This is a genomic window from Candidatus Zixiibacteriota bacterium (genome assembly GCA_016933955.1).
In the GTDB taxonomy this organism is placed as follows: domain Bacteria; phylum Zixibacteria; class MSB-5A5; order GN15; family PGXB01; genus JAFGTT01.
In genome coordinates this window covers 57,672-115,342 of record JAFGTT010000026.1, presented here as the reverse complement: position 1 = coordinate 115,342, position 57,671 = coordinate 57,672, and the positions used below count along the sequence as shown (strand labels likewise).

The window sequence follows — 57,671 nt, the reverse complement described above, 5'->3', positions numbered from 1 at the left end:
GGCGATGACTTTGGCCTGATTCTTGAGGGCGACAGACCGGTTCGAATCCTGCGTCCTCAGGATTTCCGCCTGAGAAAGGCAATAGTGAATCCCGGCCTGCCCGAATGCCTTGACATGGTACAGGTTTTTGTCTTTCCAGTAGAAATCGTTGAGAAGATTGGAATAGTGCTCTCCCACCTGTTCCGGGTCACCCGGGGAATTAACATAATCAAAAGCCTTGTATAAATCCTGGCTTTCGAGCATATTCTTGACTGCCGCGAAGGTTTCGGCCCGTTTGGCTTCCGATATTTCTTCGCCCGATGTTGATTTTGCATTCGACATAACAATACCAATTACAAATAGAGTCAAAAGAATAATATTATAATAATGTCTCATTTTATCTCTCCCGTGTCAGGCCGCTGATTTTATTTAACATACGAAAGTTGCATTAAGATTTTGAAATATAATATCTGACGGATAAAAATGAACCTTAATATTCTGGATGATGCATATTGGGAAACACACCGAATTGTAACGTATGATTTTACCCGATCACTCGTTTCAGAAAACCGTCGGCGTCGCGGAGTCGCTGTTCGGCGGAGGATTTATCCAGATCGAGTTTCTTCATGACAATCGCCGTCTTAACCGATCCATCGGATTGTTTCAGCAGGCGGTCGGCCTCATCATAACCAATACCCAGAAACTCCATCAGCATTTTACGCGAGCGGGCGGCCAGTTTATCCGAAGTCGCCTTAAGATCGACCATCAGATTGCCATAAGTTTTGCCCAGAAGAATCATGGCTGTGGTGGTAATCAAATTAAGAGTCATCTTCTGGGCGGTGCCCGATTTCATGCGGGTGGACCCGGTTATAACCTCCGGGCCGACCGGCAGTTCAATCAGGATATCAGGTTTGATATCTGACTTTTCCACGTGATTACAAACGATAAAGGCGGTGGGACATCCAATCGAGGCGGCGTATTTCAATCCCGCGATAGTGTAGGGGGTCCGAACCGAGGCCGCCAGACCGATGACAAAATCATTTTTCGTGAGGTTCTTTTCCTTCAGATCGGCCACTGCCCATTCTTCATGATCCTCGGCCCCTTCTTTTGAAAGAACCAGGGTCTGATGACCGCCGGAAATCAATCCGACGACCCGGGAAGGATCAATCCCGAAAGTTGGCGGGCATTCGGCGGCATCGAGCACCCCCAGACGGCCGGAGGTTCCAGCCCCGAGATATATAATCCGTCCACCCTGTTTGAGTGTCATGGCCGCGGTATCGGCCGCTCGGGCGATTTCGGGCAGAGCTTTTTCCACCACCCCGGCGACTTTTTTATCCTCGTTGTTGATAAGACGGGTGATTTCCAGAGGAGAGAGAGTATCAATGGCGGCTGTACCGGGATTGGTTTTTTCAGTGCCCAATCGTGACAAATGGGCGATTAATTCCTTTTCATGCTTATCTTTCATGCCGGGAAATTAAGACAATTTATGAAAGTGGCGCAAAGGAAATTCCGGGCTTATTCAACAGCCACGCGAATGGAATCGCGGGGAGTGACAACGATCGAGCCGAAGCGGCCGACGAAATTCTCCCGGGTATAATTATCCTGAAAACCGCTTGGCAGGGAAGTCGGCAGGTTATATAGACTTCCCGGCGAACCACTGTAACTGTAAACATAGACATGATATAAACCGGTATCAATTTCATTGATACTGCCCGGCAACTGGAAGGCGTCGCGGGGGATGGTAACCGAGGTGACGCCGGTCGTAACGAATTCGTAATAGCCGGCGGCAATATACGCCGAATCTTCTATGATCACCCCGTAAGCATAGCCGGTGCTGTTAAGCGATATATTCCAAGACATCGGCACCGGGTTACCGCCATTGTTGATCCGGGTGTCGGGCAACTGCAAGTCTGTTATCTGAAAATCATTGGGAAGGGTGAATTGTATGGAATCCACAAATCGGGTTGAATCTTTGATTTTGAGATAGTAGCCGCCCGGCGATAGTGATGAGGCCGGGGATAATAATATTGAATAAACCGCGGTGGATGAGTCATACTCAAGGGTATCATCGCCCAGGGAAATTATGGCGGTTCCCAGAGGTTCACTGTCGAACTCCAAGTAGGCCGCCACAGAGATAGTATCATTGTCCAAATTTTTAACCAGGCCGCCCATTAGATAATAAGTATTTTCTCCGCCGTTATTTATATTACCGGCTGACCCGCCACAACCCCAGAGAACAAACGACACCGCCAGAAATTCGAATAATAATATGGTAATATTCTTCATCATAACTATTATACATAATCGGTTGATCGGCATATGGAATTAAGTATAAAATAGTATCTGCCGCTATGCCAGTAAAATATTTATTGGTCGGAATGGCATAAACCTGGGCCGAATCAATTCTCTTTTCCCTTGAAAAAAGTATGTTATTTTTGTAGATTTTCAGTAAATGGTTTGCTGATGTGCCCCAAAATCGCCAGATAAAAACAATTGTGGGTTTGGGCCGTAATGTTTACAAACAGCAATACTTCAACGGCCTGGGGGATAAGGATGGCAGGGAACAAAAGAAAGACAGAAAATGTTATATCTGACAAGAACAATGATTGTCCGGCCCTACGGAAGCAATAAGGAAAAATAATGAGCAGCCGGCAATCAGAGGTAGAAAGAAAACGGGCGCGGTTCGAAAATGAGGCTCTTATCCATGTGGATTCACTCAAACGAACGGCGCTGAGGATGACCAAAAATGAAGGTGACGCCGATGACCTGGTCCAGGAGACTTTTTTTAAGGCCTTTCGTTTTTGGGACAAGTTTCAGGAAGGATCGAATTGTCGCGCATGGCTGTTTAAGATAATGACCAACATTTTCATCAACAATTACCGGGCCAAAGCCTGGACCCCCCAGACAGTGGAACTGGAAGATGTTGATGATGATTTCCTGTTTGGCCAGCTTTCGGCACTGGGTCCGTCCGACAATCCTGAAAAGCATTTTTTCAATAAAGTTTTTGATGATGATGTCAAGCGAGCCATTGATGAATTACCCGAGGATTTCCGGCTGGTTGTGGTTCTCTCGTTTCTTGAGGGTTTCAGCTACCAGGAGATTGCCGAAATTGTCGGTCTTAATATCGGGACAGTCAAATCGCGGCTTCACCGGGGGCGGAAACTGCTTCAAAAATCACTATGGGAATATGCGGTAAAGAACGGTTTTGTTAAGGAATCGGCCAGATGAATTGCGAAGAAGCCCTGAAGAAATTATATGACATAATCGACAAGGAAGCCAGTCAGGTCGATATCGAACAGGTCCAGGAACATCTTAAAAACTGCCAGCATTGTATGTCACGATACCAGTTTGAAGAAATGTTCAAGGCCTTTGTTATCGAAAAGGCTCCATCTTCATCGAAAAACGAAAAGCTGAAAAGCAGTATCATGGAGCGGATCGAACGGACGGAAAAATCGCCCCGGTGGCGTTTTGGTAATCCTTTCCGATTCGGTGCCGTTCTGGCGGCCTCGGCGGCCGCCCTGGTGATATGTATCGTGGCCGCCTTTTCCCTGGCTGAAATTTATCGTCACAAAGTCTATACCTATCCTTTTGAAAAGGAGCATATGTCACGCCAGGAAGTCAGCAACATCAGCCAGGCTTCTTTCGGTGAACTGCTGTCGGCCCGAGAATACGTGACCAATGATGCTCATTATATGTCGGGAAGTGACGTCCCCGGTTTTGAACTGGTCCACGCCGGATTCGATGAAATCCTGGGTAATCGTTATGTTCATCTGCGATATACCGGGGGGGGGGGCGATATATCCCTTTTTATCGGCAAGGATGCCGATGTCAATCTTCCTGATTTCGAAAGAAAGGTAAAGGAAGGCACCGAGTATTTCCATCATGTTTGCCGGGAATGCCAGGTTATTTACTGGATCAGCGGTCAGGCCATCGCCATTGTCGTTACCGAGAATAAAGATCTTGACCTGACACAGTTTATACCGCCCGATGAATCGGTCTGACCGGACCCGTTCAATTAACCGACCTTTTTTATAGACTGAAGCCGATCGCAGGTGTATAATTACATCATGATCGGGAAATATATTTTCATTGTTTTTTTTATTCTCATAGCTGTGCCGAGCCGAATCCTCGCCGAGACTACCATTCATGACCCGGCGATAGCAAAAATTTCCGACGATATTTATATCAATAATTTCCGGGCGGCTATTGAAAGCAGCCAAAATATAATAGACCGGGAGCCGGGGAATCCGCTTGGCTATTTTCTTCTGGGCGCTATTTATCAGACGGTATCTGAAGAATATCGCAATGATTCATTCAAAGATGATATTGACAGCAATCTGGAAATGGCCATTGATCTGTGCGATAAACGTCTGGATAAGGATCCGGATAATGCCGGGTATTATTTTATTTCAGGAGCGGCGTACGGATATCTGGGGTTACATCGAGCCTTCCATGGCAACTGGTGGACGGCTTTTCGAGATGGATTAAAATGCAATTCCAATCTGAAAATAGCCCTTGAACTCGACAGCACCTTTTATGATGCCTACTGGGGGTTGGGCGCTTATTATTATTATCGAACCCTGAAAGCGAAGGATTTTATCTGGTTACCCTTTATCACCGATGACCGCGAAAAGGGAATGAGCATGATCCGGCGAGCCATCGATTCCGGTTTTCTGGCCAATGAACTGGCACGGCCATCGTTTTTGCGTATCTACACCTTCGAGAATCGTTATGACGAGGTAATTACCCTGGCCGATTCGCTCCTTGAAAGCGATCCGGATGATCCATATTATTTGCTGTATTATATCGAGGCTCTGCTGGCTCTGGGGAAAACTGATGAAGCTGAGGAAGCCATACTGGATTTGAAAGTAGCCTGGAAGGAATCATCATATTTCGACCCTGATGGGGCCCTGGAATCGGAACTGCTTTATGCCAGGCTGGCTTTGGCCAGAGGGGATGGGGATACTTTTAAAAAGATCATCGACTATCTTATTTCTCAGAAAAGCCGGGCTGACGAGAATGCCTACTTCGCCGAAACCTATAAGAAAGTCAAAGAAATCAAAGACAGGAATCGATGAATTGCGTTATCCTCATTTCTTTTCTGCTTCAATTATATGGCTTTTCCGGGGCAAATTCTCTGCCTGAATCACGAATCGAAATCATCAAAGCCGGCCAGAAAGCCTTGATGAATGGCAGCTGGAATGAGGCCCGGAAGTTATTCCGGGAACTGTATTATCGCGATACGACAGATCCGGTCGGGTATTTGATGAGGGCGGCGGCACTTCATGCGGAGATGATGGATCGCGAGGAAAACCTGTACGAGGATGAGTTTAAAAATCTGTGCGACAGTATCGGATTGAGCGCCGAGAAAAAAATGACCGCCTGCTCCTCCTCGGATTCGGCCCTGTATTTTCTTTGCCTCGGACACCGGTCCGCCTACCGTTCGCTTTGGGAAACACGATTCGGTTCAACAATATCTTCCATAAGTTATGGCATGAAAGCGCGCCGGAAATATCAGGCTGGTTTGAAATGCGATTCGACCCTTTATGATCTTTATCTCGGCCTCGGGTCATATCATTACTGGAAATCCGTCAAATCGGGAATCCTGAAGTTTACGGGACTTCTCAAAGATGAAAAAGAAAAAGGCATTCGGGAAGTCCGACTGGCCGCCGATTCGGCTCTTTTTTCGCGCGCAACCGCCCGTTCCTCGTTGATCTGGATTTTGATTAATGAAAGGCAGTATGATTCCGCGATTGACCTGTGCCGGGAGATGCTGGCGGAATATCCCGATGGCAATTCTTTCCTCTGGCCGTTGGCCGAGGGCTATTATAAGAGCGGAAATTACGATTCCTCGGCGGCCGTTTACGGGCGGTTGCTGGAACGCCTCCGAAGCCATCCGGGAAATTACTATAATGTAATCGAAGCGGCGTATTATCTCGGGCAGTCATATGATAAAAAGGGACAGGAGGACAACAATCCTCAATTGAGGCAGTACCTGAATTCGATTTATGATGATATCCCTTCCGCTATCAGGAGGAAACAAAAAAGCAAAATCAGGGTTCTTACAGGTCGGCATTGAAAAATAGAAAAGGCGATAATAACTGATAATAAATGGATACCATGAATATAATATGAACAATAACCGGGATGAGATTGAAATTAAACTGACCGGGGAAGTCTCCTGTGCGGGTTGAGCCTCGAAACTGGGGCCAAAGTTTTTGGCTGAAGTATTAAAAAGTCTTCCACCGGAAAGTAACCCGAATCTACTGGTCGGATATAATAAGGCCGATGATGCCGGGGTCTTTCGGATCTCGGAGAGTCAGGCGCTGGTTCAAACGGTGGATTTTTTCCCGCCGATCGTCGATGATCCGTATGTCTTCGGCCAGATTGCCGCCGCTAATGCCTTGTCGGATATTTATGCTATGGGGGGGACTCCCTTAACAGCTTTGAATATCGTCGGATTTCCGCCCAAAATGCCGGCATTCATTCTGACAGAAATCCTTCGCGGCGGCGCGGATAAGATTCATGAGGCCGGAGCCATTATTGTTGGCGGTCATTCAATTAAAGACAACGAACTCAAGTACGGGCTGGCCTGCACCGGAATCATAGATATCGATAAGATTATAAGCAATGCCGGGGCCAAACCGGGTGACTGCCTGCTTCTGACCAAACCGCTCGGAACCGGTATCATTACCACTGCTATCAAGAAAAAACTGGCCTCCGAAGCCGATACCGAGGCGGTTTCCTGCCAGATGGCGCAATTGAATAAGACCGCCTCAGAACTGATGAAGGAGTATGGCACCCGGGCCGCCACCGATGTAACCGGGTTCGGAATTCTGGGCCATGCTTTTGAGATGGCGGAAGCCTCAGAGGTTTCGATCGAAATCGATTATGCGTCATTACCGATCATTCCCGGTGCTGTCAAATACGCTGAGGCCGGGGCTCTGACCGGAGGGGCCAATGCCAACCGTGAATATCTTCAGGATAAGATAAATATTTCCCATCACCTGTCGCAGTCACAAAGAGATGTTCTGTTTGATGCCCAGACTTCGGGTGGGCTGTTGATCGCCCTTGATGACAATTCCTGTCAGCGACTTCTTCGGGACCCGCGGGCCGAAACGTTAAGTATTGCCCGGATTGGCCGAATTACAGAAAAAAACAGGATTACCATAACCGTGACATAGCGGCCAGAACGAACCATCCGGCCCGAAGCCGGCCATTTAACCGGAACAGGTCGAGTTCGCTCGACCGCCGGGATAAGTAATGGTCGGACTGAGTGACAATCGTCTCCGGAATATCACCTGGATTATAATCGGAATCATTATTATTGTGGGGTTGTACACCCGATTCTCGGCCCTGGATGCCGATCCGCCGCTGTATTTCGGCGGGCAGGGACAATCATTAATGACCGATGCGCATCATTATTCTTATTTTCCGCGCAACAAAGTCCTATTCGATCAGTGGGAGATGTTTGATACTTCCCGGTGGCGGGTGTTTGAGGTGACCCTGGTTTCCGGGTTAAGTTATATTGTTTTTTCCCTGTTTGGAATATCTCGTTTCACCGCCAATTTGCCGGGTTTGCTGTTATCTTTGCTCTCAATCCTGTTTTTTGTTCTGGCCCTGCGACGGATGGTTGATTTTCGGGGTATTTTTCTGGCCTTGTTTCTACTGGTTTTTAACCAGGTGCTGTACGTTTACGGGCGATTGCCATATACCGAAAACGGGCTGATTTTTCTGGCCTCGCTGATTTTCTTCGTTTTCGTTTATTATCGCGATAAATTATTCGGACAGATTATCCTGGGGATACTGGTGGCACTGGCGGCGCTGACCGGGAAAATTTTCGGCTATCTTCTTATTATTCCGGTGATAGCGGGCTTCCTGGTGGAATCCCGTGGTAACAAAACAACCGCTATTCTAACCGCGGTAGCTTCATGTCTGGCTTTATCGGCGGTCTGGGCCATTATTGTGTATGGAGGCAGTCTCAATCTCCTGCTTGGTTTTTATAAATCGCATACGGTCGGATTGCATGGATTCCCAGCCGCCTTCAAATCCCCCCTTACTTTTTTTGAAAAGCTGATCAGTTTCGGCAATGACTCGCGCTTTTATTACCGGGCTCCGGCTCTTGGTATCGCCGGATTCATTGCCTTTTTACTGATATTATGCGCCATATCACGGGATATTTTAAAAAACAATATTCCCCTGGTTTTCCTGATTGTCTGGTTTGTCGTCGGGCAGTTATTTTTCATGCCGCAGAATTATCGTCCGGTCAGATACATTTATATGTTATATTTTCCTTTGACCGGTCTGGTGGCCTATGTCTTCACCAGCAGCGCCATTTTGGCCGGTCGCCGCAATGGTGATCGAAGTTATCGTTATTATATTCTGATTTTTTTCCTTTTCTGGATATTTCTTGAGCAACTGGCCTTCAATATCCTGATTGAAAGAGTCTATACCAGCGTTTATCAGGATCTGGTCTGCTTGTCGGCGGCATTGGCGGCAATCCTGACCTATGTCGAGTATCGGACCGGGTTTATCGGATTTATTACGAGTCGTTATTTCAAAACGGCCGCGGTTGTTTTTATAATCATATTTACTCTCTGGAATTTTGGCTCCAATTATTATCAGCGGCAACACCAGATGTCGTTGAATATTAAAGAAGCCAGCCGGGATTTGGGGCAGATTCTGGATGAAAACGCAGTTGTCAGCGGTCCGATGGCGCCGACTCTGCTATTGGAAAATAATCTCAAGGGATTTATTTACGCGGTGGGAATCTCGGATTATGATCCCGATCTTTTCCGTAAAAACCCGGTGACACATTTCGCTTTCGATTTCAAAACCTCCGAGATGGTTATGGAAAAATATCCTGAACTTAAGGCCGCGGAACCGGTAACGGAATACTGGATCAATGACATGCTGATCATTGTCGTTCGTATAAGTGATTTAACCGGTAATGGAATTTCGGCGAACTATTATCCCACCGAATATGAACGGGGTCGAGAATATATATATAATCATCATTATGACAGCGCCCTTTACTACCTGGAGAAATTCGCAGTTTCGCATCCTGAAAATAAATCGGTTTTGCGGACGCTTGGGTCTCTTTATCCCCTGCTTGGGCAGACGGATAAGGGACTTGAAATCTTAAAGCGGGCCGCCCTGTTGTACCCGACCGATTTTTCCCTGGAAATGGACCTTGGAATCTACTACCAGACGCTGTATGTAGCCACCGGAGAAGCCTGGATGATGACCATGGCCAGGCAACATTATAAAAGAGTCCTGGAGATCAATCCTTACCATTGGGATGAAATCGATGCGGCCGCCAGGAAAATAACCAGTCGGGCGGGTCAAAACGGCAATTAATGCCCCATCTTATTTCTTGCCAACAGAATATTCTGCCATATCTTCATCTTACAAATGACTCCTTCCGCGAATTATAGCAATCCCGCCGGAATAATGCGATGGGTGCTAATTGTGGCCGTGGCCATGATTGGAATATATCTTCATGTGCATGATCTGGACAGTGATCCGCCGCTGTATTTCACCGGCCATGGCCAGTCATTATCAACCGACCCATATCATTATTCATATTTCGCCCGGAATAAAATACTCTTTGATCAGTGGGAAATTTTCGACAGTGCCCGGTGGCGGATGTTCGAAGTGACCCTGGTGTCGACCCTAAGTTATCTGGCTTTTTCGATCCTGGGGATATCACGATGGTCCGCCAATCTCCTCGGTTTGATTCTGTCGCTTTCGGCCATATTGGTTTTTCTCCTGGCTTTGCGCCGATGGCTTGATGCCAGAGGATTATTGCTGGTGATCGTTCTTCTACTATTCGACAAGGTTATTTATGTTTTCGGGCGGTTACCATATACCGAGAATGGGATGATTTTTATTCTTTGTCTGGCTTTCTATATTTTTCAGTACTACCGAGAATCTCTATCGGGGCGGATAATTCTTGGGATTCTTATCGCTCTGGCGGCCCTGGCCGGAAAAATACTGGCTCTGGTAGTAATATTTCCTGTGATTGTGTCTCTCTGGGTGCAACCGGGAGGACATAAAATCAAAGAAATCGGTCAGGTGATTCTGTCATGCGGACTGGTAATTATCCTCTGGGTGGTTTTTGTATATGGCGGAAATCCCAGCCGTTTGTTTGGATTCTATCAATCTCATATGGTTGGCCTTTATGGTTTTCCGGATGCTTTTCAATCCCCGAAGGCCCTGATCGAACGACTGATAAGTTTTGGGAATGATGCCCGATTTTATTTCCATGCTCCTGTTTTAGGTGGGGCGGTATTTTTATCAATTATGATCATTATTTATTCGGATTTTCGCAGAATACTTCGGGAACATGTCCCGCTTCTTTTCCTGATAATCTGGTTTGTCGCCGGCTGGTTGGTTTTTATGCCTGAAAATTACCGGCCGCTGAGATATATCTATATGCTCTATTTCCCGCTGGCCGGAATAGTCGGTTATGTCTATTCGCAAATCCAGCCGACTCCGTCCCAAACCCGATCCAGACCGGATTGGTTGAAAAGGCTGATTTTTATGATAATAATCTGGGTGGTTATTCAGCAAACCTGGTTTAATCTCTATCGCTATATAGAATTTGAATCAATATACCGTCGCCTGGTGTGGATCTCCGCTCCAATTGCGGTGGCGGTATCCCTGCTCGAATGGAAATTCCGGATTTTTCGATTTCTGGCTTTCAAGCGGCTGAAGGAATTTATCTTCTATGCCGCTATTATTCTGGTTCCGATAAACTTCTTTTTGCCCTTTATTAACTGGCAGAAACAGGAATCTTTCAATATCAAAGAAGCCGGCAATGATCTTGCCCAGATTGTGGGTGATAGGGCTGTAATTGCAGGGCCTATCGCCCCGACCCTGCTTCTGGAAAACCAATTAAAGGGGATTATCTACGCGGTCGGAATCAGCGATACCGATCCTGATTTCTGCCGTAATCTTCCGATTACGCATTTTGTTATTGATGCCGAGGCTTCTGGTGCGGTTATTCAAAAGTATCCCGAACTTGTTGCGGCACAGGAGATTGGCGCCTACTGGATCAGGGATACGAAAGTTGTGGTAGTCAGAGTGGCCGGTTTGACCGGGAATCCAGAGGCAGAGCAGTATCAACCAGGTGATTATGAGATCGGGCGAGATTTTATGGCCGTCGGTGTTTATGATAGTGCCCTGACTTTTATGGAACGATTTATCGCCCGGTATCCGAATAATAAATCAGCCCTGAAGATACTGACTGAATTATATCCGTTGTTTAATCAAGTTGACAAAGCCCTGGCCGCCGCCGAGAAGGCGGTTGGATTGTATCCGGATGATTTTTCGGTGTGGTTGATGCGGGCCGCGTTGTATCAAAAGCTCTATATTGCCACCGGGCAAACCGACTACCGGGATGTAGCCCGGAAGACATATCTTGAGGTGATCGCCAAGAATCCATACCAGGCTGATGAAGTCACATCCCTTGTCAATAAAATCGACAGCTATCGCGGGAAATAACCAGATTGGGGAAAAAACTTTATTCTTTCTCCGAAATCAACGCAACTTTGTTTACGACTTGCTTGTTATAATAATAAATTGATTGATAGTCCTCTCCGCGCGGAATCATCAGGATATCAACCAGGACTTATAGAAGTTTATAAAAGTTTTTAGTTGACATTGACTTATAAAAATCAATATCCTCTTTTAGAGAGGGCGGGTAGCATGGAAATAGGATTAATCTATTCAAAACAAAACGCTGATCACCAGAAGGCGGTGACATTTGTAAGGCGGGCAGTTGAGAATCTCGGTATTTCGGCTACCATTACAGAGCACGATCATCAAACCGCTTTTCCCCATCTGGTTGTAAACGGATTTGATCTGACCGGAATGCTCCAGAATCCGGCCAATTGTCGCGGAAAAGGAATTTCTTACGACCGGGTCGAAAAAATTATCGAACAGATCGCCTGGTAATTTTCCGTTCTATTGTTATAATGGCCGCCGTTTGCCGATATGGCAAGTCTTATGGTTTGGCGTGTGTCCCTGATGGGACGATCCGGGCCCGGATGTACCAACCGGTACGGTTAAATATTGCCCCGGCGATTAATGGTTGTGCGTTTAATTTGATGTCTGATAATGTCTTGGCATGGCAGGATAATTCCGGCATGGATTTTGAATAATATTTCCGTGAAAGAATGAATGTTCAATCATACTGAAAAGGAGTTATCCGATGATTCGTAACCTGTTAATCACTCTTATCGCAATCAGTTTGCTGACCATGATGGTCGGTTGCGGGGAGGAAAGGAATCTTTCATCCGGTGATGATACTCAGGATATAGCCGATGAATTCGGCGGATTTACCGCTACTGATGAGGCGGCGGCTTTTGGTGATCCGGCGCTGGCGGCAGAAATGACCGATGATGAGGATTTTGCCGATGAAATCCTGCTCTCTCCGGCGGTCGATTCAATTGTCAGCGATGAAGAAGTCGGTGCTTACGTTCTACGCCTGACCTGGGGTTCGTTAAATTATGATAGCACCGTTAATCAATTAACCGATTGGACCGGCTCCTTGACCATTTCCAGGGGAGCGGTCATCATCCGTAAAATTATCAGATTCGAACCCGGTCAGGATTATATCCTACCCCGGACTGAACCGACTCTGATCGAGTGGGTTTCACAGACTTCTACTCATTATGACGGCATTCTGGTCAACATTTATATTCCCCCGGTTGATACGTCCGACACCATTAATGCCGATACGCCGATAACCGTGTCGTTCGAAACCGAACCATTTTCCGTAACCTATAATATTACTGACCTGGCCTCACTTGATACGGTCTATTATCTGGATGATAATATCAACGCCGTCGCTGTTCGGGGTCATAAACTGGAGCCGATGGGATGCCCGAGAGGTTTTCTGGAGGGGCGCTGGGGTCACGATTCCACCGGGACGGCCATCTTTTACGGACGCTGGCTGGCCGCCAACGGTTATCTGGCCGGTCATGTTAAAGGTTACTGGGGTGTCGATGCCGACAGCGAATGGGTCAATGTTTTCTATGGCAAGTATATCGATGTTTTCGGTCATTTCGAAGGTTTGATCAAGGGCGTGTATATTCCCAATCCGGGACAGGGTAATGGTCCATCGAAAGACCGGTTTGGCGGCAAATTCTACGGGCATATTTACGATGCCAACGGCAGTGCTATCGGGGATTTGCGGGGACATTACGGGCTTCCACGAGAGAACAGTGATACCGGGATGGGCTTTTTCGCCGGTCGCTGGAAAACATACTGCAACAGCGCTGTGGCAGTCGATGACGGCTTTGATGAATAGAACAAGGCACATCTCTCTTTAATGTGGTTATTGCATAGATGAAAAGCCGGGTTATCTTACCCGGCTTTTCCTATGTGCAGTAAAAAAGGGGCCGGTTTCCCGGCCCCTTCGCCTGTGAAAGGAGATGAGATATGCCTCAGAGAGAAACTGATTGAGCCCTTTGTTTTATCTTATCACTGACAAAATTAAAATCGAGGCAGTTATACCCCGGTCTCTTCCGAGTAAATTCAGTCAGCTTCTGCTCCACGAAATCCATGAAATTACGGCGGAAATTATCCACCGAAAAACGGGCGGCATTGTCCCGCATTCGATATGGATCAAAATGATTCACTGATTCAAACTCGGTTACCGCTTCAATAATGGCATCGGGGGTTTGCTCGTGGAAAAACAGACCGGTTTCCCTATCGATAACAGTTTCAAGACAACCGCCTTTACCAAAGGCGATAACCGGGGTACCGCAGGCCTGAGCCTCGACCGGGACAATTCCGAAATCTTCCTCGGCGGCAAAGATAAAAGCCCTGGCCTTCTGCATATATTTTTTCAGGGCCGCGGTCGGCAGGTAACCAGTCATGGTTATATTTCTACCTGCCAGGGATTTGATCTTACGATATTCGGGGCCATCGCCGGCCACAATCAGCTTTTTATCCGGCATCCGATTGAAGGCTTCGACAATGGCTGTTGTCTTTTTATAGGAGACCAGACGCGAGGCGGTCAGGTAAAAATCGTCTTTATCAGTGGTCAATTCGAAAGCGTCAATGTCAACCGGGGGATAGATATGGACCGCCTCACGTCGATAGAATTTTTTAATTCGGCGGACGATAAACCGGGAATTCCCGATGAAATGATCGACCGTGTTGGAACTGCGGACATCCCAATTACGAATATAGTGCAGTATTAATCTTGTCAGCCAGCTTTTGGGGCCTTCGGTTAATTCGGCTTCATCCAGGTACTGATACATCAAATCCCAGGCGTAGCGTATCGGTGAATTGACATAAGCGATATGCAGTTGATCCGGGCCGGTGATGACACCTTTGGCGACGGCATGGGAGACCGAGATGACCAGTTCATAACCGGTCAGGTCAAACTGTTCAATAGCCAGGGGCATGAGCGGCAGATAGCTTCGATATTTTTTGCGGGCCAGAGGAAATTTTTGTAAAAATGAGGTGGTGGTTGGTTTATCCAGCAAAAATCCGCGCTGTCCCTGGGGAATAAAATCATAAAGAGTGAAGATATCGGCTTCGGGATACAACCGAATGATCTGTTCCAGCACCCGTTCCGCACCGGCATAAGTCACCAGCCAGTCATAGACAATCGCTGTTTTCATCGGTCGATATCCTCTATTAAAAGGCTTGTGCGCCGATCCCGGAAAGGAGCGGTCAGGTTGATTTGTTTCCGGGGACGACTGCTGTAATAAATGTCGGTCAGGATAATTATCAGGGCTGTTATAAATATGGCGGTCAAACCGCTGATTAATATCAGCCGGAGGCGAAATGGTCCCGATTTGGTCGCCGGAAGGTTCGGCGAATCGAGGATCTGTACGATGGGGATATCTTTCTGGGCTTCAAGTTTGGCCAGTTCATACTGCTCCTGGAGAAGAGCGTAGGTCCGGGATTTTATTTCGATATCCCGTTTCAGACGGCCAATCGTTTTGAGAATAACCGGATTGGAAGTCATATCCCAGTTCCGGTTGGTTAACTGGAAAGTTTCAAGACTGTCTTCAACAATATTTAACTCGGTCCGACGCGTGTCAATTTCATGTTCGAGATAGCGCACATTCTGCCCCGCGGTCGAACGTCTCTGGAACCTGTTAAACCTGTCCAGTTCCGCCAGGTAGTTTGAAGCAATGGATTGAGAAAGTTCCGGATATTCGGTTTCCACTTTCAATTTGATGATGCCGCTTTTTTTATCGGTGGTAATATCAGTAAGGCCGGATAGTCGAATCCGGAGAATATCGGGATTATTGGAACCGAAAAATTCATTCAAGGTCATCGTCTTATCTTTACTACCATCATGGAAAGTGTATTCCTTGCCAAGGACGGCATCGCGGATCACATTTGAATAGAGAATATCCGGAAACAGCCTTGAAGAATTGGCCTCAGGACTATTGTCATAACCGGCCAGACCGGTCAACTCCCGAAGCGTACTCAGACGATCTGTCCCCCCGGCGGGGAGAATTGAAGCTGTCGAGGTATAGCGATCGGGCAGAAACATAAGTATCATGGCGGTAATAATCATAACTACGGCGCAAATCAGGGCTATCGGGCGGATATTTTCTCGTAACAAACCAATCAGATCGGAAATATTGATTTGGAATTCGTTTTTATTCGGTTTGGAAACATAACTTTTGGCGTTTTGTTGTGCCCTAACCGGTATTCCCCGAAAGAATTTTTTTAGCGTGATTTTGCGTATCATTCACAGGCTCCCATTTCTCTCCGCAAAATATCTTATTCAACTCCGGTGCCGGTTTTTTCGGGAAATGCGATTGGAATCCAAGGTGTTGATAATTAGGGGCTTAAGAGGAAGGGCGGGAAAATTAAAAAAGTTGCAAACTAATAAATCAATCCTTCCTTTCCCGGGTTATCCCGAAAAATTTTCCGTAAAGGGTATTTTCGCGGAAGGATTAGTTTGCCGTTGAAAATTCGTGTGTGAAAACCACCAGAATAATAAAAATAGGCGGGATATTGTGCCAGTAGGTCAGCACATCGGCCGAAAACATATTTGAGATTATACCGATCCAGATGGCCAGGACCAAAATTCCGGATGGGCGGTTATGCCTGAATCTGTCTATCCCGGCTCGGAATCCACCATAAATCAGGAAGATCAAGGCCATAACTCCAACCAGACCCATTTCAAAAAGAGCCTGGAAGAAATTATTATCCGGCAGGGAATCATAAAAATTATCCAGCGATTTATAGCCAAGACCAAATGGCCAGGCCATGATATTACCTGACCACAGTAACCAGGATTTTTCCCAAAAAATTGTGCGTCGGCTTGAGACGGTTTCGAAATCGGTTGTCAGATCGGAAAATGAATTCAATCTCTCACCAAGCATATTAACAGCTTTCAGAATCAGGTCATTTTCAACAAAGGTACCAAAAAGACCAACCGCCAATAAAATTATCATCGCGGAAATAAAAATCACTTTCAGCAGTCGTCGGGGATTACGGGTCAGCGGGGCCAGGATTACTACCAGTCCGATGGCCAGCAGGACAATTCCGCCGCGGGATAAACTCAGGGTCAGGGCGCCCGTTGATAAAATCATTGCCGACCACGCCAGAAAGATTTGCGCTCGACGGCTGAAGGTTCCACTGATTTCTTTCCCATAAATAAGCGTCCAGATTCCCACCAGAGAGACCAATCCCATCAGGTTGCCGAAGGACCCGGAATCGCCGTGGGTTCCGGCGGCGCGGAAAATAAACTCTCCCAGCGAGGCGAAAGTCTGTGAAGGTTTATAAGAGTATCCGGCCAGATACATTATAATGCCTGCCAGAGCGGCCAACCCGCCGCCGACCAGAAAAAAAAGAATAATCCGGTCGATTCGCATTCTTGCGGCGATCAGGACGGCCAGCAAGACCGGCAAAAGCATCTCGATCAAGCGGAACAACTTCATGAAGAGAATAGCGGAAAAAGTCATCTGTTGGATCGAGAAACTGATGAAGGAAATTGCGGCTACCGTTACAAAGAGCAGAAACCCCGAGGTAAAATACCCGCTGATTTTAAAACCGTTTTGCCCCAGATGATAAATCAGGTAAATCATGGCAGGGATGGTCAGGAGGTCAAGGACGCTGATCTCGATCGGACCGATGGGCAGGGGAGGGAATAGCGGCAGGGCAAACAGGTAAGCCAGAAGGAGTCGTTCCGGTTTGCGTATCAGGTAATAGTACAACCCGGCGAGGATTAACACGCCAGGAATAACCATCAGATATAGCATGGGGTAATATTTTAAACTTTTATAATTCAGGCAAGCAGCTTTTGATATTCATCGAGAAGCCGCTCGGTTATTTTCTGCAGGGAGAATTTTTCTTCGGTGATTTCACGGGCTCTTTTGCCCAACGCCGCCCGGAATAGAGGCTCACCGGCCAGACACTCCAGGCAATCGGCCAGAATTTTCGGTGATCCGGGATCAAACAGCAAACCGGATTTTTCATGTTCGACCAGGGCACGATTGCCGGGAATATCGGATGCAATCGCCGGCAGGCCGCAGGCCATCGCCTCCAGAAGGGCATTGGACATCCCTTCCCATAATGATGGTAATATAAACACATCGGCGGCCCGAAGGTAATCTATGACATTATCAACGGCCCCGGCAAAAATAACATCGTTCAAAATATAATCTGAAGCCATTTGCCGCAGTTCTTTTTCAGTCGAATAATATTGTCCGCGACCGGTTCCCAGGAGAATAAGTTTCGATTCTACGTAACCGGATCGACGGCGGTAATGATTCCAGGCGGTCAGCAGGGTGGTCAGGTTTTTTTCCACGGCCAGACGTCCGGAATAGACGAAAACCACTGTCTCGGTCGAAAGCCCCAGCCTGTTTCGCAGGGCCGCCTTTTCATCGGGTGTGGCCGGTGCGAAGAAATCAGTATCTATCCCATTGGGAAGGTCGGAAATATTTTTCAATCCGTTTTTATTAAGAGTGTCTTTGATTTCGGGGCTGATAGCCAGGACCCGTCCGGCCCGGCGTATCAGATTTTTTCTGACGAATTTCAAAATCGGCAGGATGAAAAGCAAACGGGTAATCCGCGAAAAAAAAGATACTTTTCCCGATGCCGGCATAATAAAGCCATCCTTAGCTCCGGCGTAATTGAGAAAATTAGAAAGGGGAATTTTAAGGACATAGGGTTTCTTTGTGATCAATCCGGCCAGCATAGCGCTCCATTCCAACGGGTTGACTCCATGACAATGAACCAGATCGTAATCATGGCGGTGCCGGATAAGCCAGCGGGCGGCGGGGAGAGTGCTTTTAAGTTTGCTGGCCCCGGAGACGCCGGTGGCTGACAGGCGATGGATGGTCAGGCCGTCAAGATTCTCGGTATCGCGGAGATCTTCACGGGAACGCCTGGTCAAGACTATCACCCGATGTCCCTTACGGATAAGTTTGAGACTGAGCCTTAGTGCCTGCTGTTCGGCGCCACCGACCACGGGATAAAACTGGTCGATCAGCATCAGGATGTTTTTCTTTTTTTCATCAGGCATCGGGAGCGTACCTTCTCAGCCAGAGTTCCAGATAGAAAAGAGCAAACAGGGCCGGGCTGTGATCATGAGAACCGGCGGCATGTTCCCGGATCATTTTCCGGACTGCCTCCGGTCGAACATACCTGGTTGTAAGGACCCCGTGTCCCAGTAATTTATTATCGATCTCATGTTGCAGAGAATCCCGGAACCAATGTGACGCGGGAATCATGAAACCCATTTTATCCCGGTAGATGACTTCGTGGGGAACATATTTCTTGGCCAGTTTCTTAAGCAGGTATTTGCCGATATTACCCCGGGTCTTCAGCCGTTCCGGAATCGTGGCCATAAATTCAATCACCTTCTGGTCAAGAAGCGGGGCGCGGGTCTCAAGGGAACTGGCCATGCTGGCCCGGTCCACCTTGACCAGAATATCATCGGGTAGAAAGGCATGCATGTCGCTGTAGAGCCATTTGTTCAATCGATCCGGGGAAGAGAGATACAATCTGGCCGGGCGGCTGGAAACGGCATTCTCAAGACTGGCGTTGAACTGATCGGTGTAAAGGTGCTTTCTTTCTTTTTGAGGGATGACCGATGACAGTTCCAGTTGTCGTTGATGACCGGGTGTGGCCAGAATGCTGAGTTTTCTTTTTATCGGAGGAGGAGCCAGGGGGAATCTGGCGGCATAACCGGCCAGCCGCCTCATGCCGGGGATATGATCGAGTCGGCGGGCGGTTTTGAACCGGGTGTAACGGTTATAACCGGCGAAGACCTCGTCACCGCCATCACCGGACAGTGCCACGGTTACATGATGGCGGGCCATCTGCGATACCAGGTAAGTGGGAATCATCGAGGAATCGGCAAAAGGCTCATCGTATTGCTCCAGCAATACCTGAAGAACCTGGAAAATATCCGGTTCCAGAATATCCTCGTAATGCTCCGTTCCCAGATGAGCGGCCACCTTCCGGGCATATTTGATTTCGGAGTAATCATCCTCGTTAAAACCGATCGAAAAGGTTTTCACGGGCCGGTCCGACAGATGGGCCATCAAACCCACCACCAGGGAAGAATCCACTCCGCCGCTCAGGAAAGCCCCCAGTGGTACATCGGCAACCATCCGCAAGGAAGTGGATTCCAGTAACAGCCGTTCGATTTCCTGCAGAGCCTCCTTTTCATCGGCCGGGCCATCATCGGTATATTTGATATCCCAATATCGCCTGGTTTCCACCCGGTCGTTTTCATAGACAAGAAAATGACCGGGGAGCAGTTTTTGAATATGCCGGTAGATCGAGTCGGGGGCCGGGATATAGCCGAAGGTCAAATAGTTATTGATAGCATCCGATGATATTTCTCTCTCCACGGATTGATCGCACAGCAGGGCCTTTATTTCGGAACCGAAGACGAATTTGCCGGGCCGATGGTAATAGGCGACCGGTTTTTTCCCGACCCGGTCGCGGCCAATCAGCAGTCTTTTTTTGCGCTCATCCCACAGCGCAAAGGCAAACATTCCTCGTAAATGCGTGATACAGTCATCACCGTAATCTTCATACAGATGGACGATGGTTTCGGTATCGGCCCGGGTAGTAAAGGTATGTCCGGATGATTTGAGTTGTTTTATCAGATCACGGTAATTATAGATTTCGCCGTTGAAGACAACCCGGATGGTGCCATCTTCGTTGCTGATCGGCTGGGAGCCGGTGGCCAGATCGATAATACTCAAGCGCCGATGTCCCAGGCCGACTCCCCCGTTGATATAAAAACCCTCCGCATCGGGCCCCCGATGCACCAGGGCATCGGTCATCCGTTTCACCAGTTCTCTCGAAACCGGATTTTTTAAATCGATTATACCGGCAATACCACACATTATCTTAGGGTTTCACTTTCATCGTATTCCGAAATAGTAAAGCGATATTTACCCGAGGCAGTGGCTTCAATTTGATCGACAAAATCAAAATCGACCTGACAATCATCGCCCATGGCAAGACGGATTTTTCCGGTAATTTCATCGAGGGTCAACCGGGAAATGGCACCTGAGCTCTTTATTTTTACCGTGATACGGTTCCTGTCATTCTGGATAAATTGAAATTTCCTAATGCCACCATTATGGTTTAACAGGCGGATTAAACGAATGAAATATTCCGGGAAGATGGTATGCCCTTTGGAGTTTTTGAAAACATCGGTGACCCGGCCGATAACCTTCTGGAGCCGGGGATAATTACATCCGCACGGACAGGGTTCGTACTCTTTCATAATCCCCAGGTCACCGATCCGGTAACGAATAAGCGGCGTGGAATAATTGTTCAGATTGGTGACGACGATTTCTCCCTCGTCTCCGGACCGGCATGGTTGCCCATCGGGACCGACAACTTCCAGCAAATTATGCTCCATCATGATATGCAATCCATCATGGGCCGGACATTCGGAAGCGATGGCGCCCACCTCGCGCCCGCCGTAATGATTGAAAACCGGACATTGGAAAACTTGTTCAATATCCCGCCGCATGAAATCATGGAGATTACTCGCCGCCGTATGTATCAGATGCTGAGGGGCTATCCTGAGATTGTGTTCACGGATAAAACGAGCCAATTCATATATTGAATCGGCATAGGTGCGAATCATGGCCGGACGATGGTGGTTGAGTAATTCGATGAACTCCCGTTTATCGCTATCGGTCATCCTGAAACTACTCAAAATTATTCGATTACGCAGGAAATCCGCAATCCGCATCGACAACGGCTTTTTCCCTCCAAAGGTATCACGCTCGGCGCCCCAGATAAAAATCTCACTGTCAAACGGATCGACTCCGCGCCAGTCTTTAAGGAGAAGCAAATTGGCGGTGTCGGCGATGGTATAGGCTTCATCCTGGCGCATAACCACCGGCTGACCGGTAGAGCCACCGGAGGAGTTAATAAACGACTTACGGGTTACATGATCATCGGCCCGGAGATTTTCGCCGGTATCCCGGATAATGTCCTTGGTTAAAAACGGTATCTGAGCTAATTCCGCAAGCGATTGCAATTGTATTCGTCCATTGATCACCAGGCCATTTTTACTGAACAACTCCCGATAATACGGAACATGGTGATAAGTATGGTCGAGTAGATTGTTCAATCTGACGAGTTGTCGATGATTCAGTTCTGAAAGAGAAAGCGATTGATTGGCTTTAAGTATGCGGTAATCATTTATGATTCGGGTTTTATTACGGAAATATATTTTTCTAATGTACTTTTGCAGCTTCAGCATTGTTTGCAACCTCCATTCTGGTCGAAGAAAAACGGCGGGTGGCCCGGAAAGTGAGCCCGGCAAGGAGGCCTCTGGCCAGAACAATATTTATCGCGGCCCCGATATGACCCAGCCAAGGGATAAGGAACCAGGCCGAAGCGAATCCGGCCAGTGAAGCGGTCATGGTAATTTTAAGATAAAGCCGATCCTCCTTGATAATCAGCAGATAATTGGTGCCATAACAGACAATAATGGCAATCAGGATTGGACTGAAGGAAAGGATGCGGAGCAATATTATAGAGGATTCATAACCGGCTCCAAAAATGACGCCAACCAGAAACCTCGCCTGCCAGAAAACAAATACTGAAATTATCAATCCGGTTCCGATAATGATATTACGAAAGCTCCTGTGATCGGATAACTGCCGATTCAAATAGGGGAAAAAGGTCTGCGAAATGATATATATAATCGAATTTAGAGCTTCCATAACTTTGGAGGCCGCGGCATAGTAGCCGACCAGAATATTATTGGTCAATAATCCCAGGATGAAGGTTGCCGAGTTATTATAAAGCTGCGGCATCAAACCGGTAATGAAAATGTGGAATCCGTCTTTCAGACGCCCTTTTATATTTTCCATCCCCGGCCAGAAAAGCCTGACCTTGAATTGACGAAAAGCAACCGTCAAACCGATTAACCCGGCAACCAGAAAACCAAGAGAATTGAGGATCGGCACCAGATTGTAGTCGGCCGCCCTTCGGACAAAAATGAAAATGGAAATGGTGAACAGCGATTTTGCGGTCAGATTGATGATAGTGATGTATTTCATCCGCTCCATCCCCTGGAAGAACCATTCCGGGAAGATAGTATAGCCGAAGACCATGCCATAAGTTGTCAGGTACAATATCCAGTCGGGACGGAATTTTGCAAAGGCAAAAACAATGACGCCCAGAGAAAGGAACCCGGCTGTAGCCAGGGCCAGTTTGATAAATATAACACTGCTGAAAATTATATCCACCGCGTTGCGATCATCGCGATTAACGGCAATTTCCCGGGTAGCCGAAAGATAAAAGCCATAATCGGAAATATTCATGAAATACCAGACGAAGGCCTGGGCGAACATAACCAGCCCGAATTTTTCGACTCCCAGGATGCGTGTCAGATAAGGAAGGGTGATTAGAGGCAAAATGTAATTGATGCCGCGCAGAAATGACAGTGAAATGAAATTTTCAATAAGTCTTGTTTTCCCGCCACTATTAAATCGCCCCGTAAGATTCTTCATGAAACCGGGCTCCTTTGATGCCCCGTCCCGGTTATTATATGAATGGCGTTCATCCATGAATTATATATTTCCCCTATGCGACGCAACGTCGCCTCGGGCATCGGCGACAGACCGGAAAATCAATCCCAGCGGCCTTTTTTATCCGATGCACTCCCTATATCGGCCCCATTAAACTATAAGCGTTAAGCCATGCGTGTTTGCTAATCCCGGTGATATTTTACTCATAGCCTTACCGCTTTACTTCGGCATTAAGGCCGATATGCTAAACATTACCGCTCATACGACAACATCCCGCTGTCATTTAATCTATATTATTACGTTAGGGAATGACCCCAAGTCAATAAAAAACTATTGAAAGGCATTGGCTTATAATAATGTCAAATAATCCGACCAGTTGATTATGCAGTCACTTAACCGGCAAATAAAATCACTGACTGATTTCCTGTTCGAGGGCGGGAATAAGCGAATCAAGATTATAGAATTTCGGGGTTTGCTGGCGATATTTTTTGTAAATTTCCAGGGCCTCACGTTTTTTCGCCATATCTTTCTGTTCCGAAAGCACATTGGCCAGATTGATCCAGACCGGGATTTTTTCGGGATTCAAGGCCAGCGATTTACGGAAACACTGCTCGGCTTGTTGGATATTTTTCAAAGTGATAAAATTGACGGCCATATTGGTGTAGGCTTCCGCCGAGGGGCCGAACCGGTCGATATGGGCCTGGAGGAAATCATTGGACTCCTCAGTTTTACCCATCTGGGCCAGAGTAGTTGAGAGAGACAGGTAAGCGTTCCAATCATCGGGATTATCGGCCAGGATCAGCTTGTAGTATTTTACCGCCATGCCATATTCATTTTTCCGGTAGTACAATTCCGCCAGGCGGCTCCAGTAGAGTTGTTCGTTGTCACCCATACTTACCAGCATGGCGATGGCATTGATGGCGCAGTCATAGTCGCCGTAGATGGGGCAAAGGTGGATCAGTTCCCGGTTAACCTCGGGATCCCGCGGATATAAAATCCGCGTGTGGCGGAAATAAACCAGGGCCGAGTCGAGAATATCGAGCCGCTTAAAACAGATTCCGATATTAAAGAGAAAATCGCGGTCGGACGATCTTATTTCCAGACCTTCTTTAAACAGCTTCAGGGCCCGATCGGTATCACCCGATTGCAGAGCCAGATTACCTTCCTGTTTGAGGCGCCGCGCCTCATCTTCACTCCTGCCGCAACCTCCGCCTATTAAAAGGATGGTTGTGACCGCCAAGAATATCGATATTAGTACCATCCGATTTTTCATACCTTCGTATAATACCCAAAAGCGACTTGATTTTCAAGCCTGATTGCGTCATTTTAATTAAGATGATAAGATTTTTATTTTCGATATTTCTTGCACTGATGGCGGTCACTCCCGTCCCGGCCGACGATGGTATTTCTGATTTTCCCCCCGGCAAAATCGCTCTTAATCTGAATCTGGGTGATATTTCCGGAATCGGCGAATTTAACTGGGAGAATCTCAATTACTGCCTGGCTAATCATTTTGATTATCTTCTCTGGCTTAAGGGGTGGGAATTTGAAATAATTTCCGGTGACTCCACGAGAGAATTACCCGTCAATATGAATCGTCTGTCGAACAGTGAGTTTCGTTATCTGATGAATGTTGATATCAAGGCATCTTTCCGTAGCGGTAAAATCCATACAATTAACGGCAATGGTCAGGGGAAAGAAAATTATCATGGTTATCTGGATTTGACCATGACCGTTCGGCTGTATGATCTGACCGATGGCGAAAAATTAATTCGGGAAAAGAAGTCAGGAGCAAAGGCGAGAGGAGAATGGGTGAAAAAAACCGAGGCTGGATATTTTCCGGAAGAAATGACTTATCCTGAATCGCCCGATTTTGTTATCAGGCGTGTAATAGCAGAAGCCCTTGAATTTCTTCCCACATATGGACGACGGATCGAAAATGGCCGGGACGATCTGCCGGTCTGTCTGGTGGTTGATTCGGCTCTATTCGATAGCCGTGGCGGGATAGACAGTACTGTCTATGCGGCCTGCGAGTATGCCTCTCGGTCACTCCGTCGCCAGTTCGGTTTCGGACTTAATATCTGCCGCGAGGAAAAATCGTCGGCTGAGCCGATACCAATAAATCAGCTTGGAACCATTTTTGATTCTTTTGCGGGTTGCCGGCCCCGTCACGGCGATACCATAACCGTTGCCATCATCCGACCGCTGGATCCGGAGCGTTTTTATCTCGCCGATCAGGTTACCCGGATAGGTCTTTCGGATCTGGGACGGAGAACCATGATGATGGCTGATCTGATTCCCCCCGATAGTGCCGAGTGGGAATGGAAGGGTTTACTTAATGGTCAATTGTTATTACATGAGATCGGGCATCTTCTGGGGGCCATCCATGTTTCCGATATCAGCTCGATCATGACTCCCCGAACCACCTGGGTCGCATCGGATCATTTTGATTCATTGAATCAGGATATAATTACTCATCTGAATCAATCCTCAATCGGTTTGAACGGGGTTTCCGATTATCTCAAATTGGTGGTTTCCAGCCTGGATAATACCGGCTATCGATTGGCAGATTATCCTGCGACTTTTTTCAGTTATGTAAATCTTAACCGTCATCGACTGGGCGAGACCGATTTCGGTAACAGCGCGATCGGGAAATCGATCGGTTATGCTCTTGACGGATACCGGCAATACCTTATGAAAAATAATTGGGGAGCCCGCGACCTGTTCTATATGTCCCTGGTCTGCGATTCAACCCAGGGTTCTATTCATTATTACCTGTCCCGTGTAACCGACGGCAAACTCTCGGAATATCATCTCAAACAAGCCTGCCGAATCGGTTATTATAAAGCCGTCGGCGACTATTACTCGAAATCCAGATGATAATCTGAAATTCGGTTTAAAAAAGATCACCAAATTTCTTGACAATGCGTATTACATTGTAATAATTAGAATCGAAATTTTCGTATGAAAAAAGCAGGGAACCAGGATGTGAATAAAAATAAAACGGAAATAGTGACATTCAAAGCCGATAAATCTCTTCTGGAGGCCATGAAAGGAATTCCCAATCGTTCGGAATTTATCCGGACGGCGGTTCTTAACGCGCTGGAATCGGCCTGCCCGCTTTGCCGGGGAACCGGAATCATGACTCCGGCGCAAAAAGAGCATTGGGAGTTATTTGCCAAAGATCATGCCGTCGAGGAATGCCGGGACTGCCATGAACTCCATCTTGTCTGCAGCCGAACTCGAAAGGGAAAGCGATAATGAATATGAGTGAGTTGTATATGATATTTCGCAGGATTTCATTGATTTCGGTGTTAATCCTGTCGTTGATTAATAGTATCACTTCTGCCGCGGAGAAAATCAGGGTATCGGTCAGTATTCAGCCTCAGGCGTCCTTTGTGAAAGAGGTGGGCGGGGATAGGGTCGAGGTCGAGGTGATGGTGGCTCCGGGGCAGGCGCCGGAGACCTTTGAGCCGACCCCGAAACAACTGGCCCGTCTTTCGGAAACCGATTTGTTTTTCAGAATCGGTCTGTCATTTGAGGATCAGTTAGTGGAAAAATCGTCTCAAATTTTAGCCCATACCATGATGGTTGATCTTCGGACCGGAATCAAACCCCGGATTATGGAGGAATACGAAAACGATCACCTCCATGGCCACGGTAATTATGATCCGCATATCTGGATGGATCCGAATCTTGTTAAAACCATGGCGACAACCATCAATCGTGAATTGAAGCAACTTGACCCCGCCTCAGCGGTTTATTACGATAAAAATCTGAATACCTTTATCAGTGAACTTGACCGGGCCGATCAACATATTCGTGAAATTCTGGCACCATTTCAGGCCAGGACGTTCTTTATTTTTCATCCGGTTCTGGGCTATTTCGCCGATCGCTATGGCCTAAAACAAACAGCTATTGAATTCGAGGGTAAGGAACCGGGGGCAAAACAGTTGACGGAATTGATCGATCGGGCCCAGAAGAAAAATATCAGGGTTATTTTTGTTCAGCCGCAGTTTTCGGACAAAACCGCTCAGGCCGTCGCCGATGCCATCGGGGGGAAAGTCGTCCGAATCGATCCAATGGCGGCCGATTATATCGCCAATCTCGAATATATTGCCGAGGCACTCGCCGAGGGGTGGCAATGACGGATAACCAGCAACCGGTCATCTCGATCAAGGATATGAGTTTCTCATATAATGGTCGTCCGGCGCTCGAAAATGTCAATCTGGTAATTGATCGGAATGATTTTATCTGGGTGGTGGGGCCCAACGGGGGCGGTAAGACAACCATGATAAAATTAATTCTGGGACTTCTGCAACCGCAGAAGGGGACGGTCAGAGTTTTCGGCCAGAATCCCAATGATGCTCGCGACCGGATCGGATATATGCCCCAATTTTCTCATCTTGACCCGCAATTTCCGGTGACGGTGCTTGATGTCGTTTTGATCGGCCGTTTGGGCGGAAGCCACAAATTCGGCCCGCTTCGCCAACATGATCGATTTGCGGCGGAAAAGGCTCTGGGAGAGGTTTCTCTACTGGAATCCAAAAACCGTCCGTTTTCGGAGCTATCAGGCGGTCAACAGCGCCGGGTATTAATTGCCCGTGCTCTGGCCTGCGAGCCGGCTTTACTGGTGCTCGATGAGCCGATGGCCAATCTTGATTTGGTGGTTGAAAAAGAACTCAACGACCTGCTTTTAAAGCTCAACCAAAAATTGACGGTTCTGATGGTCTCGCATGACCCGGCCCTGGTTTCCGAGCATATCCGCCGGGTGGTCTGTGTCAACCGGACCGTTTCCGAACACCCCACCTGCGAGCTCGACAGCGATTTTATAGGGGAGTTGTACGGCGGTGAGCGAAGACTGGTTCGCCATGACCAGCATATTCACGGGAGAAAAAACGGTGCTTGAATTTTTCGAAGCTCTCTGGCATTATACCTTTCTGCAGTATGCCCTGCTGATCGGTATCATGGCCAGTGTGGCCTGCGGTATTGTCGGAACTTATGTGGTTACCCGCCGGATCACCTATATCGGGGGAGGCATTGCTCACAGCGTTTTGGGCGGTATGGGGGTGGCCTATTATCTTTCGGTGGTTTATGGCTGGGAAGCCTGGCATCCATCCTACGGGGCCGTTATCGCGGCCCTTCTGGCGGCTGTGATTATCGGCCTGGTCAGCTTAAAAGCCCGGCAACGGGAAGATACCGTCATCAGCGCCCTGTGGGCTATCGGCATGGCGGTCGGGATAATTTTTATCTACCGGACCCCCGGCTATAACCAGAACCTGATGAGTTACCTGTTCGGGAATATTTTGATGGTGACCCCGGCCGATATCTGGCTGATTGCTTTTCTGGATGCGCTGGTGGTGTTGATCAGTTCTCTGTTTTATCACCAATTAATGGCCGTTTGTTTTGATGAAGAATTCGCCCGGGTGAGGGGACTCAATGTCGAATTTTATTATCTGCTTTTATTATGTCTGACCGCCCTGACGGTGGTGATTCTGGTGACGGTGGTCGGGGTGGTGATGGTAATCGCGCTGTTGACTATTCCGGTGGCGGTGGCCGGGTATTTTTCGAGGAGTCTGTGGCGGATAATGGTTCTGGCGGCGTTATTCAGTATGGTTTTCACGACGGCCGGGCTGGCATTGAGTTACGGCCCGGACTTACCCTCGGGGGCGACAATCATTCTGCTGGCGGGTGGGAGTTATATTCTGGTGGCGGCGGGAGCGAAATTGAAAGATTATCTTCGAGTCTAAATTATTCTGTATCAACATCTCTCGGATACAAAAAAGTTCTCTCGAAAAAATTGCTCAAATCGGCGGGATTGTGCGTCTTTTGCCTGAATGAGATGGTTTTACCCCCAAAGGCAGGTTAAAAAGTGTTTCGGGGGACTTGACAAAAGGCCCACATTGTGGTAGTTTTCAGAACTTTTTATCCGCCTGTTGGAAGGCGGAATAATTGGTTGTTACAAAAGGTGTTTGACCGGGCGGAAAATGATAAAACAGGACCCGGTGGTAAGATCGAAGATAATTTTGTTGGATTCTTAATTACATGGAGATGAGAATGGGAATCTTGAGATTACTGACTTTTTGTCTGTTGCTCCTTATCCTGATTCTGCCCGATGCCTTTGGCAGCGGATTTACCTTTGACGGTCTGGGAGTCAAGGCAAAAGGAATGGGTGGGGCTTTTCGAGCCTTGGCTGATGACTGGTCAGCCGCATATTACAATCCAGCAGGATATAACCATATCGCGGACAATATCCTGGCGTTCAACACCGACTTTTTGCATAACCGCTACTCGATGACTCCGAGCGTAAGCTGGGGTGAGGAAGGTTATGAAAGCGGCTTTTACAATGAACAGGAAATTTATAACAAACATGAAATATTGAGCATTCCTCAGGCCGGCGTTGTTTTCCGTCTGCCGGTAACGAGTAAAATCGCCGCCCTCAATGAGGTGGTCTGCGGTCTTGCGGCCATACAATTGTTTGACCAGAACCAAACCTGGGAACTCTACGAGAATATCCCCGCTTATGCCAGTGACTCTGGCGCCTATCCATCCAAGCAGTATTACAACAATCTGGATGTGGTGGCTTTTCAGTTGACCATGGCGACCGGGTTTCTTGAAGACGAGCGTCTTTCAGTGGGTATCGGATTGCAGTTGCTTCGGGCCGATCTCAATTTCAACAGTGTGGTGTTGCGCGATAACCCGATGGAATCGCCGATCAGCGACCGCCCCTATGACAAAATTCCGGAGTGGTATCGTAATGACGGCAAGGGCTGGGGATTCGGATACCGGATCGGTTTGCTTTATAGAGTCAATGAGAAGCTGGATGTTGGTTTGGTTTACAATGGTCCGGCCTCGATCGATATTACCGGTGACACTGATTTAAAATTTTTCTTTGGCGACAATTACACTCTTCAGGGCAATTATTTCGACTCCACCGAGCAAAGATATTTTATCGATGGAAATGTCGAAGATGTCACGGCCGAGTTCGAAACGACTCTTGATCTGCCGGCCTCGATCGGTGGTGGTATCGCTTTTAAATATAATGACCGCCTGACATTGACACTCGATGGCGAATATACTTTCTGGTCGGCCTTTGAGGGACTCGATTTCGCTTTTACCAATTATGACGGTTTGCCCCACAGCTATTTAACGCACGCAATAAGTTTGATCCGGACGGATATGACCAATCCGGTGGAATGGGATGATGTTGCCCGAGTGATGGTCGGCGCCAATTATCTTCTTAAGGATTATGTCGAATTGCGGGGCGGGTTTGCATATGATCAGTCACCGACCAGTAGTACCACGGCAACCCCGCTCTTTATCGATCTGGGGGATAAGTACAGCTACAGTGTCGGAATCGGATTCCAGGTCGACTTCTGGCATCTCGATTTTACCACGGTTTACACTCATCAGCCGGATTTGGATGTCGGAAACATCTCCGATGTTGACGGCAATGGGTTAATGGATAACCTATCCGGTCTTTACAAGGCTGATAACTGGCAGACCATTCTGGGAATTTCATATCGGTTTTAGGAGGACCAAATATGTTGAGGAAATATAGTGTGATTCTCTCGGTCCTTTTACTGACAGCTTTGTTTGTCGGCTGCAGCGATCGGGGTACGGATGTTACAAAGACAGATTACAGCCGGTTTGATGTGCCGCTTGGCAATGATGGCGGACATGTGGTGACCGATGAATTGGCCTTTACGATGTTCAAATCGCATGCAATATATTACCGGATTTACCTTCCCCCCAATTATGCCAATTACGGCGAGGGTGCACCATACCCGGTTCTGTACCTGCTTTCACCCTTTCGCGGTGACGCCTTTTATTATTTCAACCACGGGCTTTCGGCAGTTGCCAACCGGATGATTGCCGAGGGCGAAATCAAGAATATGATTATCGTCTGTATCGATGGTTCGGCGGGATTCGGCGGAGTTTTCTACGGAAATAATTATGCCGGTGGCAAGTATGCCAAGGCTCTTGGTGATATTGAGGGTGATCCCGTTTCGGGAACGTTTCTGGATTATATCAAAATCATTCTCAATACCCTGGATAATCGTGAAAACAGGGCCATCTCTGGATTCGGAATGGGCGGTTACGGTGCCATGCGAATCGCCACCGAGTACAGTGAGAATTTCGGTTCGGTCTCGGCCTGCGCGGCCCCGCTTGACTTCGATGGGGCCAATGGATCAGGCGGCTTTATACCTCTTTTCCAGCAGATCATCGATGAACTCGATACCGAAGGGCAGGGGTATATTTCGGATTCTCTTTATAAAGCCATGGATACAGCCTATGATTACCCGGTTCGTTCTATGATGATGGCGGCGGCCTGTGCCTTCTCGCCGCACTATTTCTACATAGATCCTATCAGCTATAATCCGGCGGTTTCGGCTGATACGATTATTCTCGATGATACCCTGACAGCCTTTGAGCGGGGGGCGGGATTATATTTTCACCTACCGTTTGACAGTGCGGGAACTCCGAGAGATACCGTCTGGAATAGATGGCTGGAAAACAATTTGGAGAACATTCTGGCGGCTCATCCCGATGCCCTGGATAATACTCAGGTTCAGTTGTTCACCCTGTCCGATGGTCTTTATGGATTCAATGAACAAACGGAGTCATTTGCCGCTTATCTGAGTACCGTTCTGGGGACGACTATCACGCCCTATGAATACAGCGGTTATCCCGGTTATCCGGCCAATGAAGGACGTTTCGTTTATGATATTCTTCCGGCTATTCTGAAATTCCATTCGGATAATTTCGTACTACCGGAAGAATAATATCGATCAACAGGAAATGAATACAGCCGGAGGAAGGAACGAACTTCCTCCGGTTTTTTCTGTTAAGGGGTGTTAAAAGGAAAGAAATATGGAATATGATCTGATTTCGATCGGGGCTCACCCGGATGATGTTGAGGTCGGGACCGGCGGGGTTCTAATTGCTCTGAATAAGAAGGGTTACAAGACCGGGGTAGTTTATCTCACTCATGGAGAAATGGGGACGGGGGGGACTCCTGAAATCCGGGCGAAGGAGGCGATAGACGCGGCCGGGATTCTTGGATCCGATCTGGTCGAGACATTCGACTGGGGCGATTGCCGGTTATTCGACACCTATGAACGACGGCTTGAGCTGGCGGTTTTGATCAGGAAATACCGCCCGAAAATCATCCTGGCTCCCCACCCTCATGTCGGCCATGGTAAACGTCAATCGCATCCTGACCATGTGGCCGCCGGGCAGATAGTCATCAATGCCGCCAATTATGCCACCTTGAAGAAAATGCCTATTGAGGGGGAACCGCACCGGGTTGCCCAGATTTTTCACTATTTCCTGCCGCCCGGAATGGCGCCCAATTTCGTAGTCGATATTACCGAGCATTTTGACCGCTGGATTGAGGCTTTAAAATGCCACCGGTCGCAGTTTCTCAACCCGGAAAAATCCCGGGATTATATCTGGTCGCTGGAGACCATGGCTCGATCATTCGGGCAATCGGCGGGATGCAAGTACGGACAGGGGTTTTATAACATTGAACCGATTCGAATTGTCGACCTGTTTGATCTGGTGAAATAGCCCTGAGATTTCCTGAACGATATCGGATCGACCGTCAGAATTGAGTTGTGCACTGCGGTTTGCGGTCGGATTTGAAAATTCGGTTAACCGTCGTAAGAGAATTCGGATCGGAAATTTCCGTCCGCCGATAGCGGTACAGGCTTTCGAAATCAATCACACCCATAAGCATCGAAGAAAAATCCGAAATATCCATTTTTATTTCGACATCGTATTTACCGCCCGATATGACTTCCGAATGGCCATTCACAAAATCCACAAACGTACTGCCGTTGTTTGATTTCAAAAAACTGTCGTTGATGGTAATTTTCAAACGACCATTCCCGTTGTTAAAATTGTGTTTTTTCAACTGCCGGAAGATACCGGGGGTGTCAATCACGCGGTACATGATGCCGATTCCCTGGGCGTTGACGCGGTGATTAATCATACCGACCAGTTGATCGGAATGATCGCGGGGATCATAGGGAATAAAATGCAGATGGTCATCGGAAGTCGGGAAACGGATCAGATTGATCTGGTCATCCTGAGTGTGCAGGAAGGTGATCAGTTCCGAGAAAGCCTCCCGGCTTTCATAAATAAATTCAAAGATCTTTATATCATTGCGAATGAAATTGTCTTTTTCGAGTTGTTTGAACTCAAAAGCCAGGTAACCCAGAATCCGTCGTCCCTGTTTAAAACCGACCAGGCGCATCTCCGGTCTCCCGAAATAACCGAACTCGTATTTGCATTTGCGAAACATACCATGGGTAACGGCCGCATAACGGTTGTAGCAATCCTTTACCGCCGAATAGTCTTTCGAATTCAAATAAACGATATGTTCTTTGGATCCGAAATCGGGGAAATCACCCGGTTTGACAACATACTCGTTGTATTTGGCGCCATATCCCCAACCCATGCGGCGATAAAAATCAGGGCGAAACGGGTACAGGGTGGTCAGACAAGTCCCCATCTTCAGGTAATGATTTATAAAATATTCCATCAACCCGCGGGCCACCTTTTCCCTTTTATATAGCAGATCAACCGCCAGCAGACCACCGCCGCCGACCGGAATTTCCGTTTCAAACATGGTCATGACAAAATCAAAAAGACGTATTCCGCCAAGGAGTTTTCGATCCCGGAAGTATCCCCAGGTCGAGATTTCGGGATTCTCCCGTTGGACTTTCAGCAATCTGACGGTGGCTTTAAGGCGGCTCTCATCGGTATTCAGCCCGAAACCGGGGTAGGAATTAGCTACAATATCAATGAAGCGACGATAATTGCGATTTGATATTTTTTTTATTTGATCCATAATCTCTCCATCAATATCTATTACGTCTTCCCATGAATTACGATTTATATCCGGATTGGTTACAGAATGCCTTTGTTTTTCATTCCATTATATTTCCAGCAATCTGACGAGATCATTAATGACATCCGAAGCTTGCCCGGCCAGGAAGATATCACTTATCCGGCCGGTATAATTCGAGGGGCTGATATTGATTTCGATAATCCCGGCCCCATTCTGTTTGGCTATAGCGGGGATCATTGAGGCCGGCATCACCTCGCCCGAAGTGCCTATTACCAGGAATATATCCGAATGGATAGTTTCGTACAGCGACCGGGAATGAACCCGTTCGGGAATCATCTCTCCGAAAAAGATGAAATCCGGTTTAAGCATGCCATGGCACACGGGACAGACCGGCGGGAGATGATCCAGATCCATTTCAGCGATGCCATACCGTGCCTCGCATTCAAGACACACCAGATACCGGGCATTACCATGAAATTCATAAACCTCCTTCGAACCGGCGGCCTGATGGAGGTTGTCGATATTCTGAGTGATAACGGTACGTAGCCGACCGGCCGTTTCCATCCTGGCCAGTCCGAGATGAGCATCGTTTGGATGGGCTTCGCGGAAAGTGTCGAAAAACATTTTTTTGATTAATGGCCAGGCTGTCTCGGGATGAGTGCGAAAAAAATTGATCTCGAAACAGGCTGGATCGTAGCGACTCCAGAGCCCATCCGGTCCCCGAAAAGGAGGGACGCCGCTTTCCACTGAAATCCCGGCCCCGGTAAAGGCAGTCACCCGCCGGGCCCGTTTTATCATCTTCGCGGCTTTATCCAGTGAGGCCTGATCCAATTTTCCCATGACCGTATATTCTTCAATTCACCATTATTCGGATATGGCTTGATTCATGTACTCGCCCGATTATGGTAGCAGATTCAACTCCGTTTTTGTGAAGCATATTAAGCAAGCGGTCGGCCCGCTCATCGGGAATGGCTATCAGAAGGCCGCCGGAGGTTTGGGCATCGTTTAAGATCAGCCGTTTGGTATCGGATATTCCGGGAGCGTATTCGGTCGCTGTTAAAGTATAGGCCAGATTGTCCCTGGTTCCTCCGGGAATAATCCCCGCCACGGCGTTTTCCGTGACACCGGGCAAAAGGGGAATGCGGCTTATCTCAATTTCGGCCGAAGTTTTGGAGCCATTCATCATTTCCAGCAGATGCCCGAGCAGTCCGAAACCGGTTATATCGGTGCAGGCATTAACCCCGATACCGGTCATGAGTTCGGCCGCGGTTCGGTTCAGGGTGGCCATGGTTTTAACCAGAATATCCTTGTGTTCTTTTTCAAGTTGACCCTGTTTCATGGCGGTAGTCAGGATACCGGTTCCAATGGGTTTGGTCAAAATCAGTCTGTCGCCGGGCTGGGCATTACGGTTGGTCACCACTTCGGCGGGGTTTATTATTCCGGTAACCGCCAGACCGAATTTAGGTTCGGTATCATCGACAGTATGTCCGCCAATGATGGAAATTCCGGCCTGACCAGCCGCCTCAAGTGCGCCTTCCAGAATGAGTTCAAGAACTTCAATCGGCAAACGGTTGCTGGGAAAACCGACAATATTGAGGGCAAAGAGGGGGCGGCCACCCATGGCATAAATATCCGAGAGCGAATTAACCGCGGCGATCAGGCCGAATTCGAAAGGATCATCGACAATCGGAGTAAAGAAATCCACCGTTTGAACGACAGCCAGATTGTCATTGAGTCGGTACACCGCGGCATCATCAGAGGTATCGGTACCGACCAGAATATCAGCATTGTCGGGAACCGGGAGTTTTTTTAAAATATCTTCCAACAACTGGGGGCGGAGCTTGCAGGCACAGCCAAGGCCGTGAGTATATTGAGTCAATTTGATTTCCGAGGTTTCAGAAATATGTGTAACCTTACCGGCTGATGGTTGTAGTCCTTCCACCACCCGGGTGATCTCGGTGATGGCGCGGTCGATTTCGTCTCCGGTGGTAAACCGTCCCGCCGAAAAACGGATTGTTCCCATGGCATACTCCAGAGGAACAGCCATTGCTTCAAGGACCGCGGAAATATCGATATTGTCGCTGTGGCAGGCGGCTCCGGCCGAGGCGGCAACCTCGGTAAGTTCCGCCAGGATAGTATTGGCCTCCAATCCCGGAAAACTAATACTGGTGGTGTTGGGGAGCCGCTTTTCCGGGTGACCGTTGATCTTAATATCGGGGAATTTATTTTGCAATCCCTGTTCCAGCCGATCGCGCATTCGATTCAGATGTTGCCGGTGCTTTTCGGTTTCACCGCCGATCAGGCGGCAGGCCTCACCCAACCCGACTATTTCGATGACATTTTCAGTGCCGGCTCTCAAATTCCGCTCATGATCGGCACCGTGGACATATTTCTCAAGGCGAATACCGGAGCGGATATATAGAGCGCCGATTCCCTTGGGGGCATATAGCTTATGGCCGGCCACAGAGAGCAGATCGACACCCAGGCTATCTACCTGGACCGGAATCTTACCGACCGACTGAGCGGCGTCGGTATGCATAATGATATTGTGCCGACGGGCGATTTCCGCAATCTCGATAATGGGCATGATAGTCCCGACTTCATTATTGGCATGCATGATGGTGATCAGGATGGTGGCGGGCGTGATGGCCTTTTCAACCAGGGCAGGATCGACCAGTCCATTGGAATCGACCGGCAGGTAGGTGACCTTGTATCCGTTTTGTTCAAGATAGCGGCCGACCTCGATCACCGCCGGATGTTCCACAGCGCTTGTAATGATGTGGTTGCCGTGATCACGGTAAGCCCGGGCCGCGCCTTTGATGGCATAATTGTTCGACTCCGATCCGCCGCTGGTGAAGATTATTTCTTCGGGATCACAATGAAGTAATTCGGCCACCTGACGACGGGCCTTTTCGACCGCCCTTCTGGCCGTTACCCCGTAAATATGCCCGCTTGACGGATTACCGAAATGCTCATTGATAAATGGCAACATGGCCTCGGCCACCCGCGGGTCAATCGGGGTGGTGGCATTATAATCAAGATATATCGGTTGCATCCAATTATCTCCGGTTATTCTCTTTATTGTAATTGTCAATCAAGATACCATGTGGAGATATATTTGGCAAGTGACAGAGATGTGAATAAAAAAAGCAGATCCCGTTTTCGGTGATCCGCTTTTCTGGTAAGTATTATCAAACGCCCGAAGGGCGTAAATGTCAATCAGTACCGATCCTCCTCCTCATCGACATAGTCAATATCGTCTTCATCATCGATATAGTCATCATCGTCATCTAGATCATCGTCGTCAGTATCAACAAATTTCTTGCGGCTCCCGCCCAGATCAAAATCATCGTCGTCCTCATCCTCGTCTTCATTTTCATCCTCGTAATCATCGTCATCGAATCCATCTTCATCGTCTTCCGTATCCATCATATCCACCAGCACTTCCAAAGCGTGATCTTCGTCTTCTTCCCGGACCTTGAACCGGACCGGCCCGGCCACCGGCTGGAAACCAAGTTGGCTGGCTCCGAAAAGATCGGTAACGCCGTTACCCTGGGCAAAAAACTCGATTCCGGAATCCTCAAGTAATGATTTGGCGATTAAAACCCGTGATCGGTCGCTGGTTTCATAAACCGTGACCAGATCCCCATATTTGTCTTCATGCTCCTCTTCTTTGGGTGGCAAATTGGCAACCAGCTTGACATCGCAATCGGGACAGACAGTTATCCCTTTTTTGTATTCATAACGGCATTTGGGACAGAACATCGCACAATCCTCCAGATATGCATTTGTAACCATATATCTCGGCAGATAGTAATGGAGACATTTCTATGAGCCGTCATTAAAAATATTATCCTTTTTAATTTAAATTATACTCAATTTCAAGCAAAAAAGTACAACAGTATCGCCCATAATTATCTCACCCGAAGACCGGAAATTTTAACCGCTCCGCGGTGATAGCCATCGGGGAACAACACCTCCAACTCGTTCAGTTCTATCTGGTTATCCCGGCAGGTTTCATAAACCGTGGGAACGCCCCGGTTCTTTTTATACTGCTCTCGCAAATAGCGGATTATTTGCCAGTGACGCTGGTTCAGTTCTTCGGGCATTTTCATCTCATAGGCCTTATGGATGGCATACTGCTCATCCCAATCATAGGGATTGACCAGAAATCCGCGAACATCGACCCGGTAGGTTTTTTCCGGGGCTTCAAGATTTATGGCACCGGCCTCGATTTCGGTCCAGGAATTGGCGATATAACCTTCTTTGTAAGTTATCCCGGCCAGTTTACAGGCGCCGCGGAGGTATCCGGCGGGGAAAAGCTCCTTAAGATCTTTAAGATGCAAATTTTTGGCGGTACAGGTCAGGTAAATCTGAGGACATTTTCCAAGGTTCTCGTAGGTGTTCCGGATAAAATAAATTACATCCCAGTGTTCTTTTGTCAGATCCCTGGAGATTTCAGATATGGAAGCCATCCCCTCGGAAAAATTCTCATCCCATTCGCGGAAATTGAGCAAAAAACCGTCGTCATCGACGGCGTAGGATTTACCCTTGAACGCGAATATCCCCATATTCTCTCTTTTACTCAGACTCATTCATTCTTTTGCTTTTCGCCATATGTCATTCGGAGAGAAAGCGTAAAGCAAAGTCTATCTCTAATCCTTGTCGGTTTTATGGCCGGAAAATAAACCCCGGGAAAACCGATTTTCGATCACCCAAATTATATCGGGATTGGCGGCCGTCAATAACTAAATTCGAAAAAATTAAGGTGATTCAATTTTTTTATAACCCGGCGCAGAAACTGCTCAGACACAGCATTTCGGGCTGATGGGGCTAAAAAAGGGATTTATACAGATAATAAAAAAAAGCTTGGGATGGCCTAATAATGGGCCCGGATACTGATCGTCTATTTAACCATCAGGCCGGCGATCTTAACCGTTCCGCGATAATAACCGTTGGAAAAAATTCTTCCAGCCGTTTGGATTCCATTTCATTAGCTTTACAGGTTTCATAAGCAGTTGGAATTTCCCCGGTCTTTTTGAAGGCGTCACGCAAGTAATAAATAATCCGCCAGTGTTCATCGGTAAGCATTGATGGCATATTCATTTCATAGGCCTCGAAAACCGCGAACTGTCGATGGCGGCGCAATTGGGGTGATCCACTTAAAAAGGTTGATTTTGGAGTCATAAAGTCATTAATTTCCGGTGAAAGCGAGGGATAAAATTGATAAAAGCCGAGAGACTAACCAAAATCTTCAAAGATCGCAAACGCGGTGAAATACGAGCGGTCGATGAAATATCGTTTACATGTGAGCCGGGCCAGGTGTATGGTCTTCTGGGGCCCAATGGAGCCGGCAAGACGACAACTCTCAGGATGCTCTCGACGGCCTTGCGGCCCAGTTTTGGGACCGCCCTGATCAACGGCGTCGATGTCGTCCGGGATCCGCAGAAGGTCCGTTCGCAGATCGGCTTTCTGTCGGGCAATACCGGTTTATACGCGCGTTTGAACCCGCGAGAAATGGTCCGCTATTTCGGGCGGCTTTACGGTATGACCGGAGATCAAATTGCGGAGCGAACCAGAGTTATTTTCGATATGCTTGAAATGAATGATTTTGCCGATACCCGCAATGCTAAACTCTCGACCGGTATGAAACAAAAGGTATCAATTGCCCGGTCGGTGGTTCATGACCCTCCAACAATGGTGTTCGATGAACCGACTACCGGACTTGATGTGATGAGTTCGAGGACGATTGTGCAGTTTATCCGCCATTGCCGCGACGATGGGAAGACAGTCATTTTTTCGACCCATATCATGAGTGAAGCCCACCGCCTGTGCGATAAAATCGGGATTATCCATAAAGGGCGGCTTTACTATGAAGGAACGATTCCCCAGATTCTGGAAAAAACCGCCACCGATACCCTTGAAGATGCCTTTATAAAGATTGTGGGGGCAGAATGATCAGACCGAGTAACGTTATCACCATATTCAAAAAAGAGATGCTGGATACCCTGCGCGATCGAAGGACGCTGGTGTTTATGCTCCTGGTGCCGATCGTCGCGGTTCCGCTTTTGATGACCGGTTTGTCATCACTGATGGTCAGCCAGATTACCAAAGTTCAGAAAGAAGTTTCCCGTGTGGTTATCGAGGGCGCGGAATATTTGCCCGATGAATTGGCCGGGATGATTGCCTCGGATTCCGGTATGACGCTCCTGGACGAATCAAGCCTGGGTGAGGGAATGCTGGTAGATCATCTTAAAAAGGGCGACATCGACCTGCTGGTTTTTGTGGATGAGGATTTTGCGGCCAAAATCAATCAAGAAAAGACCGGCGAGATAAAGATTTTCTATGATAAAGCGGAGATGAAATCGGATTTTTCACTGGATAAATTCGAGGATATTTTGAAAGAGTACAAGGAGAAAATTATCCTCAGCCGGATTGAGGGACGGGATATCTCTCCAGAAATTCTGACCCCGTTTGAAATCAAAGATAATAATGTCGCTCCGACGCAGAAAATGGTCGGCAAGGAGCTGGGCGCGCTTTTACCATACCTGATTATTATCATGTGTTTCATGGGTGCGATGTACCCGGCGATCGATCTGGCCGCCGGAGAGAAAGAGCGCGGGACCCTGGAAACCCTGCTGGTATCACCGGCAACGCGGGGCGAGTTCGTACTCGGTAAATATTTTGTAATCCTGGTGACCGGGATTGTGGCGGCCTTTTTATCATTGGGCAGTATGGTCTATTCGCTCAACCATATGGTGAGCGGCGTCTTCAGGGAACTGGCGCAGAACCTGTCCATCGGTCTTGATTTACAGACTATCGGTTTGATGGTCCTGATTGTACTGCCTCTGGCGGGGATATTCGCCGGGATTCTGCTTTCGGTTTCGATTTTCGCTCGATCGTTCAAAGAAGCCCAAAGCTATGTGACGGCTCTGAATATGTTTATTATCCTACCGGCCTTTGTCTCGTTCCTCCCGGGAATCAAGATGAGTTACCAGATGTCACTGATACCGGTTCTTAATGCCAGCCTAATCCTGAAAGACGCTATCTCGGGAACGATCCAGTGGAATTTCATTTTAACAGCTTTTCTGGCCAATGCCGTTCTGGCGGCGGCGGCGCTGGTATTCTGTCGCAAATGGTTTGAACGTGAATCGGTTATTTTCAGAATGTGACGGTTTATTCCAGGGCTTCAAGTCTCTCCCTGGCCGGAGTATGGTCGGGATGGTATTTCAACAGGAGGCGGTAAATCATGGCCGCCGAATCCGGTTTATTTTCATCTTCATATATGGCTCCCAGGCCCATATACGGGTCGATTTTCGTAGAATCCAGTTCGATGGCACTTTGAAGGTAAGGTTTGGCTTTAGTGTATTTGCCGTAGCGATAGTATAATGTCGCCAGATTATAAGTCAATTGCCATGAACGCGGGAACATCGTGATTCCCCTGAGAAAAGTACGTTCCGCATCCTGGGGTCGTCCGGCCTGAACATAGGCATAGCTAAGCGACACGATCGCCCCCTGATTATCGAAAGCTATTGATAAGGCTTTTTCAAAATGCTCGACAGCCTGTTCCGGCATACCGTTCTTCATATAAACGGTGCCGAGAATACTCTCGTACTGCGAACGGTTTCTGGTTGATTCTATATTACCGCCCAGATTAAACAGGATCAATCCCGCGAGAAAAATACCCAAGGGCGCTTTCCAGTTCGGGTTGTGGTTCTTAAAATAGTCGGTTATTCCGACCAGAGCGTATGAGGCCAGAATGATTGCCATTGGAATAATCGGTTGACGGAACCGGGAACAAACGAAAAACAGGGCCACTGCCAGAGAGTATATTACAATTCCGGTTATCAGGATAATAACATTCTTTCTGTCTTTCAATGCCATATATCCTCCGGCCAGCATCAACGGGAAAAGCAGTCCGGAAGGGAAATTCAAAATATGTTTCCAGAGTGTCAATCTCATTAGAATTGAATAATCCGAGGCAAAATACAGCGACTTGTTGTTAAAAATTTCCTGACCATGCCAGAAATAGTACCACTTTTTTAAAAACAGACCAATTGATACAAGCGGTCGGCTGATTATATCATCAAAGGCTTTTTTAAACCAGAATGATGAAACCTCGGAATCAGTCATATCTTGACCGGTTTCACGTTCGGCCAGTTTGACCGATTGGAAATAAATCTGGTCGATATATTGCTCTTCCGTTATATTTCCGGTGCCCGGCATAGCCACCGTCAGACCGTCGGCATGGCGCGAGTTGCCAATATAGAAATTGGCCCCCCCCTGACTTGATATAAACACCGGATCATCAGCCACCACCAGATTCCGGATTGTTACCGGCAGGATGGGTAATAGTATGCCAAGCCCATAAACAAGGCCGTGACGAAGTAATTGGCGATATCGATCGGGGGATTTTGATAAAATATAATATGCGGGTAAAGTCATTAACAGGGGCAATATCGTTGGACGGGTAATGGCCGCCAGCCCGAGAATAATCCCCGCAATAAAGAAATCGCGAACGCCGCCCTTATTCAGAGCCAGATGCAGAGTAACCAGGGAAGCCAGGAACAGAAATACTGCCAGAGTGGTAATCATCAATTCACCCTCGAAATATACAAGAGTGGGCCATGCGGCCAAAATGATACCCGATATCCAGGCTGTCTTTTTTCCGACCAGGTAGCGGGCATAGAAATAGGTCAGAGTCGTTGTCCCGATTCCCAAAAGGCACTGCAACAGAATCACCGGTGACGGCGTAACGCCTATGATCTTGTACAGAAATGCGACAATATAGGCATAGAGCGGAGCCCGAAAAAAGGCCTGGTTACCCCAGAAATTTGTAAATGCGATCTGTTTCGCCCAGCTGTCAATGACCTGGCTGTCGAGAACGTAATTACCGAAGAAAACACTTTGCTGTAGCCGCCAGATATAAATAGTCCGAATTAAAACCGCAATCAGTAATATAATCACCAGCCTTTTCACTTCAGAAGAGTCAAGGGCGAGAAAGCCTTCATTCTCAGTCGAATCGCGAGTATGTCCCTTGGGGCGAGCAACTTTCGGCATGACAGTCCTAATTATAAGCTTTCATTTATCTTATCGGCAAGAGCTTTCTGTTAATGCAAAAGAAGGCAAATGGGTCCATTCAAGTTTTCTCCTGAGGGAATATTACCTGCGGTCTTATAACACCGGAGCGAAGCTGGGTGGTAGCATCAACAGTTACCCCGGCCCCATTATTGGTAGATATTCTCCCCGTGATATTCTCATCGATGGAATTTTGACCGAATCCCTCCAGAACCACCAGTGGGAAATTCGGATTGATATCATAAATATCCTGAAGGTCGAGAGTACATGTGATCAAACCGCGAACCTTTTCCGATCGGCACTTTTCCAGGTCTTTTCGACTGAGTACCGGCAGGAAAATAATCCGATCCGACTCGATCACATTGCAGGAAAGTATGCCATATGTTTGGCCTCCATTACCCCACATGCCGGTAATACTCAATCCCCGGTTGACAATCACGGCCCCTTTGGCCGAGACACTTTCGATGCGCCCCGGAATCCAGGCCTGCAAATCCAGTTCTTCACGTAACGGCTCAATGGTTATAAATCCTGTCGGCAAATCAATATCCCTGATTCGGCCGCGAATGGGCGAACCAATCGCTCGATGACCGCCATACATATATCCGTCAGCCAGCCATTGATCTTTTTCGATTTCCTGGCCCACAACGCATTTAAGATACGGTTTCAATTTTCCGGGATCGACTTTCAATTCGCGCGCCACATCGACTATGCAGATATCACTGATATATTCCTGTTTCTCACGGACTATGACGGTTCCGGTGGGCAATATTTTTTCGACTTTCCCTGCGACCAGCGATTTGAATATACGGGGATTGAAGATATTATTTCGATTTTCGGCAATGATCTCTCCGGAAATGATTTCATCACCAATCTTTTTGTGAAGATATCTTTCAAGTTCTCCGGGGTTAACCTTGAGATGAGCGGCGACATTCAAAAAAAACGGCCGCAGGAACAACCTCGTGCTTCTGGCAATAACCATCTCGGGTGTGACTGTGTCGCCGGGCTGACAGAGTATTTCACCTGGTATTGCCATTTCCCGCGCAATCCGTATCTCACCGTCATGTATCTGCGTAACCGGTTCCGAACGGTCACTATCGGCAGGAGAGAGGTACGAATTATCGGGGAAATAATCAGTTGCCAGGCCGGCTGATTGATGACGGGTATCAACAATAATATGATCCACCCGGCGATTCGGGGTTAGTTGTTTCTCCCGAATCTTAAATTTTTTGGTTTTAATATTGATGGTAATATTATCGCGGGCCATGGATGGAATGAATTTTAATTCTCCATTGCCGATTTTTTCAGTTTCCATATTACCGGATTCTCCGGTTTGATTGATATAAATCACGGCGCGGCCGGATTTTTCTTCAGAATCGGGGATAATGGCTTTACCGAGATGAACCACTCCCAATCGATGAAAAAGTTCCACCGCCAGTTTTTCATTGACGGTCGAGAGAATACCCAGATGAGGAAACATGAAGGCGCTGTCGACTGCCAGATCGGTGACTCCTTTGGGGCGGAGCGCATTGAGCAAAATTACAGCGGCGGTTCGGCGCGGGGTGTGGGACAGTTTCCCGCCGCTGCCGATGATCATATCGTAATCATCGATTGATAATCTTTCGCCATCGGATGTCTTTTTTTTCGTCTTGCGTTTTTTGAGGTAATGCCATCCCAGGTCTTCTTCGGAGCGGCTCAATTTTACCCCCTCCAGGACCTTCAGATGCTCCCGGACCGCTTCCCGGATAGCAACCGAGGCAACGGCTCCCTCGATTTTGGCATCCTCGATATTACCGGGCAGGATGGTCGGGCGGAGGTACTTATTGCCGATACGATCGAGCAACTCCTTCGAGTCTATTTCGAAGTCCAGGAGTTCACGGATTTTATCCAGACCGGCCTGGTGGACAACATTGATAATACTGTAACTCATTCCCAGATTGGCGCTGACTGTCCGGAATACGAAACCCTGTTCGGCGGTAAAAACATCGGTGGTAGCTCCGCCGATATCGATCGCCAGGATACGGGCCTGCATGTCTTTGGAAACCAGGGTCAGAAGACGGCTTACGGCGGCCGGGGTTGGCAGGATGGGAGCCGCAATCCAGTCGGTAAAGGTCTCGTAGCCGGGCGCCCGCGACATAACATGTTCCATGAAGACATCATGAATGGCCTGGCGGGCCGGTTCCAGGTTCTCTTTATTACTGGCGGGACGAAGATTGGCCACCGGGATATAAATGAAATTCCGATCAAGTAATTCCCGGACATAATCGCGGGCATCGATATTTCCGGCATAAATTACCGGGAGTCGGCCATCATGACTCAGTTTGGGCCGAAGCCCGGACTGGTTCAGCATTTCCGCCAAAAAAACGGGACCATCAATCGATCCTCCATCGAACCCCCCGGCCAGGAGAAGCATATCGGGGCGGAGAGCCTTAAGCCGTTCGACTTTCCAATAAGGGGTCCGGTGATCATCCAAAGCAATAATATTCTGAATAATGGCCCCTGCTCCCAGGGCCACTCGTTCGGCGCTTCGAGCCGTAACCTCGCGGACCAGTCCGGCCACCACGACCGCCAGGCCGCCACCGGCGCTTGAGGTAGCCAGGCAGGGCAAATCGGGCCGGTCGTTTTTAAGAAGTTTACGCCCGGTTAAATCCTCCAGGGCTTTCAAGGCATTGATGACCCCGAAAGTGACATCCTCGTATGGTTTCTCGACCGTGGTCGGTTTTTCCCGGCGGTAGAAATGCCAATCGCCGTCCCTGACATAAAGGATGGCCTTGGTGGTGGTGCTCCCGATATCAATAACACAGAATTGCGACAGATTGGAACTGAAGAGACCGGGATTCCATTTACCGGAGTTATTCATCGATAATTATCCTGCCATTGGTTTTCGGCCTTTGGTAATATAGTATAAGGTCCCGCCGCACATGGCAAGACTCCTGTTTTCGATCTGCTTTTTATATATGGTGCGGTATTTTCTGGTCAGTTTCTGAAGGCGGTCGAATTCCTCCGGTTTCCCGCCCCCGGTCAGAAATTCCTCGCGGTTTTTTTTCAACCAGAATCTCTGAATTTTGGGATCAAACATGTTTCTTTTTATCCCTTCGAAGCGATGCTTTTGTCTGGGGTCGTCATAAGGTGGCTCCAGGTAAAAAACTTCGTCATTCATTCTGACCCCGATGTCTGTCATCCCCAGATTTGTAAGAAGGTGCGGCAGACGAGAGCCAATTGAATTATCGCCGCGGCCGAGTCTTATTCTACCCTTGTTGGCCAGCAGGATCATTTTGTTGAACAACAATTGATCCTCCAGTTTCATTTCCGGAACCGAAAAATACCCCCGGGCCAATCCCGAGGCGACATTATCGGGCTCATCGCACATAATCAACCCGCCCGGTTTTAATATTCGAATCATTTCTTTCAGGGCTCGTTCCGGCTCAACCAGGTGCATCAAAATCGTCTGGCACATGACCCAGTCGGCAAAATTATCCTCGAACGGAAGGTGATAGGCATCGCCGGTCAGGAATACCGCTTTTCCGCCTTTAGCCCATCCCCGGGCGGCTTGTGACGCCTGACGAAGCAGTTTTAAAGAGTGATCAATCCCATAGTATTTACCGCGGCGCCCGAAATAGGGCCAGTAGGTGTATCCGAGATAGCCCAATCCGCACCCGATATCAACGGCAGTAAATCCATGGTGTAGTCCCAGCCAGCGGGCAAATTTAAGTACCGAATCCTCCGGCCACATATACCGGCGTTGGCGTTCAAGCATGATTTTCCATTCACCCTCGGACCAATCGATTTCTTTCCGGATTTTTGACATGATTATATCCTCCGGGAAATAATATAGGGTCATTTACCTTTAATGGCGAGGATTTTATCGGAAAATCCGACAAGATGTCCGGTGACAAAAGAATCAATAAAAAATTTTTAATTGCCGACCATATATGCCGATCGTAAATTCAATGATCGAATGTATAAAAAAGAATGGAATTTTCTTAATTCTCAAAGGAAGGAGTTGACGTGAAAAAAATCATTATCATCGGACTGGCCCTGGTGTTCATGCTGGGATGCGGATCATCCAAAAAAGTGTATCGCTTGGAACCGGAAACAGTCACCGATTTAAGCGGACAGTGGAACGATACCGATGCCCGCCTGGTGGCCGAAGAGACGGTTGACGATTGCCTTAAGCGGGCCTGGGTAACCGACTATGTTGAGAAGAACGGCAAAAAACCGGTGGTGACCGTCGGGACGATTCGAAATATGAGCTCGGAACATATCGATACCGAGGTTTTCACCACTGATTTCGAGCGGGAACTGATCAATTCCGGAAAGGTCAGATTCGTGGCCAGCCGCGACCAGCGCCAGGAAATCCGCGAGGAACGGTTCGAGCAGCAGGAATTCGCCTCGGCGGAAACGATGAAAAAAATTCGTAACGAGACCGGAGCGGATTTTATTTTGCTGGGAGCGATTAAGACTATCGTGGATGAAGTCGAGGGGACCCGGGTGGTTTTCTATCAGACCGATCTGGAGATGATCAATATCGAATCGATGGAAAAGGTCTGGATCGGAACCAAGAAGATTAAGAAAGAAATCTCCAAGAGCAAAACCAAGTGGTAAGTTTGTTGATCTCCGGAATCCATATCGGCAGGATGGCGACCGCGGGGTTGCTGTCCTGCTTTCTGCTGATGGCTGGATGCAGTACACTGTCCACTCAAAGGGGTTTCTATAAGCCTATCACGGCCGAGCTGGAAAAGGAAAATTACGATGGAGCTGTGGCGGCGATGGAAAAGGCCCGGCAGGAAGATAAATTCGCCGGAAAGGACCGTTTTTTGTATTATATCGATGCCGGGTTGCTTTATCATTATGCCGTCTCCTACGATTCCAGCAACGCCCGCCTGAACGCGGCCGAGCAAGCCGCCGATGAGTTGTACGCCAGGAGTCTGTCGCGAGCCGCGGCCTCGCTTCTGCTTAACGACAATGTCCTGGAATATGCCGGCGAGGATTACGAGATATTATACAGTAATTTGATCAAAACTCTCAATTATCTGGAACTGGGGAAATTCGAGGATGCTTTTGTCGAGGTGCGGCGGGCCAATGAAAAACTTAACCTGCTGGAACAAAAATACCGTGATATGGCCAATAAATACGAACAGGCCAAAGAAACCGATTCCATCAAAGTGGATATAAAGTACGAAGCCAGAGAAGTCCGGTTCAACAACGACGCCTTTGCCCGCTATTTGAGTATGCATATGTACGCCGCCGAGGGGAAATTCGATGATGCCCGAATCGACCGGGATTATCTTGGGGCCGCTTTTGCCGAACAGCCTCATATTTACGATTTCCCCGAGCCCGATGTAAGATTCGTACCGGAAGATAAAAATAAAACGATCCTGAGTGTCATCGGTCTGGCCGGGCTGGCCCCGGTCAAAGAACCGCTCAATCTCAGGCTTCGGACCGATAAAAATCTCGATCTGGTTCAGATTCTCTATACCAATCCCTGGCGCAAAAATACCGAATATGGCCATATTCCCATGAAAATATCCGAAGATTATTATTTCAAGTTCGCCATTCCGGTAATTGTCAGACGAGCTAGCAATATCAGCCGTATCCGGGTACTGGCCGATGGAGTATTTATCGGGGAATTGCAGTTGCTCGAGGATGTCGCGGCGGTGGCCGGAGAAACCTTCGAAGCCAAACGTTTTTTAATCTATTTGCGGACGGTGGCCCGGGCCGTAGCCAAAGGCTTGATAACCCATCGGCAGAAAGAGAAAGTCGATGACGGTAAGGCCGGGGGATGGCTGGCCAAACTGGCTATCGATGCCGTTACCGATATCAGTGAAAACGCCGATCTGAGATCGGCCCAGTACCTTCCGGGGAAAATATATGTCGGCGATTTTGAAATGGCGCCCGGTAAGTACGATCTCACCATTGAATTCATCAACCCCGAAGGACATGTCCTGGGTTTTAAGAATATTGACGATTATATTGTTTCGAAGACCACTCTTAATATGGTCGAAGCCCGACTGCTGAAATAGAATTATCCCTGGTTTAAAAATATCTCAGATCAATATTATAATCATATTTCCATGCCTTTGGAGACGTGGAAATGAAACGTGATATAGCTGTTTTATCCTCAGGACTTCTTAAAGCAAAATAAAGTACTGATTGAAAAGAACAGAAGTGTTATAAAAAAATAAAACGGAAACCAGATTACACCGTCGACAATTCCCCAGCTATAGAGGAGAAAAATGACAACCATGGCCGGGATTGAACCGGCCCAGGTGAGAGCGGCGGCATTGGTCAGATCAAAAACCTGTTTTTCATCAAGGATTTTGACGGTCTTGCGGGTTTTCATGATTATTCCCCAGTATACATTAGCCAGGATGAAAGGCATAATGATAAATTCCCACAGGTGCAGATTGACAATATATTCGGGCCAAAACAATGTGACCACCAGACCAACTGCTCCACAGATGATACCGGTAACGCTGGTGATGATAAAGACCGATTCGTTCATTTTTAATTTTCCGGCCAGCTTGGTTCGCGGAATAATGAAATAAAGAAGGGCACCGATAATTACGGTCAAAGCCAGGATCATTTTTATGATAATACCGATTGTGTTTTCCATGATAATTCTCCTTTTGTTGGCGATAAGATTAGCAGTCCTCATTATCATCGATAATGAAGAATATTTGCTCGACCGGTTTGCTGAAATACCGTGCCATTTTCAACGCCAGTAGAGTTGAAGGAACAAAACGGCCTTTCTCGATCGATATTATACTCTGGCGAGTCACTCCAATGGCCTCGGCAAGTGTTTCCTGTGAAAGATCACCCTTATCGAACCGGCATCTCTTAAGGTCATTTCCCAGTTTCAATAAACCTCTCCTTTCTGTTTTATCTGATCCATATGAAAATTATTGTATACATAATGTAATCAATCATATACTAATTATAACATATATACGACATAATGTCAAGAAATGTTTACATGGTTTCGCAATTATTTTCATTTTTCCATAATATTATGATAGACAATGAATTGGATTTAGTTTAAAAACTCGACCGAGTGATTTGAGATGTTAAAGCTCTTGTTATGAGTTTGAATTTTAATAAAAGAAGAGGAGTTGAAATGCCATATTTCAGATTATCTCGCAGGCCGTTCTGCAAATCGAGACCATTTTCTTCCTGAAATTAGACCGTAATTCCTTATTGGCAGGGTCCTTCAGGCGCTCGGTGTATTCGGATATTTCCTGCATCAACAACTGATGGAATTTGCGTCGATTGACAATCAAGCCGCGATTATCATCGGAGTATCTGACGAGGAGAGTGTCGGGATCGGCGAGTACTCTGGAACTGCCCCTGATTTCCGCCTGATGAAGTATCCCGCACCTGATCTGGCGATAAAACAACTCGGCCTGGCGATTGTCATAAAATTCCCCGAAACGGGTTTCGGTCAGAAAGGAGACGAAGTATTCTTTTGATTTCCCGGCGGGAGTTCGATAGACACCTCGATAAAATTGCTGAAGCATTTCGATTAGCAGGCAATCGAGGGCGAGAACGGCGAATCCGGAATAGTCGGTTTCTTCGATTAATGAGATCGGATACAGGAATCTTTCGTTTATTCGGTCGTGGAAAATATCGATTGCTTTCAGCCATTCATCTTCGGAGAGGAAATTCAATTCTTTCCAGTCAAAGGCGGTATATTTAGGAGAAATCCGCATCAATTGTTATCTCCTTTGAAGGTACTATCAAGATGTGTTATTTCATAGAATTATTACGATTTTACCCATCTGATTGCCATATTCCGATTCGACAGTGAAATAGTAAATTCCCGAAACCACGGCCTGGGTATTGCGGGTTATCAGGTCCCAGCGGGCATGCATACTTCGTGGCGAGCCTTCGGGGAAATCGTGGTCGATTTCCCGTACCAGGTCGCCGTCGATACTGAAAATCCTGATAGTGCATTTATGCGGTAAATTGATAAAATGAATCGACCTGGTTCGCTGTTCGTTCAGGCCTTCCTGGATTACCACTTGCCCCCCGAAGGCCGAATCGATATAGTCCCGTCCTTCAAAGCCAAGATCAAGATAATCGGCATCGAGACGGTATGGATTGGGATAGACAATAACATTCAGACCGCCGCGCTCGACCTCCTGACCGCTGTTGAGGGCGTATTCCGCGATCGAGTTCCGGGCCGGGGGAATCTCGAGCGATGGCAGCCCGCTGCTGGGTGAGCCATAGTCAAAGGCCGTTACGGCCACCTGGTACAATCTTGACGGCAGGAGATTTTTCACATTGAATCCGTACTCATAATACTTAAAAAAGCCCTCCTCGGTCAATTCCTCCGGGTAATGAATCCGGGCGGTATCAAGATTGAGAGTGGTCGGCGGCTCTTGATCGGGATAGATTTTATAAATCTGATTGGTGTCGAGATAACCCGAGGCATTCCAATCCTGGGCGGTAAAGTAGAAAGTCGAATCATACCAGTAGAGCGGCGATTCCAGAGAATAATTGAGAGGATAAAAAACGCCGTCATCGCCATAAAGTATTGTCAGGGAATCGATCGAGAAAGGCACATCTTTCAACTCCCACAATCGACGCCGGCTGTTCCAGATATATTTATTATAATCTTCGACATCATAGGAAGCGTACAGAACGAAATCAGTCGGCTGGGGGCTGAGTGAAACATAAACCCGGTAACCCTCGAAATCAACCAGGTTGGTAAAATAATCGCGGGTGGTTTCGGAGCGGAGACCGTTCCAGCGGATCCGGAATTCACCCGTGTGGAATTCAGTCAGCCGCGGATGAATGCGACTGTATAGAGTATCGCCGGTTGTATCTATGACCCATAATTCCGGTGGGGGCGGGGGGGAGGCGCCGCGGAAATCGGGAACGCCGTCGCCCTCATAAAAAACCGTATCGGATTCGAGGTACACCACCGTGGTTTCTATCACTAGCGGGTCATAATCAAGAGTATCAAACAGAATTAGAGAGTCGTAGACGCAAATCCGGTATTTGCCGCTGTCGTCATTGCCATCGGTGTCGACCCCGGGATTATCGTAAATCCATGAAGCCCACATGGCATTCCGTCCGATATCGGTAAAACTGAGTTGATTATAATATGGCCCCGGATTAAGGGGATCGAAAATTTCTTCAAATGCCTCGCAATTTGTATGGAAGTTTTCACCGGCAACATACGCGAAACTTATCGGCAAGACTTCCCCCGGCGAAATATCGAACGGCCCGAAAGACAGCAGATAACGGGTATCGAACCCTCTGGCGAAAAGGTAAGAATCGGTTCCGCCGGGCAGCCATCCTTCGGACGTATGGTTCACCGCCGAGAAGAGTTGATCATAGTCGAACTCCTCATGCCTCATAATATAATATTTATTACGATCGCCCTCGGGAGTGCCAAGAAAACCGCCAAAATCCCGAAACGGATCATCGGGTGTTCCCGCCATCCGCGGTCCGAAATCCTGGGAGGCGGCGCCGTTGGAAATCCACCAGTTAAAGGAATATTTAAGCGAATCGGACGGGGTTCTGACCACCCGGGTGCCGGTAACCGATGTCAGGGCGTAATTATCATAGGGACACATGCCGCCTATGGAACTGCCATCGTTGTCTGCAATCCAAGCAATATTGATAGTATCTTTGAAACCGCATCCGAAGGGGGAGTCGAGGTCTCTGCGAAAACCGCAGATATCATCATCATATCCCTGGCCGCCCTCACTGACGGTTACATCGCCATCGACATAAATGCCCATATAGACCTTTTTCAACTCCTTATAGCCGATATTCTTGATTGAGTAATCGAACAGGACGAAATCCTCGGCATAGGAATAACTCCAGGCATAACTACGCTGGGTGACCTCAATCCCCAACGGGATATGAGGCCGGCCGTCGATAGGATCAATCTCAACATACTGTGTATTGGTCAAGGTATCAGTGTACATGGCGATAAAATCCTGTTCCGAAACCGCCTCCTCATCATCGTCATTGAGAATTGAATGGTATATTACCTCTCCGCGGGGTGCCGGATCAGGCCAGAGTTCGCGAGTGCCATGCCAGCCATCGGCCCCGACCGAAACGAGGGTATCCCGTCCTACCACGGCCCCGATCCAGAAAGCGCCGGCAAACAGGTAACTTAACTGGCCCGGATAGGGATATGTGCATGACGGCGCATCGCCGCCGCCGAATGGGTCTGAGGCGCCGCTTATAAAACCCGTACCGAAATGACCCTGGTTAGAAATGGTCAAGCCGATTCGACCGACATTATGCACGCCAACGGCCACATAAGGTTCATTGCCGCCAATTTTATAAACCGGCGAGATGCCCTTCTCAAAATCATATATGGCCCGGCCGGAACCTGACACAAATATAATCAGCCAACAGCTTATCGCAAGCAGACTCAAGATAACGACATTTTTCATATTAATCGCGTTTCATATAATGGCCGGTTGGAGTATATACTTTTAATTTAAATAATATCATCCCGATTATCAAGAGCCCTCAGACGATCAGGCGAAGATAATCCCGGACAGTTTACATATGTTGACCCATCCAAATAGGTTGTTGCCCTCATAATCACTCCGGGAGCCCCTTTTCATGGAGCAGGATTCGGAGCCTTTCGCCCTGACTGCCGTCGCCATAATGAGAAAGCCGTTCCAGGAAATCCTCGAGCGTGAAGGTTTTCCCGAGATAATTATCGAAAACGTCACGAATAAAAGCCCAGTAATTTTCATCGCCCAACTCCCTTCGGATCAGATCCAGAACATATGGTCCTTTGCCATATAGAATAAAACCTTTTTCGGCGGTATCAGGGGACTTTATATCATACAGGGCGAGATCATTACGGCTTTCGGCTATCGGGCGATATTGCTCTATGGCAAAATTCAGCGATTGCTCAAACTGCTCGACCCCATCCATGGAATGGGTGAACATCAAACGCAGATGATGGGGGACCGATATTAAAAGAAAAAAGAATCCCGGACTCATATATTCCGGGAAGGCGCCGGCCCCGATCCAGAGTGCGGCAATCGGAAATAAAAGCGATTCATAGGATCCCTGCCCGTAAGCTTCCATATTTTGAGGACCCATAAAAATAAGGCCGCTGTTGATATCGGTTCCGTTTAGATCGGATATCTCTACCAGGGTGAGACGGTCGTATGGTAAATGACCGATGGCATCGTCGTAAAATTCCATGGCATCGGCCGCCTCGACTAAGATATTACCAGCCTCATCGCGATGGTTCATCTGGCAATAAAGAACTATTTCGCCGCCCCCGTATTTTTCACTGTTACGATGGAAATTATTATCACGGGCAATCAACAGAGGAATCTTGAAGACCGGTAATCCGCTTTCCCAGACATACTTCGTGCCATTTTCCTGAGTTGATTGTTCCGCCAGCCGGCCCCCCGAAATGGCCATATATTTCTGCGGGACTTCAATCACCAGTCTGGCCCGGGCCAATTGACCTTCGAGTTGAGGATACCAGCGGTGTTCCCGGTAAAGCACAAATTTCTCTTCAATGGCGCCGATCAGGTAAGAATACAGAAACTTGAATTTTATCCGGTTGAGACCTGTCTGATCAGGGTGGATACCGATAAACAGATTGCCTTGCCGATCGATTTTATTCGGGACTCCGATCCATTCTCCTTCCACCATCGTCTGAATATCCGCTGTAACCGCCTGAGTATTGAAAATAAACTTGATATCATCGGAGCCGGGTGATTTAATTAGTTCCATAATGACTTCCAGTTCCAGTTTCCCCGTTTCCGGCAGATACTTGATGAACATATCATAGGATTGTATCTCAGTCTCGTCGGCCGGGGAGACAGTGGGGAAAGCCAGCAGGGTAATCAGACAGATTATGACCGGATATATTTTAAAAATCGACATTTTTACTCCCATCGATTACGGGTTCTGGAAACCGGGAGAATCACATTCCCGGAATCGATTCTCCTATCCAGAATCGGATTAAAATTATTGCGCTCTTCAATATAATTTTCAGGGATGGCTTTGGCAAGGATATGTATTCGGGGTTGTCGGCCAAAAGTGATTGCTTTCCCTTTTAGGTGATGCTAATTTTCGGCGTATTTATTTTTAGACGACCCAATAATTTTATTTCAGGAGTATTTTATGTTTCATACGATTGAGGAATTTACATCAGTTTGGAAGAGCCATACCGACGGAACCAGGCGCGTTTTAAACGCCATTACCGATCAGGCGCTTGCCAAAGAAGTGACCCCTGAGCACCGCAATGTAGCCCGGCTGGCCTGGCATCTGGTCACCACTATTCCGGAGATGGCGGAACGGACCGGTTTGCAACTCGATGGACCCAAAGCCGATTCGCCGCTACCCAAAACCGTCAGGGAAATTCGGGAGGGTTATGATCGGGTAGCCTCCTCACTTCAGGCGCAGGTGGAAAAGAATTGGGATGACGCCGACTTGCAGACTGAGGATAATATGTATGGCCAGATGTGGAAGAAGAATTTTTCGCTGAAAGTAATTATCGATCACGAAATCCATCACCGGGGTCAATTGACCGTTTTGATGCGCCAAGCCGGCCTTAAAGTTCCGGGTATTTTCGGACCATCCAAGGAGGAGTGGGCGGAATATGGGATGAAAGCGCCCGAAATTTAGCACGCCAAATTGCCTGACATTTCGACCGGTAATTTATCCTGTTACAGCGCAATGACATAATCGAATCTTCCCGGCACCCGGAAGACGCTGTGAAAATTTGTTTACTTTGAACCCCGGGTCAGGTTAAATTTTGTTATAAACTGACGAAACAACTTTAAAAAATTGGAAGATTAGGCAGCTATTGAAATTTATTAATCTCCGGTCGTGGATTATGACAATACTATATCCAATAATTCAGACCAAGTTATAAGGAATCTTAAGGGAGGTTCGAAATGATCTGCGATTTCTGTGGTGAAAAGTTTTCGGGGCGAGCCGTAAAACAGGCCGGGCAAACCTTTTGTTCCATTGAATGTGCCGATATGGCCGCTGAAGTGGAGATCGATGATCTGGACGAAGAGGATGATAATAACGACGATGCCGGACTTGATGAAACCGATTTCTATGAAGAAGACGATCTGGATTTGAATTCGATTGACGAAGAAGAATTATACTGAATTAAAAAAAGAAATAACGTCGAAATTAAAGCCCGGGCGCCGGTGGCACCGGTTTTTTTTATTTAATCCCGCGAGATTTTCATTATTTCGTAGGCTATTTCCCCGACCGGCACTTTAACCTTGATTTTATCACCAACTGCTTTTCCCAGCAGGGCCTTTCCGATTGGAGACTGTATTGAGATGACGTCATTGTCGATATCGGTCTCTTCGGGTGGCGCCAGGGTATATTCAATTTCTTCATCATCATCGAGATCCCGAACCAGCACCCGGGCGAAAAGGTAGGCTTTGTCGGACGGGATATTGGTGGTATCAACCGACCTGGCCCGACTTAGTTTATCTTCCAACTCAGCGATTTTCCGCTCAATATGGGTCTGGGTTTCTTTGGCGGCATGGTATTCGGCGTTTTCAGAAAGATCGCCCATTTCCATCGCCCGTTTGATCTCGGAAATGATTTTCGGTCGCTCGACTGTTTTGAGCTCTTTTAGCTCTTTTTCCAGTCTCAGCAAACCCTCTTTTGACAGGTAAACAGGTTTATGATCCATGGTTATTATATACGAATTTTTTTTCCCGGATGCAACTCTTTCGAGTGATTGATGGTTCGGATAAGATACTCGATAAGCCCATTAATATTGGGTGATTACTTGATTATCTGAAATTTTTTCCATAACCGGCAGAATATTTTTACCATCAGGGGTTGTTCAGACAAATCCATTTGAAGCGTATCCGGTTGTGCGATAATGTGATACTTTGATTGAAAGAAGGCGGCACCGGGTTTGCATTAGACTGCCACCGAGAATGGAAAAAAATATCATGGAAGGTGAATGATGAAAAAGTTTCTAATTCTGCTGTTGCTGATAATAATCCTGGTGGCTGTCAGCTGGTTTCGGCCGGCATTTTGTGAGTCGCTGGATAATAAGAATCTGCAGAGTTATCTGCTTCAGAAAAATAATCAAACCGATACCGGTTATGTTACCCAAAATTTGTATGGGATACCTCCGGAGAATGCAATTCCGATCGATTCATCGATAGACAGCCTCACCTCCGGGCACAAGGAGAAAATAACTCGGCTGGAGCCGTTTGGATACAGCCTGTTTGCTTCACCTGCCGAACTCTTGCCGCCATCAGAGCTGGCGGCGGCCACCGATTATATTCTCGGTCCCGGTGATAATCTGATTATTTATATCTGGGGCCGGGTTGAAACCGAGTACAACCTTACCATTGATCGTCAGGGGAAGTTATTCATTCCCAAGGCGGGGGAAATTATCGCCTGGGGTATGAGTCTCGAGGATTTTCAGACCCGGGTCAGGCAGAAACTCGAAGGTGTTTATACCGATTTCAAGGTGTCGGTCTCTCTGGGTAAAATCCGATCCATTCGTGTATATCTAACCGGCGAGGTGAAGAAACCCGGCGCGTACACGGTCAGTTCTTTGACGACTCTATTCAACGCCCTTTACCTAGCCGGCGGCCCGAACCAGCGGGGTTCAATGCGCGAAATCAAACTTATTCGTAATAATCGGGTTGAGACTTCGGCAGACCTATACCAGTTTCTGCTCAAAGGTGACAGCCGGAGTGATATCCGCCTGTCTTCGGGAGATGCTGTATTTATTCCCGTTTCGGGACCGCGGG

The 57,671-nt window shown here is 47.7% G+C and carries 50 protein-coding genes (2 of these 50 cut by a window edge); 24 read left to right on the top strand and 26 right to left on the bottom strand.

What is annotated here, in order from left to right:
- From JXQ28_08950 to JXQ28_08940, 3 genes are all read right to left on the bottom strand, one after another.
- Positions 1-321, bottom strand: partial view of a hypothetical protein gene (locus tag JXQ28_08950; GenBank protein ID MBN2277859.1) — the 5' end (the start) only. It extends 426 nt beyond the left edge of the window; the window shows 321 of its 747 coding nt (coding positions 1-321); it begins with the start codon at positions 319-321; its stop codon lies beyond the left edge, outside the window.
- A gap of 202 nt (positions 322-523) precedes the next feature.
- The gene (murQ, locus tag JXQ28_08945) at positions 524-1,444 is read right to left on the bottom strand and encodes an N-acetylmuramic acid 6-phosphate etherase (protein ID MBN2277858.1); all 921 of its coding nucleotides are present in this window, start codon (positions 1,442-1,444) and stop codon (positions 524-526) included.
- A gap of 50 nt (positions 1,445-1,494) precedes the next feature.
- Positions 1,495-2,268, bottom strand: a complete 774-nt coding sequence (locus JXQ28_08940; protein ID MBN2277857.1) for a hypothetical protein — start codon at positions 2,266-2,268, stop codon at positions 1,495-1,497.
- A gap of 351 nt (positions 2,269-2,619) precedes the next feature.
- On the opposite strand from JXQ28_08940, the gene JXQ28_08935 reads away from it, so the two are divergent.
- From JXQ28_08935 to JXQ28_08895, 9 genes are all read left to right on the top strand, one after another.
- A complete protein-coding gene (locus tag JXQ28_08935) occupies positions 2,620-3,207 on the top strand; it encodes a sigma-70 family RNA polymerase sigma factor (protein ID MBN2277856.1) in 588 nt (195 codons plus the stop codon).
- On the top strand, positions 3,204-3,980 hold the full coding sequence (locus JXQ28_08930; protein MBN2277855.1) for a zf-HC2 domain-containing protein: 777 nt from the start codon (positions 3,204-3,206) through the stop codon (positions 3,978-3,980). Before JXQ28_08935 ends, JXQ28_08930 begins: the two co-directional genes overlap by 4 nt.
- A 66-nt stretch (positions 3,981-4,046) precedes the next feature.
- Positions 4,047-5,057: a tetratricopeptide repeat protein gene (locus JXQ28_08925; GenBank protein MBN2277854.1), complete on the top strand. Its 1,011-nt coding sequence runs from the start codon at positions 4,047-4,049 to the stop codon at positions 5,055-5,057.
- Positions 5,054-6,058, top strand: a complete 1,005-nt coding sequence (locus JXQ28_08920; protein MBN2277853.1) for a hypothetical protein — start codon at positions 5,054-5,056, stop codon at positions 6,056-6,058. Before JXQ28_08925 ends, JXQ28_08920 begins: the two co-directional genes overlap by 4 nt.
- Positions 6,059-6,182: 124 nt before the next feature.
- The gene (selD, locus tag JXQ28_08915; GenBank protein ID MBN2277852.1) at positions 6,183-7,163 is read left to right on the top strand and encodes a selenide, water dikinase SelD; all 981 of its coding nucleotides are present in this window, start codon (positions 6,183-6,185) and stop codon (positions 7,161-7,163) included.
- Positions 7,164-7,242: 79 nt separating this feature from the next.
- A complete protein-coding gene (locus JXQ28_08910; GenBank protein MBN2277851.1) occupies positions 7,243-9,339 on the top strand; it encodes a hypothetical protein in 2,097 nt (698 codons plus the stop codon).
- Between the two features lie 93 nt (positions 9,340-9,432).
- Positions 9,433-11,487 carry a hypothetical protein gene (locus JXQ28_08905; GenBank protein ID MBN2277850.1) on the top strand — a complete coding sequence of 685 codons (2,055 nt, stop codon included), beginning with the start codon at positions 9,433-9,435 and terminating at the stop codon, positions 11,485-11,487.
- Positions 11,488-11,691: 204 nt separating this feature from the next.
- Positions 11,692-11,940, top strand: coding sequence for a hypothetical protein (locus JXQ28_08900; protein MBN2277849.1), 249 nt, complete (start codon positions 11,692-11,694; stop codon positions 11,938-11,940).
- A 256-nt stretch (positions 11,941-12,196) separates the two neighbouring features.
- Positions 12,197-13,297 carry a hypothetical protein gene (locus tag JXQ28_08895; protein ID MBN2277848.1) on the top strand — a complete coding sequence of 367 codons (1,101 nt, stop codon included), beginning with the start codon at positions 12,197-12,199 and terminating at the stop codon, positions 13,295-13,297.
- 136 nt (positions 13,298-13,433) lie between these two features.
- On the opposite strand, the gene JXQ28_08890 is transcribed toward JXQ28_08895, so the two are convergent.
- The 8 genes from JXQ28_08890 to JXQ28_08855 all read right to left on the bottom strand — a co-directional run bounded on the left by JXQ28_08890 (position 13,434) and on the right by JXQ28_08855 (position 24,249).
- A complete protein-coding gene (locus tag JXQ28_08890; protein ID MBN2277847.1) occupies positions 13,434-14,621 on the bottom strand; it encodes a glycosyltransferase family 4 protein in 1,188 nt (395 codons plus the stop codon).
- Positions 14,618-15,709, bottom strand: a complete 1,092-nt coding sequence (locus tag JXQ28_08885; GenBank protein ID MBN2277846.1) for a hypothetical protein — start codon at positions 15,707-15,709, stop codon at positions 14,618-14,620. Before JXQ28_08885 ends, JXQ28_08890 begins: the two co-directional genes overlap by 4 nt.
- 208 nt (positions 15,710-15,917) lie before the next feature.
- Positions 15,918-17,216, bottom strand: a complete 1,299-nt coding sequence (locus tag JXQ28_08880) for an O-antigen ligase family protein (protein MBN2277845.1) — start codon at positions 17,214-17,216, stop codon at positions 15,918-15,920.
- Positions 17,217-17,254: 38 nt separating this feature from the next.
- A complete protein-coding gene (locus JXQ28_08875) occupies positions 17,255-18,493 on the bottom strand; it encodes a glycosyltransferase family 4 protein (GenBank protein ID MBN2277844.1) in 1,239 nt (412 codons plus the stop codon).
- Entirely contained in the window at positions 18,486-20,333 is a 1,848-nt protein-coding gene (gene asnB, locus JXQ28_08870) for an asparagine synthase (glutamine-hydrolyzing) (protein MBN2277843.1), read from the bottom strand. The genes JXQ28_08875 and asnB overlap by 8 nt, the downstream gene beginning before the upstream one ends.
- Positions 20,333-21,712 (bottom strand): phenylacetate--CoA ligase family protein, encoded by a 1,380-nt coding sequence (locus tag JXQ28_08865; protein MBN2277842.1) that lies wholly within the window; start codon positions 21,710-21,712, stop codon positions 20,333-20,335. The genes asnB and JXQ28_08865 overlap by 1 nt, the downstream gene beginning before the upstream one ends.
- Positions 21,687-22,970 carry a flippase gene (locus JXQ28_08860; GenBank protein MBN2277841.1) on the bottom strand — a complete coding sequence of 428 codons (1,284 nt, stop codon included), beginning with the start codon at positions 22,968-22,970 and terminating at the stop codon, positions 21,687-21,689. The genes JXQ28_08865 and JXQ28_08860 overlap by 26 nt, the downstream gene beginning before the upstream one ends.
- Before the next feature lie 427 nt (positions 22,971-23,397).
- Entirely contained in the window at positions 23,398-24,249 is an 852-nt protein-coding gene (locus JXQ28_08855) for a tetratricopeptide repeat protein (GenBank protein ID MBN2277840.1), read from the bottom strand.
- 74 nt (positions 24,250-24,323) lie between these two features.
- On the opposite strand from JXQ28_08855, the gene JXQ28_08850 reads away from it, so the two are divergent.
- From JXQ28_08850 to bshB1, 8 genes are all read left to right on the top strand, one after another.
- Positions 24,324-25,868 (top strand): hypothetical protein, encoded by a 1,545-nt coding sequence (locus tag JXQ28_08850; GenBank protein MBN2277839.1) that lies wholly within the window; start codon positions 24,324-24,326, stop codon positions 25,866-25,868.
- 108 nt (positions 25,869-25,976) lie between these two features.
- Positions 25,977-26,249: a CopG family transcriptional regulator gene (locus JXQ28_08845; GenBank protein MBN2277838.1), complete on the top strand. Its 273-nt coding sequence runs from the start codon at positions 25,977-25,979 to the stop codon at positions 26,247-26,249.
- Between the two features lie 5 nt (positions 26,250-26,254).
- Positions 26,255-27,136 (top strand): zinc ABC transporter substrate-binding protein, encoded by an 882-nt coding sequence (locus JXQ28_08840; GenBank protein ID MBN2277837.1) that lies wholly within the window; start codon positions 26,255-26,257, stop codon positions 27,134-27,136.
- Positions 27,133-27,897 (top strand): ABC transporter ATP-binding protein, encoded by a 765-nt coding sequence (locus JXQ28_08835; protein ID MBN2277836.1) that lies wholly within the window; start codon positions 27,133-27,135, stop codon positions 27,895-27,897. The genes JXQ28_08840 and JXQ28_08835 overlap by 4 nt, the downstream gene beginning before the upstream one ends.
- The gene (locus JXQ28_08830; GenBank protein ID MBN2277835.1) at positions 27,860-28,738 is read left to right on the top strand and encodes a metal ABC transporter permease; all 879 of its coding nucleotides are present in this window, start codon (positions 27,860-27,862) and stop codon (positions 28,736-28,738) included. The genes JXQ28_08835 and JXQ28_08830 overlap by 38 nt, the downstream gene beginning before the upstream one ends.
- A gap of 307 nt (positions 28,739-29,045) precedes the next feature.
- Positions 29,046-30,521, top strand: a complete 1,476-nt coding sequence (locus tag JXQ28_08825; protein MBN2277834.1) for an outer membrane protein transport protein — start codon at positions 29,046-29,048, stop codon at positions 30,519-30,521.
- Positions 30,522-30,532: 11 nt separating this feature from the next.
- Positions 30,533-31,774: a hypothetical protein gene (locus JXQ28_08820; GenBank protein ID MBN2277833.1), complete on the top strand. Its 1,242-nt coding sequence runs from the start codon at positions 30,533-30,535 to the stop codon at positions 31,772-31,774.
- Between the two features lie 88 nt (positions 31,775-31,862).
- Positions 31,863-32,561, top strand: coding sequence for a bacillithiol biosynthesis deacetylase BshB1 (gene bshB1, locus JXQ28_08815; GenBank protein MBN2277832.1), 699 nt, complete (start codon positions 31,863-31,865; stop codon positions 32,559-32,561).
- Positions 32,562-32,595: 34 nt separating this feature from the next.
- Here the strand turns inward: bshB1 and JXQ28_08810 are convergent, their stop codons facing one another.
- From JXQ28_08810 to JXQ28_08785, 6 genes are all read right to left on the bottom strand, one after another.
- The gene (locus tag JXQ28_08810) at positions 32,596-33,846 is read right to left on the bottom strand and encodes a GNAT family N-acetyltransferase (protein MBN2277831.1); all 1,251 of its coding nucleotides are present in this window, start codon (positions 33,844-33,846) and stop codon (positions 32,596-32,598) included.
- Positions 33,847-33,933: 87 nt separating this feature from the next.
- Positions 33,934-34,686, bottom strand: coding sequence for an NAD-dependent deacylase (locus JXQ28_08805; GenBank protein ID MBN2277830.1), 753 nt, complete (start codon positions 34,684-34,686; stop codon positions 33,934-33,936).
- Between the two features lie 13 nt (positions 34,687-34,699).
- The gene (gene selD, locus JXQ28_08800) at positions 34,700-36,901 is read right to left on the bottom strand and encodes a selenide, water dikinase SelD (protein ID MBN2277829.1); all 2,202 of its coding nucleotides are present in this window, start codon (positions 36,899-36,901) and stop codon (positions 34,700-34,702) included.
- A gap of 164 nt (positions 36,902-37,065) precedes the next feature.
- Positions 37,066-37,611, bottom strand: coding sequence for a DUF2007 domain-containing protein (locus tag JXQ28_08795; GenBank protein MBN2277828.1), 546 nt, complete (start codon positions 37,609-37,611; stop codon positions 37,066-37,068).
- A 149-nt stretch (positions 37,612-37,760) separates the two neighbouring features.
- The gene (locus JXQ28_08790; protein ID MBN2277827.1) at positions 37,761-38,441 is read right to left on the bottom strand and encodes a TusE/DsrC/DsvC family sulfur relay protein; all 681 of its coding nucleotides are present in this window, start codon (positions 38,439-38,441) and stop codon (positions 37,761-37,763) included.
- A gap of 322 nt (positions 38,442-38,763) precedes the next feature.
- Positions 38,764-39,033, bottom strand: a complete 270-nt coding sequence (locus JXQ28_08785) for a TusE/DsrC/DsvC family sulfur relay protein (GenBank protein MBN2277826.1) — start codon at positions 39,031-39,033, stop codon at positions 38,764-38,766.
- A 36-nt stretch (positions 39,034-39,069) separates the two neighbouring features.
- On the opposite strand from JXQ28_08785, the gene JXQ28_08780 reads away from it, so the two are divergent.
- Together JXQ28_08780 and JXQ28_08775 are read left to right on the top strand one after the other, a co-directional pair.
- Positions 39,070-39,804, top strand: a complete 735-nt coding sequence (locus JXQ28_08780; GenBank protein ID MBN2277825.1) for an ATP-binding cassette domain-containing protein — start codon at positions 39,070-39,072, stop codon at positions 39,802-39,804.
- Positions 39,801-41,018 carry an ABC transporter permease gene (locus tag JXQ28_08775; GenBank protein ID MBN2277824.1) on the top strand — a complete coding sequence of 406 codons (1,218 nt, stop codon included), beginning with the start codon at positions 39,801-39,803 and terminating at the stop codon, positions 41,016-41,018. Before JXQ28_08780 ends, JXQ28_08775 begins: the two co-directional genes overlap by 4 nt.
- Positions 41,019-41,022: 4 nt before the next feature.
- Here JXQ28_08775 and JXQ28_08770 read toward each other — a convergent pair whose 3' ends face one another.
- The 3 genes from JXQ28_08770 to JXQ28_08760 form a co-directional block, all read right to left on the bottom strand.
- Positions 41,023-42,906, bottom strand: coding sequence for a glycosyltransferase family 39 protein (locus JXQ28_08770; GenBank protein MBN2277823.1), 1,884 nt, complete (start codon positions 42,904-42,906; stop codon positions 41,023-41,025).
- A 79-nt stretch (positions 42,907-42,985) separates the two neighbouring features.
- A complete protein-coding gene (locus JXQ28_08765; protein ID MBN2277822.1) occupies positions 42,986-45,781 on the bottom strand; it encodes a glutamate mutase L in 2,796 nt (931 codons plus the stop codon).
- A 6-nt stretch (positions 45,782-45,787) separates the two neighbouring features.
- Complete coding sequence (locus JXQ28_08760) at positions 45,788-46,729, bottom strand: class I SAM-dependent methyltransferase (protein MBN2277821.1); 942 nt, start codon at positions 46,727-46,729, stop codon at positions 45,788-45,790.
- A 239-nt stretch (positions 46,730-46,968) separates the two neighbouring features.
- On the opposite strand from JXQ28_08760, the gene JXQ28_08755 reads away from it, so the two are divergent.
- Together JXQ28_08755 and JXQ28_08750 are read left to right on the top strand one after the other, a co-directional pair.
- Positions 46,969-47,526, top strand: coding sequence for a penicillin-binding protein activator LpoB (locus tag JXQ28_08755; GenBank protein ID MBN2277820.1), 558 nt, complete (start codon positions 46,969-46,971; stop codon positions 47,524-47,526).
- The gene (locus tag JXQ28_08750; protein MBN2277819.1) at positions 47,520-48,944 is read left to right on the top strand and encodes a hypothetical protein; all 1,425 of its coding nucleotides are present in this window, start codon (positions 47,520-47,522) and stop codon (positions 48,942-48,944) included. Before JXQ28_08755 ends, JXQ28_08750 begins: the two co-directional genes overlap by 7 nt.
- A 98-nt stretch (positions 48,945-49,042) precedes the next feature.
- Here JXQ28_08750 and JXQ28_08745 read toward each other — a convergent pair whose 3' ends face one another.
- The 5 genes from JXQ28_08745 to JXQ28_08725 form a co-directional block, all read right to left on the bottom strand.
- On the bottom strand, positions 49,043-49,537 hold the full coding sequence (locus JXQ28_08745) for a hypothetical protein (GenBank protein ID MBN2277818.1): 495 nt from the start codon (positions 49,535-49,537) through the stop codon (positions 49,043-49,045).
- Positions 49,538-49,565: 28 nt separating this feature from the next.
- The gene (locus tag JXQ28_08740; protein MBN2277817.1) at positions 49,566-49,778 is read right to left on the bottom strand and encodes a helix-turn-helix transcriptional regulator; all 213 of its coding nucleotides are present in this window, start codon (positions 49,776-49,778) and stop codon (positions 49,566-49,568) included.
- Positions 49,779-50,048: 270 nt separating this feature from the next.
- Complete coding sequence (locus JXQ28_08735) at positions 50,049-50,630, bottom strand: hypothetical protein (protein ID MBN2277816.1); 582 nt, start codon at positions 50,628-50,630, stop codon at positions 50,049-50,051.
- 42 nt (positions 50,631-50,672) lie between these two features.
- Positions 50,673-53,282, bottom strand: a complete 2,610-nt coding sequence (locus tag JXQ28_08730) for a hypothetical protein (GenBank protein ID MBN2277815.1) — start codon at positions 53,280-53,282, stop codon at positions 50,673-50,675.
- 211 nt (positions 53,283-53,493) lie between these two features.
- Complete coding sequence (locus JXQ28_08725) at positions 53,494-54,807, bottom strand: hypothetical protein (GenBank protein ID MBN2277814.1); 1,314 nt, start codon at positions 54,805-54,807, stop codon at positions 53,494-53,496.
- 240 nt (positions 54,808-55,047) lie between these two features.
- Here JXQ28_08725 and JXQ28_08720 point away from each other — a divergent pair, with 240 nt between their 5' ends.
- Positions 55,048-55,551, top strand: a complete 504-nt coding sequence (locus JXQ28_08720; protein ID MBN2277813.1) for a DinB family protein — start codon at positions 55,048-55,050, stop codon at positions 55,549-55,551.
- Positions 55,552-55,823: 272 nt separating this feature from the next.
- Positions 55,824-56,045: a hypothetical protein gene (locus JXQ28_08715; protein MBN2277812.1), complete on the top strand. Its 222-nt coding sequence runs from the start codon at positions 55,824-55,826 to the stop codon at positions 56,043-56,045.
- Between the two features lie 62 nt (positions 56,046-56,107).
- Here JXQ28_08715 and greA read toward each other — a convergent pair whose 3' ends face one another.
- Entirely contained in the window at positions 56,108-56,587 is a 480-nt protein-coding gene (greA, locus tag JXQ28_08710; protein ID MBN2277811.1) for a transcription elongation factor GreA, read from the bottom strand.
- 279 nt (positions 56,588-56,866) lie between these two features.
- Here greA and JXQ28_08705 point away from each other — a divergent pair, with 279 nt between their 5' ends.
- A protein-coding gene (locus JXQ28_08705) for an SLBB domain-containing protein (GenBank protein ID MBN2277810.1) crosses the window boundary here: on the top strand, positions 56,867-57,671 show its 5' end (the start). It continues 1,472 nt past the right edge of the window; only the first 805 of its 2,277 coding nucleotides appear in the window; the start codon lies at positions 56,867-56,869; the stop codon falls past the right edge of the window.

Bases quoted from the DNA above. Each gene is read 5' to 3' on its own strand.
- JXQ28_08905 (MBN2277850.1), top strand. From the start codon at position 9,433: ATGCGATGGGTGCTAATTGTGGCCGTGGCCATGATTGGAATATATCTT.
- JXQ28_08850 (MBN2277839.1), top strand. From the start codon at position 24,324: ATGATAAGATTTTTATTTTCGATATTTCTTGCACTGATGGCGGTCACT.
- JXQ28_08820 (MBN2277833.1), top strand. From the start codon at position 30,533: ATGTTGAGGAAATATAGTGTGATTCTCTCGGTCCTTTTACTGACAGCT.
- JXQ28_08790 (MBN2277827.1), bottom strand. From the start codon at position 38,441: ATGAGTCTGAGTAAAAGAGAGAATATGGGGATATTCGCGTTCAAGGGT.
- JXQ28_08935 (MBN2277856.1), top strand. From the start codon at position 2,620: ATGAGCAGCCGGCAATCAGAGGTAGAAAGAAAACGGGCGCGGTTCGAA.
- JXQ28_08860 (MBN2277841.1), bottom strand. From the start codon at position 22,970: ATGAAGAATCTTACGGGGCGATTTAATAGTGGCGGGAAAACAAGACTT.
- JXQ28_08715 (MBN2277812.1), top strand. From the start codon at position 55,824: ATGATCTGCGATTTCTGTGGTGAAAAGTTTTCGGGGCGAGCCGTAAAA.
- JXQ28_08745 (MBN2277818.1), bottom strand. From the start codon at position 49,537: ATGGAAAACACAATCGGTATTATCATAAAAATGATCCTGGCTTTGACC.
- JXQ28_08760 (MBN2277821.1), bottom strand. From the start codon at position 46,729: ATGTCAAAAATCCGGAAAGAAATCGATTGGTCCGAGGGTGAATGGAAA.
- JXQ28_08900 (MBN2277849.1), top strand. From the start codon at position 11,692: ATGGAAATAGGATTAATCTATTCAAAACAAAACGCTGATCACCAGAAG.
- JXQ28_08830 (MBN2277835.1), top strand. From the start codon at position 27,860: ATGACCAGCATATTCACGGGAGAAAAAACGGTGCTTGAATTTTTCGAA.
- JXQ28_08735 (MBN2277816.1), bottom strand. From the start codon at position 50,630: ATGCGGATTTCTCCTAAATATACCGCCTTTGACTGGAAAGAATTGAAT.
- JXQ28_08765 (MBN2277822.1), bottom strand. From the start codon at position 45,781: ATGAATAACTCCGGTAAATGGAATCCCGGTCTCTTCAGTTCCAATCTG.
- JXQ28_08910 (MBN2277851.1), top strand. From the start codon at position 7,243: ATGGTCGGACTGAGTGACAATCGTCTCCGGAATATCACCTGGATTATA.
- JXQ28_08885 (MBN2277846.1), bottom strand. From the start codon at position 15,709: ATGATACGCAAAATCACGCTAAAAAAATTCTTTCGGGGAATACCGGTT.
- JXQ28_08795 (MBN2277828.1), bottom strand. From the start codon at position 37,611: ATGTTCTGTCCCAAATGCCGTTATGAATACAAAAAAGGGATAACTGTC.
- JXQ28_08925 (MBN2277854.1), top strand. From the start codon at position 4,047: ATGATCGGGAAATATATTTTCATTGTTTTTTTTATTCTCATAGCTGTG.
- JXQ28_08865 (MBN2277842.1), bottom strand. From the start codon at position 21,712: ATGCTGAAGCTGCAAAAGTACATTAGAAAAATATATTTCCGTAATAAA.
- JXQ28_08770 (MBN2277823.1), bottom strand. From the start codon at position 42,906: ATGCCGAAAGTTGCTCGCCCCAAGGGACATACTCGCGATTCGACTGAG.
- JXQ28_08720 (MBN2277813.1), top strand. From the start codon at position 55,048: ATGTTTCATACGATTGAGGAATTTACATCAGTTTGGAAGAGCCATACC.
- JXQ28_08775 (MBN2277824.1), top strand. From the start codon at position 39,801: ATGATCAGACCGAGTAACGTTATCACCATATTCAAAAAAGAGATGCTG.
- JXQ28_08835 (MBN2277836.1), top strand. From the start codon at position 27,133: ATGACGGATAACCAGCAACCGGTCATCTCGATCAAGGATATGAGTTTC.
- asnB (MBN2277843.1), bottom strand. From the start codon at position 20,333: ATGTGTGGTATTGCCGGTATAATCGATTTAAAAAATCCGGTTTCGAGA.
- JXQ28_08940 (MBN2277857.1), bottom strand. From the start codon at position 2,268: ATGATGAAGAATATTACCATATTATTATTCGAATTTCTGGCGGTGTCG.
- JXQ28_08825 (MBN2277834.1), top strand. From the start codon at position 29,046: ATGGGAATCTTGAGATTACTGACTTTTTGTCTGTTGCTCCTTATCCTG.
- JXQ28_08755 (MBN2277820.1), top strand. From the start codon at position 46,969: ATGCTGGGATGCGGATCATCCAAAAAAGTGTATCGCTTGGAACCGGAA.
- JXQ28_08930 (MBN2277855.1), top strand. From the start codon at position 3,204: ATGAATTGCGAAGAAGCCCTGAAGAAATTATATGACATAATCGACAAG.
- JXQ28_08890 (MBN2277847.1), bottom strand. From the start codon at position 14,621: ATGAAAACAGCGATTGTCTATGACTGGCTGGTGACTTATGCCGGTGCG.
- JXQ28_08880 (MBN2277845.1), bottom strand. From the start codon at position 17,216: ATGGTTATTCCTGGCGTGTTAATCCTCGCCGGGTTGTACTATTACCTG.
- JXQ28_08875 (MBN2277844.1), bottom strand. From the start codon at position 18,493: ATGCCTGATGAAAAAAAGAAAAACATCCTGATGCTGATCGACCAGTTT.
- selD (MBN2277829.1), bottom strand. From the start codon at position 36,901: ATGCAACCGATATATCTTGATTATAATGCCACCACCCCGATTGACCCG.
- greA (MBN2277811.1), bottom strand. From the start codon at position 56,587: ATGGATCATAAACCTGTTTACCTGTCAAAAGAGGGTTTGCTGAGACTG.
- JXQ28_08810 (MBN2277831.1), bottom strand. From the start codon at position 33,846: ATGGATCAAATAAAAAAAATATCAAATCGCAATTATCGTCGCTTCATT.
- JXQ28_08725 (MBN2277814.1), bottom strand. From the start codon at position 54,807: ATGTCGATTTTTAAAATATATCCGGTCATAATCTGTCTGATTACCCTG.
- JXQ28_08805 (MBN2277830.1), bottom strand. From the start codon at position 34,686: ATGGGAAAATTGGATCAGGCCTCACTGGATAAAGCCGCGAAGATGATA.
- JXQ28_08785 (MBN2277826.1), bottom strand. From the start codon at position 39,033: ATGACTCCAAAATCAACCTTTTTAAGTGGATCACCCCAATTGCGCCGC.
- murQ (MBN2277858.1), bottom strand. From the start codon at position 1,444: ATGAAAGATAAGCATGAAAAGGAATTAATCGCCCATTTGTCACGATTG.
- JXQ28_08855 (MBN2277840.1), bottom strand. From the start codon at position 24,249: ATGGTACTAATATCGATATTCTTGGCGGTCACAACCATCCTTTTAATA.
- JXQ28_08920 (MBN2277853.1), top strand. From the start codon at position 5,054: ATGAATTGCGTTATCCTCATTTCTTTTCTGCTTCAATTATATGGCTTT.
- bshB1 (MBN2277832.1), top strand. From the start codon at position 31,863: ATGGAATATGATCTGATTTCGATCGGGGCTCACCCGGATGATGTTGAG.
- JXQ28_08840 (MBN2277837.1), top strand. From the start codon at position 26,255: ATGAGTGAGTTGTATATGATATTTCGCAGGATTTCATTGATTTCGGTG.
- JXQ28_08895 (MBN2277848.1), top strand. From the start codon at position 12,197: ATGATTCGTAACCTGTTAATCACTCTTATCGCAATCAGTTTGCTGACC.